Consider the following 54,971-nt stretch of genomic DNA (forward strand, 5'->3'; position numbering starts at 1 on the left):
CTTCATGGCCGAGTCGGCCGACATCCTCACCGCCGACTCGCAGAAGGTGATCCTTCCCGACCTCGCCGCCGGCTGCTCGATGGCCGACATGGCGCGCCTCGGCCAGGTCGAGGACGCCTGGGACGCGATGGCCGACGCCGGCGTCCAGGACAGCATCGTGCCGGTCACCTACATGAACTCCTCGGCCGACATCAAGGCCTTCTGCGGCCGCAACGGCGGCGTGGTCTGCACCTCGTCCAACGCCGACGTCGCCCTCGAGTGGGCCTTCGAGCAGAAGCCCGACGCGAAGATCCTGTTCTTCCCCGACCAGCACCTCGGGCGCAACACCGCGGTGCTGAAGATGGGCTTCTCGCTCGACGACTGCGTCGTGTGGGACCCGCTCCAGCCCGGTGGCGGCCTCACGGCCGAGGAGCTGCAGAACGCGCGGATGATCCTGTGGAAGGGCCACTGCTCGGTGCACGGCCGCTTCACCCCGGAGGTCATCGACGCGCTGCGCGAGAAGCACGAGGGCATCAACATCCTCGTCCACCCCGAGTGCACGCACGAGGTCGTCCTCAAGGCCGACCTCGTCGGCTCGACCGAGTTCATCATCAAGACGATCGAGGCAGCCGAGCCCGGCACCACCTGGGCGATCGGCACCGAGCTCAACCTCGTCAAGCGGCTCGCCGACGCCCATCCGGACAAGAACATCGTCTTCCTCGACCGCAACGTCTGCTACTGCTCGACGATGAACCGCATCGACCTCCCCCACTTCGTGTGGGCGATGGAGTCGCTCGTCGCCGGCAACGTCGTCAACCAGATCATCGTCGACGACGAGACCGAGCAGCACGCGCTCGTCGCCCTCCAGCGCATGCTGGACCTCCCCGGAAAGTCCCACCGTGACTGACACCCTCCCGGCCTGCCCGTCCTGCGCGTCGGCCTACACCTACGAGATGGGCACGCTCCTCGTCTGTCCCGAGTGCGCCCACGAGTGGTCCCTCACCGAGGCGGCGGAGGAGGCGGCCGCGGCCGTCGTCAAGGACGCCCACGGCACCCCGCTGGCCGACGGCGACGACGTCGTCATCGTCAAGGACCTGAAGATCAAGGGCGCCGGCGGCGGCACGCTCAAGGTCGGCACGAAGGTCCGGGGCATCCGGCTCGCCCAGGGCGTCGGCGACCACGACATCGACGCCAAGGTCGACGGCTTCGGTCAGATGCAGCTCAAGTCGAGCGTGGTCAAGAAGGCCTGACGCAGGTCAGTCGAGCGGCCAGTCGGCGGCCTTCGCCGGCAGTTCCTGGAGGCTCGACGCGAGCTTGGTCGCGTTGCGCTGCACGCGCTCGAGCAGGCCCGCCAGGTCGTCGTCACTGCCCTCGGGGAGTACGTCGATGGCCAGCTCGACGGCCATCGTGATCGCTGCCACGGTGTTCTTCAGGTCGTGGGCCGCCTGCTCGGCGAACGCAACGAGCTCCTCGCGAGTGCTCATGGGGGTGCTCACAGCCCGGGCGCATTCCACAGGGCGAGCCACTTCTGCAGGTCGCGCTCCATCGGCAGCTCGGCCGCGAGGTGGTCACGCACGCTGATCTCGGTCAGGTTGTCGCGCTGGTGGGCGCCGGTGGGCGCGAAGGCGTAGAAGGTCCCGCCCTTGTAGAGGTAGACCAGCCCCACCGGTCGCTCGGCCGGGCCGGTGAAGGTCACCATCGAGCAGAGCAGGCCGGACCCGAAGCCCTGCGCCTCCAGGCTGGTGTTGACGGCGTGCAGGTCGGTGCACAGGTCGGCCAGGTTGTCGGGGTCGCCGTTGACCACCAGCCACGTGAAGCCGAAGTCGTCGCGGCTCACCTCGACCGCGGGCGCGTCCGGGTCGTCGGAGATGAGCGCCGTCATGTCGTCCTGCGTCTGGGCGAAGGCTGCGCCGGTCGCTGATCGGTAGCAGACAGCACCCTGACCGGTCGGCGTGAAGCCGGCCGCGGTCTGGAGCGTGATCGCCGCGCTCGGGACCAGGAACAGTGCGTCGAGGTTGTTGGTGACGCGCTTGTTGCGCCCGGTCACCGCATCCACCCAGCGCACGGCCTCAGCCCATCGGGCGCGCGAGCTCGGCCTGGATCCGGGCCAGCTGCTCGAGGCGCTGCTCGAGGGAGGGGTGGGTCGCCGTGAGGGTCTTCATCGAGATGCCGGCGACGGCCGGGACGATGAACAGCGAGTTGACCGCGCTGTTGGCGCGCAGGTCCTTCTGCGGGATGGCGCCGGCTCCCCCGGAGATCTTGGTCAGCGCCGAGGCGAGGGCCTGCGGCTTCATCGTGAGGTAGGCGCCCGAGCGGTCCGCACACAGCTCGCGGTAGCGCGAGAGCAGGCGGAGCAGCAGGAAGCTGACGGCGTAGACCACCAGGCTCACGAGGACGGCGACCAGGACAGCGGGCAGCCCGCCGTTGTTGCCGCGTCCCCGCGACAGACCCGTGAACTGGGCGCCCCTGGTCAGCATGCCGGCCAGGATGCCGGCCGAGGAGGCGAACGTCATGACCAGCACATCGCGGTGGGCGACGTGGCTCAGCTCGTGGGCCAGCACCGCCTCGAGCTCCTCGGCGTCGAGGAGCTGCAGGATGCCGGTGGTCACGCACACCACGGCCCGGTCGGGCGAGCGGCCCGTCGCGAAGGCGTTGGGCAGGTCCATGTCGGCGACGCCGACGCGCGGCTTGGGCATGTCGGCCAACGCGCAGAGCCGGTCGATCATCCCGTGCAGCTCGGGGGCCTCCTCGGGAGTCACCTCGCGCGCTCGCATGGCCTTCATGGCGACCTTGTCGGAGGACCACCACTGCCAGAACACCAGGCCGATGCCGGCCAGGCCGATCAGGACGACGAACGGGCCCTCGACCACGAACATCAAGGCGACGATCAGCGCCACGAACAAGGCGCCGAGCAGGAACATGACCAAGGTCATCCGGGCCGTCAGACCGGCGTCCTTGATGAAACGCGAATGCGCCACGGTCAGGTCAGCCGGGGATCAGGCCGTCATCGCCGAGCAGCTCGCGCACCTCGTCGATGCTGGCGTCTCCCGGAGGCAGGATGAGGTCGGACTCGTCGAGGCTGTCGGGCGCGTGGTGGGTGCCGTTGGAGCGCACACCCGCCAGCAGCCCGGCCAGGGCGGTCCGGAACATCTCCTCGTCGCCCGCCTCGATCGCGAGCTCGATCTGCTGGTCGAGGCCGTTGAGGGCGTCGAGCGCGTGGTCGGCCACGTCGTACTGGCCCTCGCCGAGGATGCGGACGATCATGCCGGGCCGCCCTCGCTGATCTCGCGCTCGATCGCCTGCCGCTCGGAGTCGGCGAGGATGTCGCCGTCGCCGGCCTCGATCGCCTGCGGCTTGCTGCTCCCCTTGAGTCGCGCCAGCTCGGACTCGACGTCGGAGGTGGAGCTGAGGGCGTCGAGCTCGCGAGCGATGTCGTCGCCTGCGTTGAGCGAGGACGCGTCGTCGAGGGCGCCGGAGGCGATGAGCTCGTCGATGGCACCGGCCCGGGCCTGCATCTGGGCCGTCTTGTCCTCGGCCCGCTGGATCGCGAGGCCGACGTCGCCCATCTCCTCGCCGATGCCCGACATCGCCTCGCCGATGCGCGTCTGCGCCTCGGCCGCGGTGTAGTTGGCCTTGATCGTCTCCTTGCGCGTGCGGAAGGACTCGACCTTCGTCTGCAGGCGCTGCTGGGCGAGGACGAGCTTCTCCTCCTCGCCCTGGAGGTTGGCGTGCTGGACCTGGAGGTCCTGGATCTGCGTGGTGAGCCCCGACTTGCGGGTCAGCGCCTCACGGGCCAGGTCCTCGCGGTCGGCAGCGATGGCCTTCTCGGCCTGCCCCTGGAGCTTGGCCGACTGCGTCTCGAGCTGCTTGATCTGCAGCTCCACGCGCTTGCGGCTCGTGGCGACGTCGGCGACCCCGCGGCGTACTTTGCTCAACAGCTCCAGCTGGCGCTGGTAGCTGTAGTCAAGGGTCTCGCGCGGATCCTCGGCGCGGTCGAGCGCCTTGTTGGCCTTGGAACGGAAGATCAGACTCAAGCGCTTCATCACACTCATGGGGATGTTCTCTCCTGTGTCACCCTCGGGGTTCTGCCTTCACCCTAGGACCAAACCCAAAGGCAGTGATAGGCGCCGGTAGGCTGAAGGTTCACGTCACCCGATCTCATGAGGCTCAGTTGTTCGGTCGAAGCAAGTCGCAGGACACCAGCTCCACCACCCCGGTCGTGGACAAGCCGGGTGGCAAGGGCCGCCCGACGCCGAGCCGTAAGGAGGCCGAGGCGGCGGCGAAGGCCCGCGCCAAGGTGCCGCGCACCCGGCGCGAGCAGATGATGGCCAAGCGCGGCGTCAGCGCCGAGTCGAGCAAGACCATCCGGGCCGGCATGAAGGCCGGGGACGAGCGCTACCTGCTCCCCCGGGACAAGGGCCCGGTCCGCAGCTTCATCCGCGACTTCGTCGACTCGCGCTTCTCCTTCGTCGAGCTGATGGTGCCGCTGCTCATCGTGACGCTGCTGCTGGGCTACTCCGGCAACTCCTACCTCGTCGGCGTCGGCAACACCGTGCTGTTCGGCACCGTCCTCCTGGTCGCGCTGGACATCTTCGTGATGCGCTTCCGGCTGCGCCGTGAGCTCGCGCGACGCTTCCCCGACGAGCCCACCAAGGGCACGACCTACTACGCGATCATGCGTGCGCTGCAGATGAAGTTCATGCGGATGCCGAAGGCCAAGGTCAAGATCGGGCAGACGCTGCCCGAGCACTACCGCTGAGCTCCGGTTGATCCTCGGGCTCGCCAGGGCGCTGGCCTCCGGGGCTGGCCCAGCGTCGTCGTCGCCGGCCTGGCCCTCTCGGTGGCCGGAGCCATCCATCTGGGGCGGCAACCGGGGTCAGCCCCCGTTACGCCTGGTGTGAGGATGGGCCCATGAGCCACGCCCCGACCGCCGACGTGTCCGTGCGCATCGCTTGGGCCGACGACGCCGATGCCATCGCCGCCGTCCAGGTCCGCGCTTGGCAGGTGCTGTACGCCGATGTGGTCCCTGCCGAGGCCCTGCCGTCCGACCCCGAGCCGGTCGCGGCGGCCTGGCGGGTGTCCCTGGGCAAGCCCGACGACGCCCGCAACCGGGTGCTGGTCGCGCTCGAGCGCAACCGCGTGACCGGCTTCGCCGTCACCGGTCCGACGTCCGACCCGGACGCCAACCCGATCGACGACGGCGAGCTCAGCGAGCTCACCCTCGACCCCGCCGAGCGCGGCAAGGGCCACGGCTCGCGCCTGCTCCAGGCGGCCGTCGACACCCTCGCCGCCGACCGGTTCACCCGCGCGGTGAGCTGGGTCATCGCCACCGACGACGACCACCGCCGCTTCCTGACCGAGGCAGGCTGGGCGCCCGACGGCGCCCACCGCGAGCTCGACCTCGACGGCACCGGGACGACCACGGTCAAGCAGGTCCGGCTCCACACCGCGATCGGCTGATGTCGGCTCCCCTGCCACCTGCCGAACGCTCGCGGATGATCCGCGACGGCATCGCGGTCGGGATCGCCACCGGCACCTACGGCATCTCCTTCGGCGCCGTCGCGGTCACGGCAGGGCTGAGCGTCCTGCAGGCCTGCGCGCTCTCGTTGCTCGTCTTCACGGGGGCGTCCCAGTTCGCGCTCGTCGGTGTGGTCGCGGCGGGCGGTGCGCCTCTGAGTGGCGCCATGACCGCGATCCTGCTCGGCACCCGCAACACCCTCTACGGCCTGCGGTTGGCGCCGCTCCTCCAGTTCTCCGGCCTGCGCCGGGTCGCCGCCGCCCAGATCCTCATCGACGAGTCCACCGCGATGGCGGTCAACCGCGGGTCGGCACCGGCCGCACGCGTGGGCTTCCTGAGCACCGGGCTGGCCGTCTTCGTGCTCTGGAACGCCGCCACCCTGCTCGGCGCCCTGGCTGGTACGGCGATCGGTGACCCCCGCACGTTCGGGCTCGATGCCGCGGTCGGCGCGGCGTTCCTCGCCCTCCTGTGGCCGCGGCTGAGCGATCGACGCAACCAGGTCGTGGCGGTGTGCGCCGGCGCCGTCGCGCTGGGCCTGGTGCCCTTCACGGCGGCCGGGGTGCCCGTCCTGGCCGCCGGCGGGGTCGCCCTGCTGGCCGGCGTCCTGACTCATCCTTCGGAGCGCCCCTGATGTGGCTCGCGATCATCGTCGCCGCGCTCGGCTGCTACGCCCTCAAACTCGCCGGCCTCTCATTGCCCGAACGGGTGTTGAGCAACCCGCTCGTCGAGCGGATCGCCGACTTCATCCCGGTCGCACTGCTCGCGGCGCTCATCGCCGTACAGGTGTGGTCGGACGGGCCTGCCCTGACCGTGGACGCCCGGACAGCGGGTCTCGGATTCGCGGTCGTGGCCCTGCTCGTGCGGGCGCCGTTCCTGGTGGTCGTGATCGGCGCAGCGGTCGTCTCTGCGCTGGTCCGTCTCGCCTGACACGGTTGCCCAGGTGGTTACCCAATCTCGAGATTCGAAGGATTCGACAACTACCCGCCTACCGTCCGAGATCAGCTGAAACTCGTTCAGCCGAGCGGCAGGAAGTGCTCGAGGCCGACCGTGAGACCCGGGTGGTCGGCGATCTCGCGCAGGCCCGTCAGGACACCCGGCGAGAAGGAGGCCCGGTCGAGGGAGTCGTGGCGGATCGTCAGGGTCTCCCCCACGCCGCCGAGGATGACCTCCTGGTGGGCCACCAGCCCGCGGACGCGCAGGCCGTGGACCCGGACGCCGTCGACGTCCGCCCCGCGAGCCCCGTCGAGGCCCGTGGAGGTCGCGTCGGGCATCGGGGCACTGCCGGCCTCCCGGCGCGCCTGCGCGATGAGCTCGGCGGTACGCCGCGCCGTACCGCTCGGGGCGTCGGCCTTGTCCGGGTGGTGCAGCTCGACGACCTCGACGGACTCGAAGAAGGGCGCCGCCTGGGCGGCGAAGCGCATCATCAAGATCGCGCCGATGGAGAAGTTGGGAGCGATCAGGACGCCGGTCTGCGGGCTCACCTCGAGCCAGCCGCGCAGCTGGGCGAGCCGCTCGTCGTCGAAACCGGTGGTGCCGACAACGGCGTGGATGCCATGGGCGACGCAGAACTCCAGGTTGGTCATCACCACGTCGGGGTGGGTGAAGTCCACGATCGCCTGCGCACCGCTGGCGACCAGCTCGGCGATGTCGTCGCCGGCGTCGATCTGTGCCACGAGGGCGAGATCGGGGGCCGCCTCGACGGCTCGGCAGATCTCCGCTCCGACCTTGCCGCGGGCACCCAGGACTGCGACCTTGAACTGTTCACTCACGGCTTCAACCTACTGTGATGTGTGCCCGCTGGGTGGCGGTGACTGACGGGTGAACCAGGAAGTGGCAGGCTGTGACCATGCCAGTGCAGACGATCCCGCCGCGCATCCGATGGGCCGTGGAGCTCATGGACATCCAGCCCAACGACCAGGTCCTCGAGATCGGCTGTGGACCGGGTGCTGGAGCCGAGCTGATCTGCGGCAAGCTCGAGACCGGCAAGCTGTTCGCGATCGACCGTTCGGAGTCGGGAGTGGACCGCACCAAGCGCCGCAACCAGAAGTACGTCGACAGCGGACGCCTCGTCGTGCGCCAGATCGACCTCGCGACCCTGCGCGTCCCGGTGAAGCGCCTCACGAAGGTCTTCGCGTTCAACGTGAACCTCTTCTGGGTGCGCCGCTGCGACGACGAGATCGCCCTGCTGCACGAGCGCGTCGTGCCGGGCGGCGCCGTCTACTTCTTCTACGAGGCCAACCGCCCCGAGCTCGTCCCGAACATCGTCAAGAAGACCTCCGAGGCCCTCCTGCGCGGCGGCTTCCGGGTGTCCGTCGTGGAGCAGAAGGCCCCCGCCGTGATCGGGATCATCGGGCGGCGCTGAGCCGCTCCCGGCGGAAACCGTCAGGAACGTTCGATTCCCCCGCCTCTGCGGGGGAATCGAACGTTCTGGGGTGTTGCAACACTCACGAAGGTGACACTCCCCCGCATATGCGGGGGAACAGGGGGCGCGAGGGGTCAGGCCGGGCCGACGATGGCCAGGACCTCCGGCTGGGCGAACAGGGCTCCCGCGATGTCGCGGACCTCCTCGAGCGTGACCGCGTCGATCTTGGCGATCACGTCGTCGATCGAGAGGAACTCGTCGTAGACGAGCTCCGCCTTCCCGAGGCGCGACATCCGCGACCCGGAGTCCTCCAGCCCGAGCACGAGCCCGCCGCGGAGCTGGCCCTTGCCACGATCGAGCTCCTCGGCGGTGATGCCCTCGGCCGCCACCTTGGCGAGCTCGGCGCGGACGGTCGCGAGCACGTCGTCGAGCTTGCCGGGCAGGCAACCGACCGCGACCCCGACCAGGCCCGCGTCGGCGTGGTGGGAGGCGAAGGAGTAGACGGAGTAGGCGAGCCCGCGGTGCTCGCGGACCTCCTGGAAGAGCCGTGACGACGTGCCGCCGCCGAGGGCCGTGTTCAGGATGCCGAGGGCGTAGCGGCGCTCGTCGCTGCGGGTCAGGCCCTTCATCCCGAGGACGATGTTGACCTGCTCGAAGGGGCGCGTGGTGTGCGACTCCCCCGGCGAGACGGCGCGCGCCTTGGTGGTGTTGCGGTGCCCGACGGGCTCCGCGTCGCCGTCGAGGAAGCCTTGGCGGCCGAATGCGCGGCGTACGTCCTTCACGACCTTGGCGTGGTCGAGGTTGCCGGCGACCGCGACCACCATGTTGTCGGGCCGGTAGTGACGCCGGAAGAACCGGACGACCTGCTCACGCGTCATCGAGGTGATCGAGGCGTGCGTGCCCGCGATCGGGCGGCCCAGCGGCGAGTCGCCGAAGGCCTGGTGGGCGAAGAGGTTGTGGACGACGTCGTCGGGGTCGTCGTCGTGCATCGCGATCTCGTCGAGGATCACGTCGCGCTCCGCCTCGACGTCGGCAGCGGTGATCAGCGAGCTGGTGATCATGTCGCCGATGACGTCGACAGCGAGCGGCAGGTCGTCGTCGAGCACGCGCGCGTGGAAGCAGGTGTACTCCTTCGCGGTGAAGGCGTTGAACTCGCCGCCGACCGCGTCGAGGGCCACCGAGATGTCGAGCGCGGAGCGCTCACGGGTGCCCTTGAAGAGCAGGTGCTCGAGGAAGTGCGAGCAGCCGTGCAGCGCCGGGGTCTCGTCGCGCGAACCGACGTTGACCCACACGCCGATGCTCGCGGAGCGCGCACCGGCCATCTGCTCGGTGACGACCCGCAGGCCGCCGGGCAGGACGGTACGGCGGATGCGTGACGTCACCTGGCCGTCGGCGTCCTTGACGGTCTGGACCGTCCGGGTGGAACCGATCTTCTGGGGAACGGCCGACCGGCCAGCAGAGGAGCTCTGCTGACCGGTCGGACGGGTGGTGCGGGTGGTCACTCGGCGTCAGTCGCCTCGGTGGACTCGTCGGACTCGGACGCCTCGGCGCCCTCCTCCACGACCGGGACCAGCGACAGCTTGCCGCGGTCGTCGATCTCGCCGATCGCGACCTGGATCTTCTGACCGACCGACAGGACGTCCTCGACGGCGTCGACGCGCTTGCCGCCGGCGAGGGAGCGGAGCTTGCTGATGTGCAGCAGGCCGTCCTTGCCGGGCATCAGCGAGATGAACGCGCCGAAGTTGGTCGTCTTGACGACGGTGCCGAGGTAGCGCTCGCCGACCTCGGGCATGGTCGGGTTGGCGATCGCGTTGACGGCGTCCTTGGCGGCCTGGGCAGCCTCGCCGTTGGTCGCGCCGATGTAGACCGTGCCGTCGTCCTCGATCGACAGGGTCGCGCCCGTGTCGTCCTGGATCTGGTTGATGATCTTGCCCTTCGGCCCGATGACCTCACCGATCTTGTCCACGGGGACCTTGATCGTGATGATCCGCGGGGCGTGGAGCGACATCTCCTCGGGGGCGTCGATGGCCTCGGCCATGACGTCGAGGATCGCCAGACGGGCGCCCTTGGCCTGGGTCAGCGCCGAAGCGAGGACCTCGGCCGGGATGCCGTCGAGCTTGGTGTCGAGCTGCAGCGCGGTGATGAACTCGCGCGTGCCGGCGACCTTGAAGTCCATGTCGCCGAACGCGTCCTCGGCGCCGAGGATGTCGGTCAGCGCGACGTACTCGGTCTTGCCGTCGACCTCGTCGGAGATGAGGCCCATCGCGATGCCGGCGACGGAGGCCTTGAGCGGCACACCGGCCTGCAGCAGCGACAGGGTCGAGGCACAGACCGAACCCATCGAGGTGGAGCCGTTGGAGCCCATGGCCTCGGAGAGCTGGCGGATCGCGTAGGGGAACTCCTCACGCGTCGGCAGCACGGGCAGGATCGCGCGGCGCGCGAGCGCACCGTGGCCGACCTCGCGACGCTTGGGCGAGCCCACGCGGCCGGTCTCGCCCGTCGAGAACGGCGGGAAGACGTACTTGTGCATGTAGCGACGGTGCTTCTCCGGGGAGAGCGTGTCGAGCTGCTGCTCCAGCTTGAGCATGTTGAGGGTGGTGACGCCCAGGATCTGGGTCTCGCCACGCTCGAACAGCGCCGAGCCGTGGACGCGCGGGATCACGCCGACCTCGGAGTGCAGCGGACGGATGTCGGCCAGGCCGCGACCGTCCATGCGGATCTTGTCGCGCAGCACGCGCTGGCGCATGAGGGACTTGTTCAGCGAGCGGAACGCAGCGCCGATCTCCTTCTCGCGACCCTCGAACTGACCGGCGAGCGACTCGAGCAGCCCGGCCTTGATCTCGTCGAGCTTGGCCTCGCGCTCCAGCTTGTCAGCGATCGTGAGCGCCTCGGCGGTGGGAGCCGACACGGCACCCTCGACGGCGGCGTAGACGTCGTCCTCGTAGTCGAGGAAGATCGGGAACTCCTGGACCGGCTTGGCCGACTCCTTGGCGAGCTCGACCTGGGCCTCGATGAGCTGCTTGATGAAGGGCTTCGCGGCGTCGAGGCCGCTGGCCACGACCTCCTCGGTGGGGGCCTTCTGGCCGCCCGCGACGAGCTCGATGACACGCTCGGTGGCCTCGGCCTCGACCATCATGATCGCGACGTCACCGGTCTCGGTCACGCGACCGGCCACGACCATGTCGAAGACGGCGTCCTCGAGCTGCGAGTGGGTCGGGAACGCGACCCACTGGCCCTCGATGAGGGCGACGCGGACGCCACCGACGGGGCCGGAGAACGGCAGGCCGGAGAGCTGGGTCGACAGCGACGCGGCGTTGATCGCCAGCACGTCGTAGGGCATGTCGGGGTCGAGCGCCATCACGGTGATGACGACCTGGACCTCGTTGCGCAGACCCTTCTTGAAGGTCGGGCGCAGCGGCCGGTCGATGAGGCGGCAGGTGAGGATCGCGTCCTCGCCCGGGCGACCCTCGGAACGGAAGAAGGAGCCGGGGATCTGGCCCACGGCGTACATCCGCTCCTCGACGTCGATCGTGAGGGGGAAGAAGTCGAAGTGGTCCTTCGGCGTCTTGCCGGCGGTCGTCGCCGAGAGCAGCATGGTCTCGTCGTCGATGTAGGCCGTGACGGAGCCGGCGGCCTGACGGGCCAGCAGGCCGGTCTCGAACTTGATGGTGCGCTTGCCGAACTTGCCATTGTCGAGAACGGTCTCGACGGCGGAAATGATGGGGCCCTCGTTCAAAGGGTTTCCCTTTCTCTTCGCGGAGCGATCCGCGACGCCGCTCATGTGAGTGCCGGTCTTCGATCGAGGCCCGCAGGTGCGTTCACCTGAAGGCCACTACCGAGGACCGAGCCGGGCGAGGCGGGTCGCTCCTGGATCTGGAGTGTTCAGTTGAGTTGGTTCGGCTCCGAGCCTATCGGCTGGGGGCCGAAATGCTGAGAAGCGGCTCCCCGACCGGGGAACCGCTCCTCACGACGTCAGCGTCGGAGACCGAGGCGCTCGATGATCGAGCGGTAGCGCTCGATCTCGGTCTTCTGCAGGTAGTTGAGCAGACGACGGCGCTTGCCCACGAGGAGCAGCAGGCCACGACGGCTGTGGTGGTCCTTCTTGTGCATCTTGAGGTGCTCGGTGAGGTGAGCGATGCGGTAGCTCGCCAGGGCGATCTGCACCTCGGGCGAACCGGAGTCGCCCTCGGTCAGACCGTATTCGGCGATGATCTTCTTCTTGGTCTCCGCGTCAGTACCGATCGACATGCGGGGCTCCTCTCGTGTCTCGTTGCGCGGCGCTCGGGACAGGATGTCCGGGGCTCTCTCGATCCGCGGCCGTTCAGACGGCAATTCCCACCGGGGTGGGCAACCTGAGAAGACTAACAACGCAGTCACCCGGGCCCCAAAACGCTGGGACCCGGGTGACCACTCACTGTCGTGCGTCAGATCGCCGGCGGCGGAGGCGGGTCCGTCTCGGTACGCCGCTCGGTGGTCGCCTGGCGACCGTGGGCGTCCGTGGTGGTGGCGGTCGTGGTCGCTCGCCGGCGCGTGTTGGTCTGGATCGCGGTGAGCGCGATCACCAGGATGCCGGCGAGGCACAGGATGTAGCCGACCACGGTGAGGTCGACTGCCTCGATCATGTCCCGCACCGCGAAGGCGAGGATCAGCCCAATCGCAAGCAGGAAGACTCCCAGTCCGTAACCCATGATGTGTCTCCTTCTGTCCGGGCGATGGTGAGGGCGAATGCCCCGCCCCGGAGCGTCCACCACCTCGGCGCGCCGCACATCCCCCGCAGGGGTGGTGACCGTGTGGATCTGCTGCACCCCCGTGACACCAGATCCACACGGTCGGTCAGGGGCGCCGCTTCTTCTCGCGGCGCTTCTCGGCCTCGACGGGAGCCGTCACGGTCGGGGTCACGCCGTCCAGCGTCACCGGCGGAAGTACGGCGAACGGCGGCGCTTGCAGCGTCGGCTCGCCGACCGCCTCCCAGGCCATGTCGTCCCAGTCCCGCTCCGGGAGCGGGAACACGCTGTACAGCTCCGTGCGCCCGTTGAGCCACGGCGCAAGAACTCGCTCGCCGTTGTCGATGTACGCGTAGTCAGGATCGATCTTCAGCCGTCGCCCTTGGTCATCGACCAGCTGCACGCCGACGAGCGGATTGCCGGCCGCGTCGAACGGATAGACGTTGGTCACGGGCTGGCCGTTGAAGGTGAGCCCCGGGGTCGGGGTCGGCTGGCCGTTGTAACCGAGCCTCTCGACCATGTCGTCCTGGATCGAGTACTCGACCCGCTGGAGCGTGTCGAACGTGATGAGCAGCGCGAAGACGTTGAGGACGAGCAGCACCACTCGAGCGAGCAGTCCCGACGTGCCCGGCCAGATCTTGCCCCGACCGATCTGGATGCTGACGATCGATGCCACCGCGAGGATCAGCAGCCCCAGCCCCCACGAAGGTGTCGGCAGCCACGCGACGTCGGGGCGCGCCGCCCACCGGGCGAACGTGTAGTTGAACCACATCACCGCCAGCCACGCACGGAAGACCCACCACGCCGGGCGCGCCGCCCGGACGGCCGAGCCGATGTCGGCCGGCATCTTGTCCAGGAGGCGGCTCCAGTGCGTGCTCGCGGCGTCGAGCACGGCCGTCGGGGACGTGGTCGACCACTGCCTGCGACCAGGGCCGGCGGGCGCCAGCCCTGCCGCCGCACGGAGCTCGGCGGCGTACGCATCGGGATCACCGAGGGCCTCGGGGCCACGCTCGGCGACGAGGTCGGCCATGTCGGCCTCCAGCCCGTCGAGCAGGTCTTCACGCTCGTCGGCACCGAGGTCGGAGAAGCGTGCGCGCACGGCGGCGACGAAGGCGTCGACCTCGGGCGTGAGTCGGATCGTGTCGTTCATGCCGAGGCCCCCTGCAGCAGGTTGGTGACGGTGGTGGAGAAGTGCGCCCAGTCGTCGCTCTGGGTCTTGAGCTGGTCGCGGCCCGACGGCGTGATGCCGTAGTACTTCCGGTGCGGTCCGCTCTCCGACGGGACGACGTAGGAGGTCAGGGCGCCGGCGGCGTACAACCGACGCAGCGTGCCGTAGACCGACGCGTCGCCGACCTCGTCGAGGCCGCCCGCCCGGAGGCGGCGGACGACGTCGTAGCCGTAGCCGTCCTCGTCGTCGACCACGGCGAGCACCGCCAGGTCGAGCACTCCCTTGAGGAGCTGTGTGTTGTCCATGCCGTGAACAGTAGTGCGGATAGCGCACTACCGTCGACACCACAGTTCCGATGGGCGTGTCGGCATGTGATGATCCGCAGATGTCAGCCCACGAAGCGGCGCAGCAACGCATCGGCGTCTGCAACCTCTGCGAAGCCATCTGCGGTCTCGTCCTCACGATCGAGGACGGCACCGTCACCTCGGTGAGGGGCAACCCCGACGACCCGCTGTCCCGCGGACACATCTGCCCGAAGGGCGTCGCGATCGCGGACATCCACACCGACCCGGACCGGCTGCGCCGACCCGTGCGCCGCGACCGGGCGACCGGCGAGTTCCACGAGATCGGCTGGACCGAGGCGATCGAGCTGGTGTCGAGCGGGCTGGCCGCGACCATCAACGCGCACGGCCGCGATGCGCTCGGCATCTACCTCGGCAACCCCAACGTGCACAGCCTCGGCTCGATGACCCACGGCATCGGCCTGGTCAAGGCCCTGCGCACGAGGAACACCTTCAGCGCCACCTCGGTCGACCAGCTCCCCCACCAGCTGCTCGCGCACCTGATGTTCGGCCACCAGCTGCTGCTGCCGATCCCCGACATCGACCGCACCACCTACTTCCTCGTCTTCGGCGCCAACCCGATGGCCTCCAACGGCTCGCTGATGACCGTGCCCGACTTCCCCACCCGGCTGCGCGAGCTCAAGCGTCGCGGCGGCCACATGGTCGTCTTCGATCCACGGCGCACCGAGACCGCCAAGGTCGCCACGGAGCACCACTTCATCCGACCCGGCACGGACGCGTGGGTGCTGCTCGCGATGTTGAACGTGCTGTTCGCCGACGGGCTCGCGCTCGCTCCGGCGTACGCCGACGGGCTGGCCGAGGTCGAGTCGGCGGTCGCGCACTTCACCCCCGCCCTGGCGGAGCAGATGAGCGGCGTCCCTGCCGCGGACATCGAGCGCGTCGCACTCGAGCTCGCCACCGCCGAGGGCGGGGTGGCCTACGGCCGGGTCGGCGTCTCGACCCACGAGTTCGGCTCGGTCTGCCAGTGGGCGGTCAACCTGCTCAACATCGTCACCGGCAACCTCGACTCGGTCGGCGGCGCGATGTTCTCCTCCCCCGCGATCGACGCCGTCGGCACCGGCCTGATCGGGCGCGGCCACCACAACGCCTGGCAGTCCCGTGTCCGCGGCCTGCCCGAGACCGCCGGCGAGCTGCCCGTGTCCGCGCTCCGCGAGGAGATCACCACCCCCGGCGCGGGGCAGGTCAGGGCGATGCTGACCCTCTCGGGCAACCCCGTCCTGTCGACCCCCGACGGCGCTCGGCTCGACGAGGCGCTGGCAGGCCTGGACTTCATGGCGGCCGTCGACATCTACGTCAATGAGACGACCCGGCACGCCGACGTGATCCTGCCGCCGACGGGGGCACTGGAGCGCGACCACTACGACCTGATCTTCCAGACCTTCGCCGTACGCAACACCGCCCGCTTCACGCCTGCGGTGTTCGAGAAGGAACCGGAAGCCCGCCACGACTGGCAGATCTACCGCGACGTCGCGCTGGCCACGATCGACAAGCTGGACCGCAAGCCCTCCCTCAAGGCGCGGCTGACGCTGCGAGCGCGCCTCGGCCTGAGCCCGACGCGCCTCGTCGGGCTGCTGCTCGCGCGCGGTCGAACCGGGGTGACACTGCGCAAGCTGCGGGCCAACCCCTCGGGCGTCGACCTGGGCCCCCTGCGGCCGAACCTGCTGCCCGACCGGCTGCAGACGCGGGACCACCGGATGGGCCTGGCGCCGCCGTTGGTGCTCGCCGACCTCGAGCGCCTGACCACCGTCGAGCCGCCTGCCGAGGGTGAGCTGCTGCTCATCGGGCGCCGCCACAAGCAGGACAACAACTCGTGGATGCACAACGCCGGCCGCCTGACCCGCGGCAGGGCCCGCCACCACCTCCTCATGCACCCGGCCGACCTGGCCGAGCGCTCGCTCGAGGACGGCGCGGTCGTCACGGTCACCTCACGCGTGGGCAAGGTGCGCGTCGAGGTCGCCGCGACCGACGACATGATGCCCGGCGTCGTCAGCCTCCCCCACGGCTACGGCCACGCCCGCAACCCCGGGATGAAGCGCGCCGCCGAGCTGCCCGGGGTGTCGATCAACGACCTGACCGACCCCGAGCGCCTCGACGTCTCCGGCAACGCTGCGCTCACGGGAGTGCCCGTCACCGTCTCCGCCTGACACGCCGAGCGGGCACAAAAGCACGTCCCGGACGAGCTGAGCGGGCACAAAAGCACCGTGCGTTCGTGCTTTTGTGCCCGATCAGCGCGTGTGTGGTGCTCCTTCTTGACGGGTCAGACCTTCACTCCGCCGAGGACTTCGCGGACTTCGGCGGCGGACGTCGCCCGGCGCAGCCGTTCGACCTGCTCGGCATCGACGAAGACGCCGGCCAGCTTCTGCAGCAGCGCGAGGTGGTCGTTGCCCGCCCCGGCGATGCCGACCACGAACTCGGCGGGCTTGCCGTTCCAGTCGATGCCGCCGGGATAGCGGACGAACGAGATCGCCGTACGGCGGATGGCGCCCTTGGCCTCGTTGGTGCCGTGCGGGATGGCCAGCAGGTTGCCCATGTGGGTCGACACCGACTTCTCCCGCTCGTGCATCGCATCGACGTAGGCGGGCTCGACCGCACCGCTCGCCACGAGCAGCTGCCCGGCCTCGGTGATCGCCTCGTCGCGCGAGGCGGCAGTGCCGTCGAGCACGATCGCGTCGTCACGCAGCACGTCGGAGTCGACACCGTCGTCGGCCACCTCACCTGACGTGGCGCCGGCGGCACCACCGTTCCGCTGCCGCACCAGCTCGACGATCTCGTCGTAGCGCGGACTTCCCATGAAGTTGTCGACCGAGACGTGGACGGCCGTCCCCGTGCGCTGACGCGCCCGGTCGGTGAGGTCCTGGTGGGTCACGACGACGTCGTAGGTGTCGGCGAGGTTGGCGATCGACTGGTTGGTGACCGACACGTCGCCGTACCCCGCTGCCTGGATCTTCTTGCGCAGCACCGACGCGCCCATGGCCGACGAGCCCATGCCGGCGTCGCAGGCGAAGACGATGGTGCCGATCGGGCCGCTCGCAGCGGCGCCGCTCGTGAGCAGGGAGGACACCGAGGACTTCTTGCCCTTCATGGCCTCCATGTCGGCGGTGGCCGCCGACAGGTCGCCCTCGTCGTCCGAACGGTCGGTCTTGAGCAGGAACCCGGCGACCAGGAAGGAGACGGTGGCAGCGCCGAGCATGGAGAGCGTCACGCCGAAGAAGCTGCCGCTGGCGGTCTGCGCGTAGACGGCGAACACGGAGCCGGGCGCGGCCGGCGCGCGCAGGCCGACGTCGAAGAGCACGTTGATGAAGACACCCGTCATGCCGCCCGCGATGGTGGCGAGGATGAGCTTGGGCTTCATCAGCACGTAGGGGAAGTAGATCTCGTGGATGCCGCCGAAGAAGTGGATGATCGCGGCGCCGGGCGCGGAGGCCTTGGCCATGCCCTTGCCGAAGACGGTGTATGCCAGCAGCAACCCGAGTCCGGGGCCGGGGTTGGCCTCGAGCAGGAAGAGCACCGACTTGCCTGCCTCGACCGCCTCGTTGGTGCCGAGGGGCGTCAGCACGCCGTGGTTGATGGCGTTGTTGAGGAAGAGCACCTTCGCCGGCTCGATGATGACCGACGTCAGGGGCAGCAGGTCGTTGTTGACGAGGAAGTCGACACCCTCCCCGAGCCGGTCGGCGATCCAGGTCACGACCGGGCTCATGCCGAAGAAGCCGAAGACCGCCAGCAGCATGCCCCAGATGCCGGCGGAGAAGTTGTTGACCAGCATCTCGAAGCCGGGCTTGATCTTGCCGTCCCACAGGGAGTCGACCTTCTGCATGGTCCAGCCGCCGAGCGGGCCCATGATCATCGCGCCCATGAACATCGGGATCTCGGTGCCGGCGATGACGCCCATCGTGGCGATCGCACCGACCACACCACCGCGGGTGTCGTAGAGCATCTTGCCGCCGGTGTAGCCGATCAGGATCGGCAGCAGGTAGGTGATCATCGGGCCGACGATCCCGCCCTCGGCGAAGTCGCCCCAGCCGCCGATCTTGGCGACCCAGCTGTCGGCGGAGTCACCGATGCCGAGCTCGGGCAGCCAGCCCACCTCGATGAACAGGGCGGTGATCAGGCCCCACGCGATGAACGCGCCGATGTTGGGCATGACCATGTTGGACAAGAACGTGCCGAACTTCTGCACGTGGACCCGGGCGCCGCCGCGGGCGGCAGTTTGAGTGGACATCGCTTCCTCCAGATCGGGGTGACCTCAGTCACATCTGAGAGTCAGCAAACTCCCATTCGGGCACGTTGCCAAGCAAACGGGCCGACTTTCTGGGTGATCGGGTGTGGCTTTACCCCCGTTCGCGCCGCTAGACGTTCAGCTGGCTATCGAAGAGCGCCCGCTCTGCCTCGTCGTTCCAGGTGTCGCCGGCTCCGAGCTTCGCGGCGACGTCCGGCAACGTGTCCTTCAGCTCGTCGAGCCCCACGAGGGGGAGGTCGTGGATCTGGGGGAAGATCAGGACCTTTCCTGAATAGCGACCGTCGACCAGTGCCTGGAGGCCGTCCTTGGCCGCGCGCATGCCGCCGACTGCGCCCACGATGGATCCCGGGGAGAGGTCACCCTGGTTGGCGAGGTCCACCACCTGCTGCTGGTCGTGGATGGTCAGCCCTGACGTCCCGGTGTACTGGGCGTTGTCCAGGTAGACGGCGCTCAGGTTCAGGGGCGCCAGCGTGCCGTTGGGGACACCGGCGAAGAAGACCAGCATGCCGTCGGCGTTCATCAATGTGTCTGCCTCCGCCATCACCTCGGAGATGGGGACACTGACCACGACGTCGTCGGCACCCCGGTTGTCGGTGAGTCCCATGACGAAGTCGCGGAGCGACTGGTCGGCGGTCTGGGAGTTGAAGGTGATCAGCTCGCAGTCGTTTTTATGCGCCAGGTGGCCCAGACGGTCCTCGAGGGCCTTCAGCCGCTCGTCGCTCACCTCCGTGGCCACGATCTTCCGGGGTCCGCCAGGCTGCTGGATGGCCCTCTGGACGTGCATCAGCCCCATCGGACCGCCGGCGCCCACGAAGACGGTCGTGCCCTGCGAGCGCAGGTCGCAGCGGTTGCGCGCCTCCCCGTAGGAGGCGGCGATGTCCGGACCTCGATCGCCGATGTAGGCGGTGTAGTCGTAGTGCAGACGGCCCACGTCGGTGTCCACCAGGCCGTCGAGGGCGGTCTCGCCCACCAGGTTGAGGGTGCCGCGCCGGGCGATGTGCGTGGCCACGGCGCCCACCGTGGTTGCCGATCGAGGATCGAGCACGACGATGTCGTCGAAGCCGGCGCCGTCGGTCAGCTCGTCCACCAACGCCTGGTAGTCGTCGGTGGTGATGCCGTCGCGCACCACCGTGGCGGCAGAGGTGCGCTCGACCATCTCGACCACCGAGGCGGGTACGTCGGTCAGCACGATGGTCGCCGGCGCGTCGAGCCCGGCCGAGAACTCGTACACGCGCTCGTCACCGGGCCGACCGATGACCCACATCGTCCCGCCGGCCCTGGGCTCCAGGCGGCGACGCTGGGTGTAGGCGGCCATCACGCAGCCCCACGGCTCCAGCGTGGAGCCCTCGGCGTAGCCCATCGTGTCGGGAAGCGGCAGGAGGCAGGCGCCGTCGTCGGTCTCGAGCATCTCCGCACCCATGAGGTGGTACTGCGTGAGCCCGCCCGGGATGGTGTAGCCGTAGGCCGTGCTCCTGCCGTCCTGGTAGATGTCCGGCTGTACGGCCAGCCGCTGACCGGCGTGGTAGCGGTCCTGGAGGTTCTCCCCCACCTCGATCACCGTCAGGCTCACCTCGTGCCCGAGCCGGGTGGGGTCCTGGGAGAGGTCGCGGTCGTAGAGCTTCGGGTGGCTGCCGCCCTGGCGCATGATCTTCACGTCGGAGAAGCAGAGCCCCACGCTGTCGATGCGCACCAGCATGTGGTCGGCATCAGGTGACGGGATCGGGGCCAGCTCGGGCGCAGAGTCCTTGCCCATGTTGTCCTCGCCCGCGCCGTGCAGGAACCAGGTCCAGCTCTGCTCGGGCAGGTCGAGATCGGCCGCGCGGTAGCGGTCGTACGCTGACGTCATGCTTCCTCCGTTGTGAGGTGGTGGGGGTTCTCAGTGGCCGAGCAGCGCGCGCACGGCGTCGCGCGCGGCCAGCGGGTCGCTCGCGCCGAGGGCCGCTTCCGCGGCGGCCTCGCAGGTGTCCATCGAGACGCGCGAGAGCTGGGCGCCGACGGGGCGTACGGCGCGGGCGGCCATCGACAGGGACGTGATCCCCATGCCGACGAGCGCGCAGGCGAGCATCGGGTCGGCGGCGGCCTCGCCGCAGACGCCCACCGGCTTGCCGGCCTGCTTGCCCGCCTCGGCGGTGATGGCGATCAGCTGCAGCACCGCCGGCTGCCACGGGTCGGTCAGGTGCGCCAGGTCGGTGGCCATCCGGTCGGCGGCCATCGTGTACTGCGTGAGGTCGTTGGTGCCGATCGACAGGAAGTCGACGACCTCGAGCATCCGGTGCGCGAGCAGCGCGGCGCTCGGGATCTCCACCATCACGCCGGGCTTGAGCCCGCGGGCGCGCACCTTGTCGGCGAACTCGGCCGCCTCCGCCACGGTCGCCACCATCGGCGCCATCACCCACGTGTCGGTGCCGGTCGTCTCCACGGCGAGCTTGATCCCGTCGAGCTGGCGGTCCATCAGCCCGGGGTTGCCGAACGACAGCCGCAGTCCGCGCACCCCGAGGGCGGGGTTCTCCTCCCCGGGAGTCGTCGCGAACGCGATGGGCTTGTCCGACCCCGCGTCGAGCGTGCGGACCACGACGTACTGCCCCTCGCCGAAGGCGCCGAGCACCTGGCTGTAGATCTCGCCCTGCTCCTCGGCGGTGGGCTCCTGCGTCGCGTTGAGGAAGCACAGCTCGGTGCGGAAGAGACCGACGCCCTGCACCGGCTCCGCACTGGCGTGTACGGCGCTGGGCCCGTCGGCCACGTTGGCGAGCAGCTTGACCGGGGTGCCGTCGGACGTCTCGGCCGGTCCCGTCCAGGCGGCCAGCGCCGCGCGGGCCTCGCGACTAGCTGCGACCCGGGTCGCAGCGTCGGCGGGGTCGGCGCCGGTCTCGACAGTGCCCGTCTCGCCGTCGACGACGAGAAACGTGCCGGCCTCGACGGCGGTGATGCCGGCGACGCCGACCACGCAGGGGATGCCGAGCTGGCGGGCGATGATCGCGGTGTGGCTCGTGGCACCGCCGCGCTCGGTGACCAGCGCGCTGATCAGCGCGGGGTCGAGGCCGGAGGTGTCGCTGGGCGCGAGGTCCTCGGCGATGAGGATCGAGGGTTCGTCGGGGGTGGGCACCCCGGGCTCCGGCTCGCCGACGAGGTGGGCGACGACGCGGCGCTCGATGTCCTCGAGGTCGGTGACGCGCTCGGCCATCAGGCCGCCCATGTTGGTGAAGATGGAGACGAACTGCTCGACGGCGGCATCCACCGAGGCCACCAGTGGGGTGCCGGCGGCGAGGTTCTTGGACACAGCACCGCGCAGGCCCTTGTCGCGCGCCAGGCCGGCGCTCGCGGTCAGGACCTCGGCGGCGGGTCCCGTCGCCTGTGCGGCCTTGCGGGCGAAGGTGTCGGCGACCGCCGCGACCGCGTCGTCGTAGGCCGCCAGGGCCGCGTCGGCGTCGGCGAAGCCCCCGTCCCCGAAGCGGGCCACCGCCTCGGGCGACACCTCGCCACGCACCACCAGGGCGGGCCCCGCCGCGACGCCGGGAACGACCGGGGTGCCGCGCAAACCAGTGGACGGTGCCGATGCCGGGGTGGAGGCCGGGGTCGCGGTGGTCATGGACACACCGTAAGCCACCCAGACTTGACACTCAACAGGTTCGGCTATAAAACAACACATACACAGATTCACGTGACCGGCGCCACAGTCTTCCCGACCCCAAGGACTCCAAGGTGTACGCAGAGGAACGACAGCAGGCGATGGCCCAGCTGATCAACCAGCACGGTCGCGTGTCGGTGGCCGAGCTCGCCGCGGACCTGTCCGTCACCACCGAGACGGTCCGCCGCGACCTGTCGGCGCTCGAGCGGATGGGCCTGATCCGGCGCGTGCACGGCGGCGCCGTACCCGCCAGCGCGCTGGCCGTCATCGAGTCCGGCATCTCCGAGCGCGACCAGGCCAACACCGAGGCCAAGGACGCGATCGCGGCCGCGGCCGTCGCCCTGCTGCCACCGACCGGCTCGATGATCGTCATCGACGCCGGCTCGACCACGGCCCGCTTCGCCGCGCTGCTCCCCCGCGATCACCGCCTGACGGTCGTCACGCACGCGGTGCCGGTCGCCGCGCGGCTCGCCGGCCTGCCCCAGATCGACCTCTTCCTGCTGCCAGGGAGGGTCCGCCCGACCACCCACGCGGCCGTCGGCGCCGACACGGTGGCGGCGCTGTCCGACATCCGCGCCGATGTCTCCTTCCTCGCCACCAACGGGCTCAGCACGACGCACGGCCTGACCACTCCCGACCGCGACGAGGCCGCGACCAAGCGCGCCATCGCGGCCGCCGGTCGCCGTACGATCGTGCTGGCCGACTCGACCAAGCTGGGCGTCGAGTCCTCGATCCGCTTCGCCGCGCTCGACGAGATCGACGTGCTGATCACCGACTCGGGGATCTCCGACGCCGACGTCTCAGCACTCGCCGCGGCCGACGTCGAGGTGGTGATCGCGTGATCCTCACCCTCACTCCCAACCCCAGCATCGACCGCACGATCACGCTGGGCGGTGAGCTCGTCCGCGGCCAGGTGCAGCGCGTGGTCTCGGTGACCTCGCAGGCCGGCGGCAAGGGCGTCAACATCTCGCGGGCGTCCGTCAGCGCGGGCGAGCCGACCCTCGCCGTGCTGCCGGCGGCCAAGGACGACCCGTTCGTGATGGAGCTGCTCTCCGCCGGCATCGACTGCCGTCCCGTCCGGCCGGCTGGCGAGGTGCGGGTCAACGTGACGATCACCGAGCCCGACGGCACCACCACCAAGCTCAACTCCCCCGGCGCCACGGTCGGTGCCGATCACCTCGAGGCGATGGCAGCCACCCTGCTCGCACGCGCACCCGGCGCGAGCTGGACGGTGCTGGCGGGCTCCCTGCCCGCGGGTGCTCCTGCGGGTTTCTATGCCGAGCTCGTACGCCGCCTGCGTGCGATCGGCGCCCGGGTCGCGGTCGACACCAGCGACGCCCCGCTCCGCGCGCTCGTCGATGCCCTCCCCGGTTCGGCGCCCGACCTGATGAAGCCCAACGGCGCCGAGCTCGCCTCCTTCGCCGGTGGCGACGCCGACGACCTCGAGCACGACCCCGAGAAGGCGGCGACTGCCGCGCGCACCCTGGTCGACCGCGGCGTCCGCACGGTGCTGGCGACGCTCGGAGGCAACGGCGCCGTACTCGTCACCGCCGAAGGCGCCTGGCACGCCACTCCCCCTCCGACGACGGTCGTCAGCACCGTCGGCGCGGGCGACTCCAGCCTCTTCGGCTACCTGCTGGGCGACCTGCGCGGACTGCCCGCGCCCGACCGCCTGGCCCTCGCCGTGGCCTACGGCAGCGCCGCTGCCGCCCTGCCCGGCACCACCATCCCCGAGCCGGCGCACCTCCGCACCGACCTCGTCACCGTCACTGTCCTGGGAGGCAGCGCATGACCGACCTCATCACCACCCAGCTGGTCCGGCTCGATGCCACCTGGGGCGCCGAGAAGGCCGACGTCATCCGTGGCCTCGCTGCCGCCGTCGGCGAGGCCGGACGCGCCGACGACCCCGAGCAGCTGGTCGCCGACGCGTTCGCCCGCGAGGAGACCTCGAGCACCGGTCTGCCCGGCGGCATCGCGATCCCGCACTGCCGCACCACCGGCGTCTCCGAGCCGACGCTGGCCTTCGCGCGGCTCGACCCGCCCGTGCACTTCGGGGCCAAGGACGGCCCGGCCGATCTCGCGTTCCTGATCGCCGCCCCGGCCGGCGGCGACGCCACTCACCTCCAGCTCCTCACCAAGCTGGCCCGCTCGCTGGTCAAGCCGGCGTTCACCGACTCCCTGCGCGCCGCCGAGTCGGCCGAGGAGGTCGTCGAGCTGATCAGCCAGGCCCTGGACGAGCCCGCCGCAGCTCCCGCCGCCGCAGCGCCCACTCCCGTTGCCGCACCCAGCGACGGACCGAGGTCCCTGGTCGCGGTCACCGCCTGCCCGACCGGCATCGCCCACACCTACATGGCCGCCGAGGCCCTCGAGGCAGCCGCCGAGAAGGCCGGCGTCGAGATCGCCGTCGAGACCCAGGGGTCGGCCGGCTCGACGCCGCTGTCGCCCGAGACGATCGCCAATGCCGCTGCAGTGATCTTCGCGGTCGACGTGGGCGTCCGCGACCGCGGCCGCTTCGCCGGCAAGCCGATGGTGTCCTCGGGCGTGAAGCGCCCGATCGACGACGCCGACGCGATGATCGCCGAGGCGCTGCGCTACGCCGACGACCCCGCTGCACCCCGGGTCGAGGGTTCCGTCTCCGAGGCCGGCGCCACGTCCGGCGGCACGGAGTCCTTCGGCGCCAAGACCCGTCGCGTGCTGATGACCGGTGTCTCCTACATGATCCCGTTCGTCGCGGCCGGTGGCCTGCTGATCGCGCTCGGCTTCCTCTTCGGCGGCTACGACATCACCGGCGACGGACAGGCCATCGCGGTCGACAACACCTTCTTCAACCTGCCCGACCTCGACGAGCTCGGCCTCGACAACGCCCTGTTCGACAGTGCGTTCTTCGCCTACATCGGCGCGCTGCTCTTCACCCTCGGGGCCGCCGCATTCGGCTTCCTGGTCCCGGCGCTCTCCGGCTACATCGCCTACGCCATCGCCGACCGGCCTGGCATCGCCCCCGGCTTCGTGATGGGGGCCATCGCCAACACCATCAGCTCCGGGTTCCTCGGCGGCATCGTCGGCGGCGTCCTCGCCGGCATGGTCGCCCTCTGGATCACCAAGTGGAAGGTGCCGACCTGGATGCGGGGCCTGATGCCGGTGCTGGTGATCCCGCTCCTGGCCACGCTCATCTCGGGCTTCGTGATGCTGGTGATCCTGGGCAAGCCGCTGGCCGCCCTCATGGAGGCCCTGAGCGACGGCCTCAACAGCCTCCAGGGAGGCTCGGCGATCGTGCTGGGCGTCATCCTCGGCCTGATGATGGCCTTCGACATGGGTGGGCCGCTCAACAAGACCGCCTACGCCTTCGCAACGACCGGGCTGGGCGCCGCCGCCACTGCGACTGACGCCCCCGAGCTCAAGGTCATGGCCGCCGTCATGCTGGCCGGTATGGTCCCGCCGCTGGCCCTCGCGCTCGCCACGGTGGTGCGTCCCGGCCTCTTCACTATCCCGGAGCGCGAGAACGGCAAGGCTGCCTGGGCGATGGGAGCGTCCTTCATCACCGAGGGCGCGATCCCCTTCGCCGCAGCGGACCCGCTGCGCGTCATCCCCTCGATCATGGCCGGCAGTGCCGTCACCGGCGCGGTCGCGATGGGCATGGACGTCAGCCTGCGCGCACCGCACGGAGGCATCTTCGTGCTCTTCGCCGTGGACGGGATCGTGGGCTTCCTGATCGCCCTGGTCGCCGGCACCTTGGTCGCGGCCGCCCTGGTCGTCGTGGCCAAGAGCCTCGGCCGGACCGCCGACGCCGTCTCCCTCTGATTTCGCCCAACCAACCGCAAGGAGCACCCATGCCCAGCAAGTCTGTCGTCGTCGGTTCGGCCGTCGGCCTGCACGCCCGTCCCGCCGCGATCATCGCCGAAGCCGCTGGTGACCTCGGCTCCGACGTGACCATCAACGGAGTCGACGCCAGCTCGTCGCTGATGATCATGACCCTCGGCGCCGGCAACGGCGACACCGTCGAGGTGGCCGGCGACGACCAGGCCGCCGTCGACAAGATCGCGGCGCTGGTCGAGCAGGACCTCGACGCCTGAGGTCCCCCCTGTATTTCCACTCGCTCGAGTGGAAATACAGGCCGTGACCGTGCTGGCCACGCTCGACCCTCGATGAACTTCCACTCGCTCGGGTGGAAGTTCATCGGGTCACGAGCGCCGTACGGCGACGGGTGGGTCTACGTCCGGCGGAGGTAGCCCACCCGGACGCGCAACGCCTGCTCGAGCTCGCCGAGCACGTCGGCGAAGAACTCGCGCCGGTAGGTCTCGTCGGTGACCGCGAAGACCGCGAAGTAGAGCCCGCTGAAGGCCGCGAGGAACACCGAGACCTGCACCAGCTCGAGGCTGATCGGCCGGATGCCCCACGGGTAGGTCAGCGGCCCTTCGATCCACTTCTCGAGGACTCCCTCGTCCATGGCGACCGCGCCGAAGACGATGAAGAACGCGAACACGGCCAGCGCCAGCAGCAGCACCTGGAAGGCCTGGGTGATCAGCAGCACCAGCACCAGGTTGGCGCGCTGCAGGCCGACCACGTCGGCCTCGTCACCGAGCTCGGCCCGGCCGACCTGGTCATCGAGCCGGTCGACCTCCTCGATCAGCCGCACGACGAGGAAGCCGAGCGCCATCGCGGCGAACAGGAGCACGGCACCCCACAGGGTCCCGCCGTCCAGCGCGGAGGCGACCATCCACACCTCGGTGTTGATGAAGAGGAACGTCACGAACAGCAGCAGCATCGGCAGCGCTCGCGTGGCCAGCGGGAACAGCAGCTCGAGGCTCGCGAAGGTGTGGCGCAGCGCCCACGTGGCGATCCGCCGCACCTGCAGCGCCCGGCCCGCATACAGCGCTGCCACCAGCAGCAGCACCGTGGCGCCCACAGAGATGCCGGCGGAGACCTGACCCGTCCACCACCCGGCGCCGATCCCTGCCGGGACGGCGATCAGCATGCCGACCACGACGACGACCAGCAGCCGGCCGGTGGCCAGCCTGCGACGTACGTGCTCACGCAGGTCGTCGACGAAGTAGGGCAGGCCGTGGGCCAGGAACCATGCCTCCGCCTCGGCCCGGGTCCCCGGCTGGGTCACGCCAGGATCTCGCGAGCGCGGCGTACGTCGCCGTGCATGGTCTCCACCAGTGCGTCGATGCCCTCGAACTTGACCATGCCGCGCAGCCGTTCGAGGAAGGCCACCTCGACCTCGACGCCGTAGAGCTCGAGGTCGTCGCGGTCCAGGACGTAGGACTCGACGCGGCGCTCGCGCTCGCCGTCGAAGGTGGGGTTGGTGCCCACCGAGATCGCTGCGGGGAAGCTCTCGCCGGTGTCGAGGCGGGTGAGCCGGCCGGCGTAGACGCCGTCGGCGGGCGCAGCGCCCTCGACCGGCGTCGGCACGTTGGCGGTCGGGAAGCCGAGCTCGCGGCCGCGCTGGTCACCCTGGACCACCACGCCGCGGACGGTGAAGGGGCGACCGAGCGCCTCGGCCGCGCCGGCCACGTCACCGGCCGCCAGGCAGTTGCGGATGTAGGTCGAGCTCCACACCTGCGGGCCGCCGTCGAGCGCGACGCCCTCGACCACGAACCCACGGGTCTCCCCCGCGGTGCGCAGCAGGGCGACGTCGCCGGCGGCCCGGTTGCCGAAGCGGAAGTTGGCGCCGACCACGACACCGCGCGCCTGCAGCGCGTCCACCAGCACGCGGTCGATGAACTCCTCCGGCGTCCAGCACGCGATGTCCCGGTCGAAGGGCACCACCAGGACTGCGTCGACACCGGCCGCCTCGAGCAGCCGCATGCGGGTCTCGATGTCGGTCAGCGTCGGCGGCGCGTGCTCGGGACGCAGCACCGCGATCGGGTGTGGGTCGAAGGTGACGACCACGACCTTCGGCACGGCGAGCTCCACGGCGGTGGCACGCGCCTGCTGCAGCACGTGCTGGTGCCCGAGGTGGACGCCGTCGAAGTTGCCGATCGTGACGACGGTCGGGCCGAGGTCGACGGGCACGTCGTCGAAGGAGGACCAGATCTGCACGGGCGCAGCCTACCGACGGATCAGCCGACGAAGACTGCGACCGGGCGAGCCCCGTCGTCGGTCGGCTCGTAGAGGGCGAGGAACTCGCCGTCGGGCGCGAACAGCGCATGCTCCCCCGCACCCGGAAGCGCCAGCGACAAGCGGCGTCCGACGCGTACGTCGAGGGCCTGCTGCTCGTCGAGGTCGACCCCGGGGAAGGTCGCGCGCGCCGCGTCGGCGATCGGGACGACGGTGAGCTCGTCGCCGAGCTGCTCGAGGCTGCGTGCCTGTGCGAGGTCGAAGCGCCCCACCGCCGTACGCCGCAAGGCAGTGAGGTGTCCGCCGACCCCGAGCGCCGCGCCGACATCGCGGGCGATCGCGCGGATGTAGGTGCCGCTGGAGCAGCGCACCGAGATGTCGACCTCGGGACCGCGGACGGCCGTGACGGTGAGCTCGTGCACGGTGACGCGGCGGGCCTTGAGCTCGACCTCCTCCCCGTCGCGCACGCGCTGGTAGGCGCGCTTGCCGTCGACCTTGATCGCGCTGACGGCCGTCGGGACCTGGTCGATCTCGCCGACGAACGAGGCGAGCGCGGCGCGGATCGCGTCCTCGGTGACGCCGTCGGTGGGCGCGGTCGCGGTGACCTCACCCTCCGCGTCGTCGGTGGTCGTCGAGGTGCCGAGCAGGATGGTGGCGTCGTAGGCCTTCTCGGTCAGCATCAGGTGACCGAGCAACCGCGTGGCGCGGTTGAGCCCGAGGACCAGCACGCCGGTCGCCATCGGGTCCAGCGTGCCGGCGTGCCCGACCTTGCGGGTGCCGGCCAGTCGACGTACGCGGGCGACGACGTCGTGCGACGTCATCCCCGCGGCCTTGTCGACGATGACAAGGCCGGCAGTGTCACCCATCAGTCTTCGAGCTCGTCCTCGTCAGCGGCGCGGAGGTCCTCGAGGTCGTCCTCGTCCTCGTCGTCCTCGTCGTGGATCTCGCGGGGCTTCTTGTACGGGTCTTCCTCGCCGGCGTAGGTCTCCACGCGCAGCGCGGCGACCTCCTCGTCCTTGGCCTTGGCCCGGGCGAGCACCTCCTCCAGCGCGCGGGCGCTGTCGGGGAGGGCGTCGGGGATGAAGGTGAGCGACGGGACGATGCGCATCCCGAGCTGCTTGGCGACCTCGGAGCGGATCACTCCCTTGGCCGACTCGAGCGCGGCGCCGGTGCTGGCGAGGTCCTCGTCGGCACCGAGGACGGTGTAGAAGATCGTGGCCTGCTGGCTGTCGCCGGTGACCCGGACGTCGGTGATCGTGACGAAGCCGAGGCGCGGGTCCTTGATCCGGCGCTCCAACATCTCGGCGACGATGACCTGGATGCGGTCGGCGATCTTGCGGACGCGAGGGTTGCTCATGGGTTCACTCTCTCAAACTGCCCTGTGCAGGAGTCCCCGCTTACCCGGGGACTCTTGCACTGGTAGGGGGTTGCAACGGCCGAACGGTGCAGGAGTCCCCGCCGAAGCGGGGACTCCTGCACCGGATCGATCAGGAACGCGCGATCTCGCGCATCTCGAAGGACTCGACGATGTCGCCGATCTTGATGTCCTGGAAGTTCTTGAGCACGATGCCGCACTCGAACCCTTCCCGGACCTCGGACGCGTCGTCCTTCTCGCGGCGGAGCGAGGCGAGGTCGACGTTGTCGGCCACGACGGCGCCGTCGCGCAGGATGCGCACCTTGGCGTTGCGGCGGATGAGGCCACCGATGACCATGCAGCCCGCGATGTTGCCGGCCTTGGACGAGCGGAAGATCTCGCGGATCTCCGCCTGCCCCAGGGTCGACTCCTCGTAGACCGGCTTGAGCATGCCCTTGAGGGCCGCCTCGATCTCCTCGATGGCCTGGTAGATGACCGAGTAGTAACGAATCTCGACACCTTCCTTGTCGGCCATCTGGCTCGCCTTGCCCTGCGGGCGGACGTTGAAGCCGATGATGATCGCGTCGGACGCGGCCGCCAGGTCGACGTTGGTCTCGGTGATCGCACCGACACCACGGTCGATGACGCGCAGCGACACCTCGTCGCCCACGTCGATCTTGGCGAGAGCGTCTTCCAACGCCTCGACAGAACCGGACACGTCGCCCTTGAGGATGAGGTTGAGCTCCTGGCTCTCGCCCTTCTCCATGGAGGCCATGAAGTCCTCGAGGCTGCGACGGACACGACGCTTGGCCTGCATGGCCGCACGCTCGCGCGCCTCACGCTTCTCAGCGATCTGGCGAGCCATCCGGTCGTCCTCGACGACGATGAAGTTCTGACCGGCACCCGGCACTGCCGAGAGACCGAGCACCATCGCGGGACGAGACGGGTCAGCCTCGGTGATCTCGTTGCCGTGCTCGTCGAGCATGGCCCGGACACGACCGTGAGCCGGACCGGCCACGATCGAGTCGCCGACGCGGAGGGTTCCGCGCTGGACGAGGACCGTCGCCACCGGACCGCGACCGCGGTCGAGGTGTGCCTCGACCACGAGGCCCTGGGCGTCCTGGTCGGGGTTGGCCCGCAGGTCGAGCGAGGCGTCCGCGGTGAGCACGACAGCCTCGAGCAGCTTGTCGAGGTTGAGCCCGGCCTTGGCCGAGACGTCGACGAACATCGCGTCGCCGCCGTACTCCTCGGGGATGAGGCCGTACTCGGTCAGCTGTCCACGGACCTTGGTCGGGTCGGCGTCGGGCTTGTCGATCTTGTTGACCGCGACCACGACCGGCACGCCGGCGGCCTTGGCGTGGTTGAGCGCCTCGACCGTCTGCGGCATGACGCCGTCGTCGGCCGCCACCACGAGGATCGCGATGTCGGTCGCCTGGGCACCACGAGCACGCATGGCGGTGAACGCCTCGTGACCGGGGGTGTCGATGAAGGTGATGAGGCGTTCGTTGCCGTCGACGACGGTGTGGACCTGGTAGGCACCGATGTGCTGGGTGATGCCACCGGCCTCCTTGTCGCCGACGTTTGCGTCACGCAACGCGTCGAGGAGGCGGGTCTTACCGTGGTCGACGTGACCCATGACGGTCACGACCGGCGGACGGATGGCGAGATCGGACTCGTCGCCCTCGTCGGCACCGAACTCGATGTCGAAGGTCTCGAGCAGCTCGCGGTCCTCGTCCTCCGGGGAGACGATCTGGACGACGTAGTTGAGCTCCTCGCCGATCAGCTCGAAGGTCTCGTCACCGACGGACTGGGTCGCGGTGACCATCTCGCCGAGCGAGAAGAGCATCTGCACCAGGGCAGCTGCGTCGACATTGATCTTCTCGGCGAAGTCGGTCAGCGAAGCGCCACGCGCGAGGCGAACGGTCTCGCCGTTGCCCTTGCGGACGCGCACGCCACCGATCGTCGGGGCCTCCATGGCCTCGAATTCCATACGACGGGCGCGCTTGGACTTGCGACCTCGACGCGACGGGCCGCCAGCGCGCCCGAAGGCACCCTGGGTCTGGCCACGCTGGCCGGGACGCTGGCCACCGCCGGGACGACCGCCACCCGAGGGGCCGAAGCCACCGGGACGGCCGGGAGCGCCACCGGGTGCGCCACCGGGAGCACCGCGACCGGGTGCGCCACCGGGGCCACCGCGACCGGGTGCGCCACCGGGGCCACCGCGACCGGGTGCGCCACCGGGGCCACCGCGACCGGGCGCGCTGGGGCGACCGCCGGGGCCGCCACCGAAGGCAGCAGGAGACTTGGGCATCATCGCCGGGTTGGGGCGAGGCATGCCGGGACGAGCCGGAACGCCACCCTCACGGGCAGCCGGCGGACGCGGCGGACGCTGGTCGCCGGGAGCGGCGGGTGCGCCTGCGGCGGGCTCGGCGCTCGGCGCGGGTGCCGGACGGCGACCCATGCCCTGGCTGGGCGCGAACGGGTTGTTGCCCGGACGCGGAGCGCCCGGACGGGCACCCGGACGCGGGGCGGGAGTCGCCGGCTTGGGAGCCTCGGCGGCCGGGGCCTCGGGCTCGGCCGGAGCAGCGGGCTCGGGGGCCACGGGGGCCGGGGTCTCGACGACGGGCTCGGCGACCGGGGCGGGCTCCGCGACGGGAGCTTCCTCGATGACGGGCTTGGCTGCCGGCTTCGGGCCGGGCTTGGGGCCGGGTCGACCTGCGACCGGCTTGGCGGGGGCGGCGTCCGCGGACGCTCCCTCGGCGGCGGGGGCGGAAGCCGCTGCGGACTTCAGCTCCTCGCCGTACTGCTTCTTGAAACGCATCTCGACGGGAGGCTCGACGGTCGACGATGCCGACTTGACGAACTCACCCATCTCCTTGAGCTTCTCGAGAACGAACTTGCTCTCGACACCGAACTCTTTTGCGAGTTCGTGGACTCGGGTCTTGGCCACGTGAAAACTACGCTCCTTCTGGTTCCGTCAACCCAGAAGGAGGGCAAACGGAGACGCTAGTGGTGGTGCAAACTCATCGGAAAGTACTCATCGAGTGCTCATGAGCTGCGTGCTCCAGCTTCTTGTCGGTGTTGCCTGGTCAATTGCTTGGTTCGAGCGAGTCGAGGTGGTCCTCGACCGGTGTGCTGGCGAGCCCGACCCGGAGCCGCAAGGCCCGGGAGAACGCCCGCCGGCGAACCGCGAGGTCATAACACGCACGTGTGGGATGCAGGTGCGCCCCACGACCTGGTGCCGCGCCGCGTGGATCGGGGCACACGGCCGGCTGGCCCTGGGCGTCCGAGCCGACGACGACTCGTAGCAACTCGCTCTTGGCGGCCCTCGCCCGACAGCCGACACACGTGCGGATGGGCACGGGAGCAGCGCGTTCGGTCAAGGAATCCACCATCGGTGACTCTATCGCGTGGAGGGTCGAAAACCCGAATGGCCCCGATCGTTCACCTGCGGCGGGCAGGGTCTGACACGTGCCACGCCCACCCTCACGGCTTCGCCGCCCCACGCGCCTCGACCGTTTCACCCGCAGCCAGGTCTTCCAGGCGGCCGGCACGCGGCACGGCGCCAACGTCACGACCTACGTCCTGGAGCGTCCCGGCGCCGTCCTGCGCGGCCGTGTCGTGCACGACGAACGACCCGACGCCCTGCTCTACCTCGGCGGCAACGCCGAGCACGTCACCCGCTGGGGCGACCGGTTCCGCGAGCACGTGCCGCACCGGGCGACCTACCTCGTCGCCTACCGCGGCTACGGCGCCAGCACCGGCGAGCCCTCCGAGCGCGCGATCGTCGCTGACGCGTTGGCTGTGTACGACGACCTGTGCACGCGCCACGACAAGGTCGCCGTGCTCGGGCGCAGCCTCGGGTCGGGCGTCGCCGTCCAGGTCGCGGCGGCCCGCGACGTCGACCGGCTCGTCCTCGTGACGCCGTTCGACAGCCTCGTCGCCGTCATCCGGTCGCTGCTGCCGCTCCCCCTGCCGGGGGTCGTGCGCGACCGGCTGCCCGTCCAGTGGCTGCTCGCTGAGCACTTCGACTCGGTCCGGCACGCCGACCGCGTCACCGCCCCGACCCTGGTGCTGCGGTCGGGGCGCGACGACCTCGTGCTGCCCGCGCGGACGGACCGGCTGATCGCCCGCCTGCCGGCGACCACCGAGGTGGTCGACTTCGCCGAGGACGACCACGTCTCGCTGGCCGACCACGACGCCTACTGGCAGGCGATCAGCCGGTTCCTACTCTGAGTCGGACTCCGAGTCGGCGGGGTTCGGGGCGTCGTCGGAGCGGATGTCGATGCGCCAGCCGGTCAGGCGGGCGGCGAGACGGGCGTTCTGGCCCTCCTTGCCGATCGCCAGCGACAGCTGGAAGTCGGGCACGACGACACGGCACGAGCGGGCGGCCAGGTCGATGATCTCGACCGAGCGGACCCGCGCCGGCGACAACGCGTGGGCGACGAGCTCGGCCGGGTCCTCGGACCAGTCGACGATGTCGATCTTCTCGCCGTGCAGCTCGGCCATGACGTTGCGCACCCGCTGCCCCATCGGGCCGATGCAGGCGCCCTTGGGGTTGACGCCCTGGACCTTGGTGAAGACCGCGATCTTGCTGCGGTGACCGGCCTCGCGCGCGATCGCGGCGATCTGGACGGTGCCGTCGGCGATCTCCGGGACCTCGAGGGCGAACAGCTTCTTGACCAACGTCGGGTGGCTGCGCGAGAGCGTGATCTGCGGCCCGCGCATGCCCTTGCGGACGGAGATCACCAGGCACTTGATCCGCTCGCCGTGCTTGTACTCCTCGCCCGGCACCCGCTCCCCCATCGGGAGGATCGCCTCGAGCTTGCCGAGGTCGACCATCACGTCGTCGGGGTTGCGTCCCTGCTGGATGATCCCGGAGACGATGTCGCCCTCCTTGCCGGCGAACTCGCCGAACCGGATGTCGTCCTCGGCGTCGCGCAGCCGCTGCAGCATGATCTGCTTGGCCGTGGTGGCGGCGATGCGGCCGAAGTCGGCGGGGGTGTCCTCGTACTCCTCGCTCGAGGTGCCGTCCTCGTCGACGTCGCGGGCCATGACCCGGACGTGACCGGACTTGCGGTCCAGCTCGACGCGCGCGTGCTCACTGGACCCCGGCGACTTGTGGTAGGCCGTGAGCATGGCCTGCTCGATCGCGTCGACGAGCACGTCGAAGGAGATCTCCTTCTCGCGTTCCAGCATCCTCAAGATGCTCAGGTCGATGTCCATCAGGCGTCCTCGCTGTCGATCTTCTTCTTGCGGTTGAACTCGATCTGCACCAGCGCCTTGGCGATGTCGGCGTAGGGCACCTCGCGGGTGTCCCCGTCGACGTCGAGAGTCGTCGACTCCTCGCTCGAGGCGACGATGCGGCCGGTGACCTCACCGTCCTCGACGAGGGTGATCTTGACGAGGCGGTCCTCGTTGCGGCGCCAGTGGCGCGGCAGGGTCAGCGGGCGGTCGACGCCTCGCGAGGTGACCTCGAGCGTGTAGGGCAGCTCGCCCATCACGTCGGACTCCTCGAGCACCCGGTCGATCTCACGGGTGGCGTCGGCGACGTCGTCGAGCGTGACTCCGCCGTCCTGGTCGACGGCGACGCGCAGCACGCGGCGCTTGCCGGCTGGGGTCAGCTCCACGGCCTCGACGTCGAGGCCCATGGCACTGAGGGGGTCGGTGATCTCGGCTTCGATGCGATCCCGGGTGGCGTCCTGTTTGGCGCTGCTCACGCGTGCGACCTCCTTGTGCTGTTGTTGCCGCCACGATAGCCGCTCCGACGCGTTGCGCCGACACCGCACGCCAGCGGTTAGGGTCACCGTCGTGTCCATCCCGCGTGCCCACACCTCACGGCGTACGGCGCTCGCGCTGGCCCTCTCCGCGCCGCTGGCCCTGGCGTCGTGCGAGCTCGACCCGCCGAGCGCAGAACCCTCCGACGCGCCGACCACCGAAGCACCTCCGGATGCCGAGGTCGTCACCTCGGCGCGCACCGAGATCCTGCTCACCGTCGCCCTGCTCGAGGCCGTGCGAGCCCAGCACCGACCGCTGCGAGCCGAGACCGGGTCACTGCTGCGCATGCACGCCGCCCACCTGGCGGTGCTCGACGACGGCACCGAGCCGGAAGCCGTCGAGGCCGAGTCGCCGGCCCCCACGCCCGAGCTGGCCCGCGACCAGGTCACCGCGGTGGAGTCAGCACTCTCCGCGACCCTCGCCGACGCAGCCGGGAAGGCCGCCAGTGGCGACCTCGCCCGCGCCCTGGCGAGCATGTCCGCCGCCGTGATCCAGCGAGTCGTCGCATGAACACCCCACGACGTTCTTCTACTCCGCTTCGCTCCCCCGAACAACGCCGCGGGGACCCCGCATGAGCACCATCGAGGCCCTGCAGGCGACGCTCGCCGCCGAGCACGCCGCGATCTTCGTGTACGGCGACGCCGGGGCCCACACCTCGCAGTCCGCCGAGCCCGACCTGTTCTCGACCATCACGACGCTCTACCGCACCCACCGCGCGCGTCGCGACCAGCTCCGGCTCCTCCTCGCCGATCGCGGTGCCACGCCGGCGGCTGCCGCCGCGACCTACGAGATCCCCTCACAGCTGGGGGCCCCCGGCGCCGTACGCCGTCAAGCACTGCGGACCGAGGAACGGTGTGCGGGCGTCTACGCAGCGCTGGTGGCCAACACCGCCGGCACCGACCGCGCCTGGGCGATCTCGGCGCTCAGCGAGGCGGCGCAGGCCCGGATCATGCTGAACGGGAGCCCCGAGACGTTCCCCGGGGCCCCCGAACTCGCTGGCTGAACCGCGTCAGGCGCGGTAGGCGGCCCACATCTGCGCCATCCGGTCACTCTGTCCGAGGCTGAACTCGGTGTAGCAGGAGTCGTAGCTGTAGTCCATGTAGTTGTGGATCGGGTCCGTTCCCGGCAGCGAGCACGAGTCGCGGCCCTCGGGACAGCCGCTCGAGGCGCTGCTCTGGGCCGGGGTGTCGCTCACCTCGTCGTTGGTGCTCGTGCACCCGCCCTGGAACGTGTGGTAGAGCCCCAACCAGTGGCCGGCCTCGTGGGTGGCGGTCTCGCCGAGGTCGTAGTTGGTGGCTGAGCCGCCGGGCAGGGAGGTGTAGTTCACCCGGATGCCGTCGATGCTGGGGTTGCGGGCGTAGTCCCAGGGGAACGTGGCGATGCCGAGGTAGCTGAAGTCCACCAGCCAGATGTTGAGCGCGTTGGCGCCGCCCTGGCGCGTGGCGGCACGGTAGGTCGTCGACTGGCGGTCCTTGTGCCACTGGTCGTTGTTGAAGCGGTCGACCCCGGCGAGCGTGAAGGTCAGCCCGGTGACCGCGGCGGTGGAGGACTCCTGTCCCCCGAAGGTCGCGTTGAGGACGGCGATCTGGTCGGCGATCTGGGTGTCGGTGACGTCGCCGGCGCCGGTCTTGGAACGCATGACGTGGACGTACACGGGGACGTCAGCTCCGACGAAGGACGCGCTGGCGTCGGCCGGCGACTGGCCCTGCGCCTCCAGCTTCTTCTGGGTGCGCACCTCGATGGCCCGCTGTTCCTGCGCCGAGATCTCGCGGTGGTCGGGGCCGAAGCCGCCGCGCGCGGCCGAGCTGCCGTGCTCTTCGTGTGGGTCGACCACCGTGGCCGGGGAGAAGCACTGCTGGTCCTCACGTGGGACCTGGGCCTGCGACGCCGAGGTGAGGGCGCCGGTCGCGACCAGGCCGGCCGACACGAGCGCGGTGGCGCTCAGGCGGCAGAGAATGCTTACGCGTGACATCAGGAGATCGTCCTTTCGAGGGGGTCCCCCCGAACACGCCCGGGCTGCGCGGCGGGGCGGAAAAATGAGAAGTGGCCCGCAGCCTCGCCACGTGGGGAAGTCCCGAGATCTTCCCCAACTGGCAAGGATGCGGACCGCTTCGCGGGGCTTGTCAGCATCACCCGAGTGATCTCCCGTATGGGGTGGGAGCCACATGCATAAGTGTGCAACACGATGACACGATCGCCCTAGCGGTTCTCGATGCAGGTTTTTGCACTGCGAAAACCTGCAAGATGGTCGGTCAGGCCAGCCCGGCGACGGCTGCGGGGATCTCCGCCAGCGAGTGCACCACCGCGTCGGGGCTGCCCTCCGTGTGGCCGACCTGGTTGGCCGGGATCGTGCTCAGCGGGATGTGGATGGCCTTGAGACCGGCGTTGTGGGCGCCCCAGATGTCGTCGAAGAGCCGGTCCCCCACGTAGACGCACGCGCCCGGATCGCTGACGCCGACCGCGGCCATGGCTGCGCCGAACGCCTCCGGCGACGGCTTGGTCCACTCGATCTCGGAGGTGTAGACGTCGCCGTCGATCAGGTCGTAGACGCCGTCGCGCTGGAAGAACTTCACGTGCCACGCCCGCGGCCAGATCGTGTTGGACAGCACCCCGATCTTCAGCCCCATCGCCCGCAGCTCGGTGAACATGTCGCGGCACTCCGGGTCGGTGGCGGTGTGCGGCTCCCAGAACTCGTAGTAGGCCGCCAGCAGGTCGGGCTCGTGCTCGAGCCCGGCCTCGGTGAACAGGTCGGCGATCGTCGACGACTGCTGGTGGTCGCGGCTGCGTCCCCACACCACGTCACCGGCGGCGTGCAGCCGCGCCGTGATCTCCTCGGGATCGTGGTCGGCGTTGACCACGGCCTGCGCGAGCGCCAGCGACTCCGCATGGAAGTCCACGTCGTGCCAGCGGGTCAGGGTGCCGCCCCAGTCGAAGATGACTGCCTGGAGATCAGGCACGCACGAGCTCCGCGATGTGCGCGGCGGCGTCGGCGACGGCGACCTCCGCGCGCTCGCCGGTGGCCCGGTCGCGGACCTCGACCGTGCCGTCGGCCAGGCCGCGGCCCACGGTGACGATCGTGGGCATGCCCATCAGCTCGGCGTCCTTGAACTTCACCCCGGGCGAGACCTTGCCGGCGCGGTCGTCGTAGAGCACGTCGATGCCCTTGGCGGACAGGTCCTCGGCCAGCTGCGATGCAGCGGCGAAGATCGCCTCGTCCTTGCCTGCGGCGACGATGTGTACGTCGACGGGCGCGACGTTGCGCGGCCATGCGAGCCCGATCTCGTCGAGGGTGCCCTCGGCGATCGCGGCCACGGCCCGCGAGGGGCCGATGCCGTAGGAGCCCATCGTGACCGTGACGAGCTTGCCGTTCTCGTCGAGGACCTTGAGGTCCAGCGCGTCGGCGTACTTGCGACCGAGCTGGAAGATGTGGCCCATCTCGATGCCGCGGGCAGCCTCGAGCGTGCCCTCGGTGCAGTTGGGGCACTCGTCGCCGTCACGGACGTCGGCTGCCTCGATGGTGCCGTCGGGCGTGAAGTCGCGGCCGACGACCAGGTCGAGCACGTGCGAGTCGGGCAGGTTGGCGCCGGTGACCCAGCGGGTGCCCTCGACGACGCGGGGGTCGACGAGGTAGCGGATGCCGGACTTGGACTCCGTGCCGAGGACCTCCGGGCCGATGTAGCCCTTGACCAGCGCGGGGTGCTTGGCGAGCTCGGTCTCGTCCATGGCCTCGACCTCGATCGGCTCCAGCTGGCCCTCGAGGCGCTTCTGGTCGACCTCGCGGTCACCGGGGACGCCGATGGCGACGGGCTCGCTGGTGCCGTCGGGGTGCTTGAGCACCACGAGCACGTTCTTCAAGGTGTCCCCGGCCGTCCAGGGACGGTCGGGGCGCGGGTAGGCCGCGTTGAGGTGGTCGACCAGCGTCTCGATCGTGGGCGTGGCGGGCGTGTCCTCGACGTGCGCGGCGGGCGCATCGGCGTAAGACACCGGCTCGGGGGCGCGGACGGCGACGGCCTCGACGTTGGCGGCGTAGTCGCAGTGGCTGCAGCTGACGTAGGTGTCCTCACCCACGGCGGCCTTGGCGAGGAACTCCTCCGACTTCGAGCCGCCCATGGCGCCCGAGGTCGCCTTGACGATGACGTACTCGAAGCCGAGCTTGTCGAAGATCCGGATGTAGGCCTCGCGGTGCGCGGCATAGGACGCGTCGAGACCGGCGTCGTCGATGTCGAAGGAGTAGGAGTCCTTCATCACGAACTCGCGCCCGCGCAGGATGCCGGCGCGGGGACGCGCCTCGTCGCGGTACTTGTTCTGGATCTGGTAGATCGAGAGCGGCAGGTCCTTGTAGGAGCTGTAGAGGTCCTTGACGACGAGGGTGAACATCTCCTCGTGCGTGGGCCCGAGGAGGTAGTCGGCACCCTTGCGGTCCTTGATCCGGAAGATCCCGTCGCCGTACTCCGTCCAGCGGTTGGTCGCCTCGTAGGGCTCCTTGGGCAGGATCGCGGGGAACAGCAGCTCCTGGGCGCCCATCGAGTCCATCTCGTCGCGGACGATCTGCTCGACCTTGCGCAGCACGCGCAGCCCCAGCGGCAGCCAGGTGTAGATGCCCGGTGCGTTGCGGCGGATGTAGCCCGCCCGCACCAGCAGGCGGTGGCTCGGGACCTCCGCGTCGTTGGGGTCGTCACGCAGGGTTCGGACAAACAAGGACGACATCCGCAAGATCATGCGCACAGGATAGGTGCGGGTCGCCGCAGGCAGCGAGCCGGTTTGGCGCGAGAGCCCGGCCACAGCAACGAGACGGCCTCACGAGCGTCTGAGACAGTGGAAGGACCACACGATCGTCGTCACCTCTCGGGAGACCCTCCATGACCACTCTCCGCACCTTCGCCCTGGCCGCCACCACGGCAGCGCTGTGCAGTACGGCGCTGCTGGTGCCTGCCACGGCGTCCGCACCCGTCGAGCTGCAACCGGAGGACCTCTCCCGTGGGTCCGACATCGCCGTCGCGCACATCGAGGACGGCGACCTCGTCGTCGGCGATCGCCGGGTCGACGTCGGTGGTGAACGTGCCTACCTCATCGGCAAGGCGGGCAGGGGCCACCTCGTCGGGACGAGTGACTCCGACGGCGGCTCCCTGCGCATCGTGCGGGTCAAGCTCGACAACACCGTCACGGTGATCAAGCGCGGTGTCCCGTTCTTCGAGGCGAAGGTGTCGCACAACGGCCGCTTCTTCGCGCTCGCCGGGCGCGGCACCCGCCGCGCGGTGCCGGTCCGGGTCTTCTCCGCCCGCAGCGGCAAGCTCAAGGTCGAGAAGGACTTCCCCAACTACCCCACCGTGCTCGGCATGGCCGGCACGCGCGTGCTCCTGACGACCTGGGGCGGCAGCAGCAAGGGGGTCCGGTGGTGGGACACCGGGAACGGCGCTGTCACCGCGGTCACCAGGCGGCCCGCCGGTCAGGTCGACATCGGCAACAACCTGCTCGCCAGCTACACCAAGGACCCCTACCGCGACGGCTGCACCATCGTCAGCCGCCTGAGCGACCCGACGGTCCGCCTCTGGAAGTCCTGCACCGAGCGCGTGGAGGACTTCTCCCCCGACGGCGAGCGGATCGCCACCGTGCACATCCTCTCCGACGGCATCGGCCCCAGCGAGGTCTGGGAGCGCGAGGTCGACGGCAGCCTGCTCGGCGAGTACTCGACAAACTGGTTCGGCCGGATCGGCTTCGAGGACGCCACCGACCTCCTGCTCGAGGTCAACGGCGACACCCGCTCCTCGACGGTCCGCTGCAGCGAGGGCGACTGCGAGAACGCGACCGACCCCGTCGCCGTACAGCAGCCGCGTCCCGGGTTCAGCCGCGCGCTGCCCTCACGGCGCTTCGGATCATCGGCACCTGCAGCGGGAGCCTGGCAAACGCCGCAGTTCTGAGGCCGGTCTTGCGGCTCGACCTCAGGTCGCTGGCCATCTTGAGGTTCGCCGGATAGACGGCGAGCAGCAGGGCCGCGCTCGCCCAGCCGGCCACGACGCGCGTGCGTGGGTGCAGCAGGCCCGCGGCGCAGACGAGCTCGAGCACGCCGCTGGCCACGATCACCTCGCGGTGCGCCGGCACGATCTTCGGCATCAGCGGCTCGTAGACCTCCGGCTTGACCAGGTGGACCACGCCGGAGACCGCGAAGATCCCCGCCAGCCCCTGGATGTCCTTCGTGAGCGGAGGCGTCGCGCGAGTCGTCATGGCGCGAAGGGTAGCCGGGCTCAGAACATCAACGTCGAGAGTCTCGTCGTCTCGGTGAACCCCACGCGCGCATAGGCCGAGCGGGCGGCGGTGTTCCACTCGTTGACGTAGAGCGAGACCGTGGGCGCGACCTGCTCGCGGACCAGCGCCACGACCGCGGCCATCCCGATCTCCGAGAGCCCCTCCCCCCGTCGGTCCGGGTGGACGTAGACGCCCTGGACCTGGGCGGCGTACGGCGACGCGCACGCCACCTCCGCCTTGAAGATGACGCGTCCGCGCTCGTCGAAGCGGGCGAACGACCAGCCGCGCGAGATGAGCTGGCGCACCCGCGCCTGGTAGAGGTCCTTGCCGCCGGCGGACTCCGGCGAGACGCCGACCTCCTCGGTGTACATGTCCACGCACGCGGGATAGAGCGCCTCCAGGTCGCCGGCCGTCGTCACCCGGACCTCCGGGTCGGGGGCGACCAGCGGGTCGTCGGCGATCTGCAGGTGGGGCTGGCGCCACCGCGCCTCACGCGGCGGGCTCCAGCGGTCGCTGACGACGCCCCAGAAGGCCTCGACGACGTCGTGCGGGCCGACGATGGTGGCCGTCGAGCGCACCCGCTCCAGGGCCCGGTCGGCGAACAGCCCGACGTCCTCGGGCGTGCACTGGACCGGGACCAGGTTGGCGCCCATGTGGCAGCCGGCCACGAGCTGGTCGCCCTCGAACCGGCCCCAGACCTCGCCCCCGAGCCAACGGGGATCGAGGTTGGTGACACGCGCGCGGTAGGCGGCAAAGACGTTGACGACCGGGTCCTGGGCGGTGAGGGACAGGAACGCCTCACGGTCGTCAGGCCCCAGCAGCCGCACGTCGTCGCGGGTCGTCAGCACGATGGGAGCCTAGCCCGGTTGGTCAGCAGGGGAGGTCAGCTGACGTTGACGGACGCGGCCGCACCCTCGACGGGCTCCATGCCCTCGGCGAGGCGCAGCGCCTCCTCGATCAGCGTCTCCACGATCTTCGACTCCGGCACGGTCTTGATGATCTCGCCCTTGACGAAGATCTGGCCCTTGCCGTTGCCGGAGGCGACACCGAGGTCGGCCTCGCGGGCCTCGCCCGGTCCGTTGACGACGCAGCCCATGACGGCGACGCGCAGCGGCACCTCGAGCCCGTCGAGGCCGGCGGTCACCTCTTCGGCGAGCTTGTAGACATCGACCTGGGCGCGACCGCAGGACGGGCAGGAGACGATCTCGAGGCGGCGCGGCTTGAGGTTGAGCGACTCCAGGATCTGGAGGCCGACCTTGACCTCCTCGACCGGCGGCGCGGACAGCGAGACCCGGATCGTGTCGCCGATGCCCTGGCTGAGCAGGTGGCCGAAGGCGACACTGGACTTGATCGTGCCCTGGAACGCGGGTCCGGCCTCGGTGACACCGAGGTGCAGCGGCCAGTCACCGGCCTCGGCGAGCAGCTCGTAGGCCCGCACCATCACGACGGGGTCGTTGTGCTTGACCGAGATCTTGAAGTCGTGGAAGTCGTGCTCCTCGAACAGCGACGCCTCCCACACGGCCGACTCGACGAGCGCCTCGGGCGTCGCCTTGCCGTACTTGTCCATGATCCGCTTGTCGAGCGAGCCGGCGTTGACGCCGATCCGGATGCTGGTGCCCCGGTCGTTGGCCGCCCGCGCGATCTCCTTGACCTGGTCGTCGAACTTGCGGATGTTGCCGGGGTTGACGCGGACCGCGGCGCAACCGGCGTCGATGGCCGCGAAGACGTACTTCGGCTGGAAGTGGATGTCGGCGATCACCGGGATCTGCGAGTGCTGGGCGATCTCGGCCAGCGCGTCGGCGTCGTCCTGGCTCGGGCAGGCCACGCGCACGATGTCGCAGCCGGTCGCGGTGAGCTCGGCGATCTGCTGCAGCGTCGCGTTGACGTCGGAGGTCAAGGTGGTGGTCATCGACTGCACCGAGATCGGGCTGTCGCTGCCGACGCCCACTGAACCCACCTTGATCTGGCGGGTCTTGCGTCGCGGGGAGAGCACGGGGGGAGGAAGGGCGGGCATGCCCAGTCCAATGGCGGAGCCGACAGACGTCATGGGATGAGTCTAGGAGGCGGCGGTTCATTCGCCGCAGCGGCGGCACACCCACGGCGGCCCGACCGGTCACGAAGTGCCGCCGAAGGCTCCCGACCGGTCACGAAGTGCGGAACTTTGCGACCGCTCGGCGGTCCCGGCCGGGCACTTTGTGCCCGCTCGGCGAGGTGGTGTGGAGCTTTGTGCCCGGTCAGGACGTGAGGTGCAGGGGTACGACGATGTCGCCGATGATCAGCACGACGCCCATCAGCAACATGGCCAGTCCCATGACGTAGGCGATCGGCAACAGCTTGGCGACGTCGACGTAGCCCGGGTCCGGCCGGCCCCGCAGCCGGGCCCAGCCGCGGCGCAGGCCCTCGTAGAGCGCGCCGGCGATGTGGCCGCCGTCGAGCGGCAGCAGCGGGATGAAGTTGAACAGGCCGACGAACAGGTTGAAGCCGGCGATCAGCATCACCAGCGAGACGACCTTGTCCTTGACCGGGAAGGTGTCGTGGGACGCCACCTCGCCGGCGAGGCGTCCGCCGCCGACGACGCTCACGGGACCGTTGGGGTCGCGCTCCTCGAGGCCGACGATGGCCTTGCCGACGCCGTAGACCTTGACCGGCAGCTGTCCGAGGGCCTTGACGACCTCGACGGTCATCGTGCCCATCTCCTGGGCGGTGTAGATCGGGCCGCCGGTCTCGTAGACCGGGGTCAGGACGGGCAGCACGCCCAGGAAGCCGACCGGGGTCAGCTCCTCGGACTCGCTGTCGAGCGGTCGCGGCTGCACCGAGGTGGCCGTCTCCAGGGTCAGCTGCTCGCCGTCGCGCTCGACCACGATGGTGGCCTTGCCGTCGTCGTTGGCGCGGATCGCCTTCTGCATCGTGGCCCAGTCGGTGACGGGCTCGCCGTTGAAGGAGACGAAGCGGTCGCCCGGCTCGAGGCCGGCCGCCGCCGCGGGGGTCGGGTTGTTCTCCAGCTCGTCGGCGCTGCAGACACGCCCGTCCTCGTCGGCGGGCACGATGCACGGCACCACCTCGGCCACGACGGGCTCGACCTTGGCGTCGACGACCTGGCCGACGGTGGCGAAGACACCCCAGAACAGGAAGAACGCGATGGCGACGTTGACCATGGGGCCACCCGCCATCACGATCACCTTCTGCCACCACGGACGCTTGTAGAACAGCCGGTCGCGGTCCTCGGGGCCGATGTGCTCCCACTCGGCCGCGCGCGCGTCGCTGATCAGCTGGGTGAACATGCCGGTGTTGGACTTGCGGACCCGCAGCTCGTCGTCGGGGTCGCCCGTCCCGTCACCCTTGCCGGGCGGCAGCATGCCGACGATCTTGACGTAGCCGCCGAGCGGGATCGCCTTGACGCCATATTCGGTCTCGCCGATCTTCTTGCTCCAGATCGTCGGGCCGAAGCCGACGAACCACTGGGTGACCTTGCCGCCGAACTTCTTGGCCGGGATCAGGTGGCCGAACTCGTGCAGGCCGATCGACGCCATGATCGTGACGGCGAAGATGAGCACGCCCAGCGTGTAGTAGAGCGCGGTCACAAAGTCTCTCCGTTGGTGGCTGCGTCGATCGCGAGGCGGGCCTCCTCGCGTGCCCAGGTGTCGGCCGCGAGGATGTCCTCGATCGTCAGGTGCTCTTCCAAGGGTACGTCGTGGTTCGCGAGCACGTGGGAAACCGTGGGCACGATGTCGATGAAGCGCAGCCGACCGGTCATGAACGCCTCGACACTCACCTCGTTGGCGGCGTTGTAGACCGCCGGCGCCGTGGCGCCCCGCTCCCCCGCCCGGCGGGCCAGCGACACGGCCGGGAAGGCGTCGTCATCGAGCGGGAAGAACTCCCACGTCTCCGGCTTCGTCCAGTCGACGCCCGGCGCCGCGTCGGGCACCCGGTCGGGCCAGGCCAGGCCCAGGGCGATCGGGATCATCATGGTCGGCGGGCTCGCCTGCAGCAGGGTCGAGCCGTCGGTGAACTCCACCATGGAGTGCACCACGCTCGTCGGGTGCACCACGACCTCGATCCGGTCGAAGGGCAGGTCGAAGAGCAGGTGGGCCTCGATCACCTCGAGCCCCTTGTTGACCAGGGTCGCCGAGTTGATGGTGATGACCGGCCCCATCGACCACGTCGGGTGCTGGAGCGCCTGCTCCACGGTGACCTCGGCCAGCTCCTCGCGAGAGCGCCCGCGGAACGGTCCCCCGCTGGCGGTCAGCACCAGGCGGCGTACCTCCTCGGGCGTCCCGCCGCGCAGGCACTGTGCGACCGCGGAGTGCTCGGAGTCCACCGGCACGATCTGGCCCGGCCGGGCCCGGGCGGTGACCAGCGGCCCGCCCATGATCAGCGACTCCTTGTTGGCCAGCGCCAGCGTGTTGCCGGCATCGAGCGCGGCGAGGGTCGGGCGGAGACCGACGGCGCCGGTGATGCCGTTGAGCACGACGTCGCAGGCCATGCCCGCGGCCTCGGTCGAGGCGTCCTCGCCCAGCCCGTTGAAGGCCGGCGCGAACTCGGCGACCTGGCGCTCGAAGAGCTCCTCGTTGGAGCCGCCCGCCGTCAGCCCCACCACGCGGAAGCGGTCGGGGTTGGCGCGGACGAGGTCCAGGGCCTGGGTGCCGATGGAGCCGGTGGAGCCGAGGACGACGACGTCGCGCCTCATGGCTGCACCCACAGGGTCAGTCCCCCGACGTCGATCGGCGTCGCACCGGCGGGCACCCGCGAGCCGCCCTCGAGGGCGCTCACGATGCTGCTCGGCTCCCCGTCGAGGACCGCCAGCACGCCCGGGGCGGGCACCTCCGCACACGGCGCCGGGTCGGTCCGGCCGGCCCGCATGACGGTGACCCACGGCAGCTCGCTGGAGTCGTCGACGGTGATCAGCGGCACCTCGCCGAGGTCGACGTCCAGCGCGGTGGGGAGTACGGCGACGCGCGGGCGCGCCTCCTCGAGGACCGACGCGACGGCGTCGGCCGACGCGGCGGCGTACGCACGGACGGCGCCGAGGCGCGCGACCGCGAGGCTCGCGACGACCTCGTGCAGGGGCGGCAGGGGGGCGACGAGGACGGTGTCGCCGAGCCCGACGCCGAAGGCGCGCAGTGCGCCGGAGAAGGCGCCGACCTCCGCGAGCAGGTCGGCGAAGGCCCAGTCGCGGCCGTCGAGGGTGGCGGCGACGGACTCGGCCAGGCCGCGGACGACGTGGCGGTCGAGGGCGTGGAAGCAGGCGTTGAGGGTGCCCGCGTCGCCCTCGACCGGCTTGCGGAACCAGTCGATGCCGGTGCCGGTGCTCATGCGAGCCCGTTGTCGGCCGTCGCGGCCGGCTTGGCACCGGTCCGCAGCCAGGCGGTGAAGAACGAGGTCAGGTCCTGCCCGCTCACCTTCGCGGCGAGGGCCTCGAACTCCTCCGAGGTGGCGTTGCCGCCGGACCTGGTGTCGAGCCAGGTGCGCAGGAGCAGCCAGAACTTCTCCTCTCCGATCCGGTTGCGCAGCGCCTGCAGCGTCATCCCGCCGCGGTCGTAGACCGGCTCGTCGAAGATGTGCGCGGCACCGGGGTCGGCGATCGAGAGCCGCCAGAAGCTGTCCGACGCACCGATCGAGGCATAGCGGTTGAGCAGCGCATCGGCGGCCGGCTGGCCACCGTGCTGCTCGGCATAGCGCCACTCCATGAACGTGGCGGCGCCCTCGTTGAGCCAGATGTCGCGCCAGCGGGCGATCGCGACGTCGTCGCCGAACCACTGGTGCGCGACCTCGTGCACGACCAGGCTGACGTTGTGGGCGCCCACGGACGGATAGGTCGGGCGGGTCTGGTTCTCGAGCGCGAAGAAGACCGGGAGCCCGGTCGTCAGCCCGCCGGTGACCGAGAACGGGTAGGGGCCGAGGTCCGCGGACAACGCCTTGACGATGCCCGGCGTGCGCCCGAGCAGCTGGTGCGACGACTTCTGCGCCGCCGGCGAGAGCTGCTGGGAGACCGCGTTGACCCACGGCAGCCCGTTGCTGGTGCCCTTCTTGATCGAGAAGTCACCCGCGGCGAAGAACGCGAGGTAGGAGGCCATCGGCTCGTCCGCGCGCCAGCGCCACGTCGTGCCGCGCCTGCTCTGCTTCTTGCTGACGAGCTTGCCGTTGGCGATCACCTCGCGGCCGGCCGGGACGGTGGTGCTGATGTCGAAGAGGGCCTTGTCGATCGGGTGGTCGTTCGCAGGGAACCACCAGGTCGCCATGTGCGGCTGGTTCATGGCGACGGCCTCGTGCTCGTCGGCCAGCCAGTTCTCCTCGCCGGCGTAGCGCTGGGTGCCGGGCCGCCCGGCGTACTTCACGACGACGGTGTGACGGGTGCCGGCGCGCAGCGCGGTCGCGGGCGTGATCGTCAGCTCGTGGCCCGACTGGGCGACCTTCGCGGCGACGCCGTCGACCTTGGCCAACGAGGCCTTCAACAAGAAGTCGAGGTTGAAGCTGCTCAGGTCGGAGGTGGCCGTCAGCGTGATCCTGGTGGTCCCCCTCAGCGCCTGGGCTCGGATGTCGTAGGCGTTCTTGATGCGGTACGCCGCCACGTCGATGCCGCCGTTGCCGTCGAGCGGCCAGTAGGGATCGCCGATGCCGCTGGCGCCCGGCGCCGGGGCCGCGGCGTCCTCGACGGCGACCGCGGCTCCCCCTCCGACGAGGAGCGGGAGGGACACGGCCAGGACAGCCACTCTTCGCAACATCACGCCCGCAACCTACCCGCGGCGATAAATGGGTGGCGAGCCGAGCCGGGCCTCGCCACCATGGTCGCGAGCACGTGTGCCGCGCACCCAGCGCAGCGTCCACCGATGCCCCGGATGAGAGGAGTCGTGACATGTCCGTCGTTGTCCTCGGCCTGTCCACAGACCGTCCCTCTCATTCCTGGAGCACCCGTGTCACACCTCACTCCGGGCTCGGCTGACGAGCTCGATCCCGCCTTCGTCTTCGACTTCCGCACCTACGACGAGGACCTCGCGCCCAACCAGCGCTGGTCGACCTGGCTCGACGTCGAGCCCCTCATGCGCGGCCCCGAGCCACGCCCTGACTGGGTGGTGACCTCCCAGGGCGCCATCGACACCGACCTCGGCATCCTCAAGACCGGCAAGGAGGCTGACGTCTTCCTCGTCGAGCGTGCCGACCCGCTCGACCCCGACGGCGGCGTCGTGATGGCGGCCAAGCGCTATCGCGACACCGACCACCGCACCTTCCACCGCGCGGCCAGCTACACCGAGGGGCGCTCGATGAAGCGCTCACGCGACGAGCGCGCCCTCAAGCGCAAGTCGACCTGGGGCCGCCTGGTCGCCGCCGGCGAGTGGGCGATCTCGGAGTGGGATGCGCTCAAGCGCTTCCACGAGCTCGGCCTGCCGGTGCCCTACCCGGTGCAGATCGAGGGCACCGAGATCCTGATGGAGTGGGTCACGCACGACGGTGAGACGGCTCCCCGGCTGGCGCAGACCCGCCCGGCGCCCGACCTGCTCGCGTCCTACTTCGAGCAGCTGCGCGACTCGCTGGCCACGATGGTGCAGTCCGGCGTGGTGCACGGCGACCTGTCGCCGTACAACACGCTCGCCGCAGGCGATCGGCTCCTCATCATCGACCTCCCGCAGATCGTGGACCTCGTCGGCAACCCGCAGGGCATGGACTTCCTGCTGCGCGACTGCGCCAACATGTGCACCTGGTTCCGCGCCAGGGGGCTCGAGGTGGACGAGCAGGAGCTCTTCGGGGAGCTGATGGCGCACGCGTTCTAGGGTCGTCTCGTGCAGCACTCGCGAGGCCGACTGGTCGACGTCACCACCCTGGCCGATTTCGACCACCGTCTCGCCGAGGGCGTGCGGTCGCTGGCGGGCTGGCGGGTGACGGGTCTCGACCTGACCGGTCGCGGCGACGCACTGGCCTCGGTGACGGTCGCGCAGTCGCTGTTCCAGGGCTGCGCGTTCGCCCCCGCGGACGAGGAGTCCGTACGCCGCCGCGGCGCCGTCGTCCTGCCGCGGGTGCCGCACGCGCCGCTCGACACCTTCCGCAGCGCGCTCTACTCGCCCCGCGAGCTCTACGACACCCCGGCCTACACCGACTCCCTCGACGCCCGCGCCTATGCGTGGTCGCGCGGGATGCCCGACCAGGACGACGCGCTCGCCGAGGCGCTGCACGACCACTCGATCGACATCGCCCTCGACGCCTGGGTCGACGGACGGTCGATCGTGGGCGTCATGGGCGGGCACGCGCTCCAGCGCGGATCTGCCGGCTACGCCGACGCCGCCCGCCTGGGTCGCGCCCTCGGCTCCCGGCTGACGGTCGCGACCGGCGGCGGGCCGGGGGCGATGGAGGCGGCCAACCTCGGGGCGTTCCTCTCGGCTGCCCCTGCGGACGCGCTCGACTCGGCGCTCGAGGCGCTCGGCGCCGTACCCTCCTTCACGCCTGACGTCGGCGCCTGGGCAGCCGCCGCCTTCGCGGTCATCGACGCCCACTCCCCCGGCGTCGACTCGCTCGGCATCCCGACCTGGCACTACGGGCACGAGCCGCCCAACCCGTTCGCGACGGTGATCGCGAAGTACGTCCGCAACGCCACCCGCGAGGCCATCCTGCTCGAGGTGTGCGACGCGGGCATCGTCTTCCTGCCCGGCGCCGGCGGCACCGTGCAGGAGATCTTCCAGGACGCCTGCGAGAACTACTACGCCGACGAGTCGACGCTCGCGCCGATGGTGCTGGTGGGCGTCTCGCACTGGACCGAGGTCGTGCCCGCGTGGCCGCTGCTGACGTCCCTGGCCGCCGGTCGCGCGATGGAGGGACACGTGCACCTCGTCGACACGGTCGACGAAGCCGTCGCGGTGCTGACCTCATGACGCTCGATCGAGGATGGGCCGAGGCCGTGGTCGCGCAGCTGCAGCCGGTCTTCGATGCCGACGGTTCGGGCTGGTCGTTCCAGGGCATCACCGACCCGCCCACCGCGCTGCTGTGGGAAGCGGTGCCTGCGTCGTTCCTCGCACGGCATCCTGACTCGGACATCGAGGCAGCCAATGGCATGCCCGCCTCGCAGATCCCGTGCCTGGACATCTGGTTCTACCTCGAGCCCGGCCTGGTGTCGTTGTCCTGGGAGGGCTATCCGCAGCAGCCTGCTCCGGTGGTGCCCACAGGGGACGGCGACCTCGACGGGCGCACCTTGGCGACCCTGCTGGCGGAAAACCTCCGCGTCGACCAGCCCGGCTGACGGGTCGGGCCAGCTGTCCGCCAGAACACCGGCGACACGCCCTACGGCGAATCCGACACGCCGTGCGAAAGCCGCGACGTCCGCAAGAAGTGGCCACTCCGGATCGTCAAGCACCGAGGAGTCGGGCTAGCGTCGCCGCGTGCTGCCCGAACCCACGCGCCGCCTGCGCTTCCGCGAGATGACCGAGGCTGATCTCGACGAGGTGACCGAGACGTTGTCAGCCACGCGAGCCGATGCCGAGCGCTGGATCGCGTGGACCACGGACAACTACCGCCAGCACGGATTCGGCCTGTGGGTGATCGAGACGCACGACGGGCGGTTCGTCGGCGACTGTGGTCTCACGATCCAGGAGGTCGAGGGCGAGGACTTCGTGGAGCTCGGCTGGCACGTGCACCCCGACCATCGACGGCTGGGGTACGCCGCGGAGGCGGCCGCCTCAGTCCTCGCGGCCGCTGGACAAGCGCGGACCGCCGATCACCTGATCGCGATCATCCGGCCGGAGAACGTCGCGTCCCAGGGTGTGGCTCAGAAGATCGGACTCACCTTGGAGCGCAGTGCGTTCAAGCTGGGCGGCGAGGCGCTGATCTTCGGCACCAGGCTCGTCCCGACCGGGGTTTCGTGACGGTCGCTGCGCGACCTCCTCAACCTCCGCTGTCAGGCCCAGGCGACGACGCCGTCGCCACCGTCCCAACGAGCAACCAGAACGGGTCCGGCAGGGTGGGCCGACCCGATGTCAGTCGCCAGGTGCACGGCCAGTCCGTCCGGTGACAGCGCCGGGTTCGTGAGGACCAGCTCCACCGTGGGCTCCCGGGTGTCGACGAGGGTGTCGCCGTCCCAGATCTCGAGCGGAGCCTGCTCCTGCTGACCAGCCAGCGCGCGTCGGTATGCCGCCAGGGCGACCGGGTCGCCCGCGCCGTCGTAGATCCACCGCCGGCCGAGCACCGAGTGCTCCATCGTGGTGACGAGGTGGCCCTCGGCGCCGTCGAGGGGTGCTGCGCGGTAGGTCAGGACGGTTTGGCGTACGGCGCCTCCGCGCGTCACCAGCAGCGCCTCGATCCCGACCTCGCCCTCGGGGTCGTCGAAGCGGTAGCTGCCGACCTGGCGCAGCTCCCCGTCACCGGCCAGGTCGCTGCCCAGCCACTCCTCGAGGAGCTCCAGCTTGGTCGGAGAGATCGTTGCCCGGTGGATGATCGCCATGCTTCGGAGCCTAGGCGTTGGCGTTCCGGCGGGGAGCCCGTCAGCCGGCGCGGCGCGAGGCGCGAACCGTCCGGCTGCCGCACACCTCTCGGTAGTGCTCGACGAGCCGGTCGTTGACGGACTGCCACGAACGCCCCTGCACGCTGCGGTGCGCGGTGGCGGCGACCTGCTCGCGCAGGTGCGGGTCGTCGACCAGCCGGGCGACGTACGCCGCGAGCTCGGTGCCGTTGCCGGGCTGGTAGAGGAACCCGGCACCCTCGTCGACGACGTCGATCGGGCCACCCGCCCGCGGCGCGACGACCGGGACCCCACTGGCCAGCGCCTCCTGGGCGGCCTGGCAGTAGGTCTCGTGCCGGCCCGTGTGCACGAAGACGTCGAGGGTGGCATAGGCCCGGCTCAGTTCCTCGCCGTGGAGGACCCCGAGGAAGGAGGCGCCGGGCAGCAACGCGCGCAGCCGGGCCTCCTCCGGTCCGCCACCGACGATCACGAGCCGGACCCCTGCCAGCTTGTCGACATGCGCGAGCAGCTCGAGCTCCTTCTCCGGCGCGAGCCGACCGACGTACCCCACGAGGGACTCCCCGTTCGGTGCGAGCTGCGCGTGCAGGTGTGCGTCGCGGTAGCCGGGGTCGAACATCTCGAGGTCGACGCCTCGCGGCCATCGGACCAGGCCGGGGATCTCCATCTCCTCCAGCTGGCGCACCGACGCGGTCGACGGGGCGAGCGTGCGGTCGACGGCGAGGTGGATCATCCGCGTCAACCTGGACATCGCAGCGATGCCACCGGCGATGCCGTAGCGCTCGGCGAAGCCGACCAGGTCGGTCTGGTAGATCGCCACGGTGGGGATGCCGAGCTCGCGGGCGGCCTTCGCGGCCTGGTAGCCGAGCGTCGCGGGCGAGGCGATGTGGACGACATCGGGCTGGAAGCGCAGCATCACCGAGCGCAGCCGGCGGCGCGTCTCCAGGCCGATGCGGAAGTCCTTGTAGAACGGGAGGCTCGCACCGCGGGCGATCGTCACTGGATATCCGGCGTACGTCGATGGGCCGGTCGGCGCGAAGACCTCCGCGACATGTCCCTCGCTGGCAAGGTGCTCCAGCACCCGGCGTACGGAGTTGGTGACGCCGTTGACCTGCGGCAGGAACGACTCGGTCACGACCAGCACGCGCAGGCGGTCGGGGTCGGTTCGCCGCGACTGCAGCGGGACCAGGTTGGACCGGGAGAAGGTCGTGTTGGAGACGGCTGACTGTCGATCAGGTCGACGCAACGTGGCCATGGCGCCACCATGGCGGCGCGGTCACAACAGCGGTGGTGGCCCGTGCAGACGACACGTGAACACCGGTTGACGGATGCGGCGAGCGCTACTCCGCCGCGGCGAGCTGTCCGCAGGCGGCGTCGATGTCACTGCCGCGGGTATCGCGCATGGTCGTGACGACGCCGGCGGCGTTGAGTCGGCGGACGAACTCGTCCATGTCCTCCTCACGAGACCGGGTGAACTGGGACCCGGGGATGTCGTTGAGCGGGATCGGGTTCACGTGCACCCAGGCCCGGCCGCGACCGTTGTCGGAGAGCACCTCGGCCAGCCGGTCAGCACGCCACGCCTGGTCGTTGATGTCGCGCATCATGGCGTACTCGATGGAGACTCGGCGGCCGGTCTTCTCGAAGTACTCGTAGGCCGCAGCCACGGTCTCCTCGACGGACCACTTCGTGTTGATCGGGACCAGCTCGTTGCGGAGCTCGTCGTCAGGCGCGTGCAAGGACAACGCCAAGGTGACCGGGATGCCCTCGTCGGCGAGCTGCTTGATCCGCGGCACCAGGCCGACCGTGGACACGGTGACGTGGCGCGCGGAGAGCCCGAGCCCTGCGGGTGCCGGGTCGGTCAGGCGGCGTACGGCGTTGACGGTCGCCTTGTAGTTGGCGAGCGGCTCGCCCATGCCCATGAAGACCACGTTGGACAGGCGTCCGGGGCCACCGGCGACGTCGCCGTTGGCCATCGCGCGGGCGCCCACGACGACCTGGTGCACGATCTCGGCGGTCGACATGTTGCGCTGCAGGCCGCCCGCGCCGGTGGCGCAGAACGGACAGGCCATGCCGCAGCCGGCCTGGCTGGAGATGCAGATCGTGGCGCGGTCCTTGTAGCGCATCAGCACGGACTCGACGAGCGATCCGTCGAAGAGCTTCCACAGCGTCTTGACCGTCTTGCCGCGGTCGGCCTCCTGCTGCCGGATGGGGTTCATCAGGTCGGGCAGCAGCGCGTTGACCAGCTCGGCGCGCTGCGCGCCCGGCAGGTCGGTCATCTCGGCGGGGTCGTGGACCAGCCGCCCGAAGTAGTGCGTCGACAGCTGCTTGGCGCGGAACCCCGGCAGCCCCATCTCGGTCAGCAGGTCCTTGCGCCCGGCTTCATCGAGGTCGGCGAGGTGGCGCGGGGGCTTCTTGCGGCCGCGCGGTTCGTCGAAGACGAGGGGCAGGGTCTTGATGGGTTCGTGGGACATCGCTCCGCGATCCTCCCACCCCGGTGGTGCAAACGGCGACTCAGCGCGCGTCGGCCCGGACCATGAAGTAGAGGACCAGCGACGCCACACCCAGCACGACGGCCGCGGTGATGAGCATCCCGATCACCATGAAGATCCCGAAGCGGCGGGTCTTGCGCTTGGCGAGCAGCGCGATGGGCAGCACCAGCCCGACCAGCAGGAAGGGAAACAGCTTCTCGGCCGTCTCGTCCGGCAGCACCATCCGCAGGATCGCCACGAACCCGCCCGGCAGCGCGGTGACGAAGAGCATCCCGGAGAAGAAGCCGGTGAGGGCCGCGAACGTCGGGTGACTGCGGTGCCACCAGTTGCGCGTCTCGTCGACCGGGTGGTCGGTCTCGGTGGTCGTGTCGGGCGCGCTCATGGCTTCATCGTAGGCGGGTCGGCACCGTGATCAGGTCGGGCATGCCGAGTGACCTCCACCTCACCAGGTCGGGCGGGCTGTCGGTCAGTGCGGCCACGACCAGCGTCCACGCCGTGCCGTGCCCGACCAGGACGACGTCGTCGTCGCCGTGGGTGTCGAGGATGCGGCGTACGGCGGGGAGTACCCGCGCACCGAGAGCGGCCAACGGCTCCCAGCCCGGCGCGGCGGGCTGATCGGGCTGTTCGAAGGCTGCTC

The 54,971-nt window shown here is 70.3% G+C and carries 58 protein-coding genes (2 of these 58 cut by a window edge); 20 read left to right on the forward strand and 38 right to left on the reverse strand.

Translation table 11 applies throughout. From position 1 onward, the window contains the following. Both nadA and C9J87_RS04670 read left to right on the forward strand, forming a co-directional pair. A protein-coding gene (gene nadA, locus C9J87_RS04665; RefSeq protein WP_010833628.1) for a quinolinate synthase NadA crosses the window boundary here: on the forward strand, positions 1-886 show its 3' portion. Its footprint begins 287 nt before the window's first position; 886 of the gene's 1,173 nt are visible here — the last part of the coding sequence; its start codon lies beyond the left edge, outside the window; the stop codon is at positions 884-886. Further along, the gene (locus C9J87_RS04670) at positions 879-1,229 is read left to right on the forward strand and encodes a zinc ribbon domain-containing protein YjdM (protein ID WP_010833629.1); all 351 of its coding nucleotides are present in this window, start codon (positions 879-881) and stop codon (positions 1,227-1,229) included. The genes nadA and C9J87_RS04670 overlap by 8 nt, the downstream gene beginning before the upstream one ends. Positions 1,230-1,235: 6 nt before the next feature. Here C9J87_RS04670 and C9J87_RS04675 read toward each other — a convergent pair whose 3' ends face one another. The 5 genes from C9J87_RS04675 to C9J87_RS04695 are packed head-to-tail and all read right to left on the reverse strand — an operon-like array spanning position 1,236 to position 4,031. Continuing rightward, positions 1,236-1,463 (reverse strand): hypothetical protein, encoded by a 228-nt coding sequence (locus tag C9J87_RS04675; RefSeq protein WP_010833630.1) that lies wholly within the window; start codon positions 1,461-1,463, stop codon positions 1,236-1,238. A gap of 8 nt (positions 1,464-1,471) precedes the next feature. After that, entirely contained in the window at positions 1,472-2,044 is a 573-nt protein-coding gene (gene pspAB, locus C9J87_RS04680) for a PspA-associated protein PspAB (protein WP_107704858.1), read from the reverse strand. Positions 2,045-2,048: 4 nt separating this feature from the next. Further along, positions 2,049-2,957: a zinc metalloprotease HtpX gene (gene htpX, locus C9J87_RS04685; protein WP_010833632.1), complete on the reverse strand. Its 909-nt coding sequence runs from the start codon at positions 2,955-2,957 to the stop codon at positions 2,049-2,051. 7 nt (positions 2,958-2,964) lie between these two features. Then, the gene (gene pspAA / locus C9J87_RS04690) at positions 2,965-3,243 is read right to left on the reverse strand and encodes a PspA-associated protein PspAA (RefSeq protein ID WP_010833633.1); all 279 of its coding nucleotides are present in this window, start codon (positions 3,241-3,243) and stop codon (positions 2,965-2,967) included. Next, the gene (locus tag C9J87_RS04695) at positions 3,240-4,031 is read right to left on the reverse strand and encodes a PspA/IM30 family protein (RefSeq protein ID WP_010833634.1); all 792 of its coding nucleotides are present in this window, start codon (positions 4,029-4,031) and stop codon (positions 3,240-3,242) included. The genes pspAA and C9J87_RS04695 overlap by 4 nt, the downstream gene beginning before the upstream one ends. A 119-nt stretch (positions 4,032-4,150) precedes the next feature. Between C9J87_RS04695 and C9J87_RS04700 the strand changes: the two genes are divergently transcribed. From C9J87_RS04700 to C9J87_RS04715, 4 genes are all read left to right on the forward strand, one after another. Next, positions 4,151-4,738 carry a DUF3043 domain-containing protein gene (locus tag C9J87_RS04700; protein ID WP_010833635.1) on the forward strand — a complete coding sequence of 196 codons (588 nt, stop codon included), beginning with the start codon at positions 4,151-4,153 and terminating at the stop codon, positions 4,736-4,738. 152 nt (positions 4,739-4,890) lie between these two features. After that, positions 4,891-5,439, forward strand: a complete 549-nt coding sequence (locus tag C9J87_RS04705) for a GNAT family N-acetyltransferase (RefSeq protein ID WP_010833636.1) — start codon at positions 4,891-4,893, stop codon at positions 5,437-5,439. Beyond that, positions 5,439-6,128, forward strand: a complete 690-nt coding sequence (locus C9J87_RS04710) for an AzlC family ABC transporter permease (RefSeq protein WP_036491018.1) — start codon at positions 5,439-5,441, stop codon at positions 6,126-6,128. Before C9J87_RS04705 ends, C9J87_RS04710 begins: the two co-directional genes overlap by 1 nt. Then, positions 6,128-6,424 carry an AzlD domain-containing protein gene (locus C9J87_RS04715; RefSeq protein WP_010833638.1) on the forward strand — a complete coding sequence of 99 codons (297 nt, stop codon included), beginning with the start codon at positions 6,128-6,130 and terminating at the stop codon, positions 6,422-6,424. The genes C9J87_RS04710 and C9J87_RS04715 overlap by 1 nt, the downstream gene beginning before the upstream one ends. A gap of 86 nt (positions 6,425-6,510) precedes the next feature. On the opposite strand, the gene dapB is transcribed toward C9J87_RS04715, so the two are convergent. Further along, entirely contained in the window at positions 6,511-7,266 is a 756-nt protein-coding gene (dapB, locus tag C9J87_RS04720) for a 4-hydroxy-tetrahydrodipicolinate reductase (RefSeq protein WP_010833639.1), read from the reverse strand. A 77-nt stretch (positions 7,267-7,343) separates the two neighbouring features. Here dapB and C9J87_RS04725 point away from each other — a divergent pair, with 77 nt between their 5' ends. Beyond that, on the forward strand, positions 7,344-7,859 hold the full coding sequence (locus C9J87_RS04725; RefSeq protein WP_036493126.1) for a class I SAM-dependent methyltransferase: 516 nt from the start codon (positions 7,344-7,346) through the stop codon (positions 7,857-7,859). Positions 7,860-7,993: 134 nt separating this feature from the next. Here C9J87_RS04725 and C9J87_RS04730 read toward each other — a convergent pair whose 3' ends face one another. The 6 genes from C9J87_RS04730 to C9J87_RS04755 form a co-directional block, all read right to left on the reverse strand. After that, positions 7,994-9,361 carry a M16 family metallopeptidase gene (locus tag C9J87_RS04730; protein ID WP_010833641.1) on the reverse strand — a complete coding sequence of 456 codons (1,368 nt, stop codon included), beginning with the start codon at positions 9,359-9,361 and terminating at the stop codon, positions 7,994-7,996. Beyond that, complete coding sequence (locus tag C9J87_RS04735) at positions 9,358-11,640, reverse strand: polyribonucleotide nucleotidyltransferase (RefSeq protein WP_084622876.1); 2,283 nt, start codon at positions 11,638-11,640, stop codon at positions 9,358-9,360. The genes C9J87_RS04730 and C9J87_RS04735 overlap by 4 nt, the downstream gene beginning before the upstream one ends. A gap of 191 nt (positions 11,641-11,831) precedes the next feature. After that, positions 11,832-12,107: a 30S ribosomal protein S15 gene (rpsO, locus tag C9J87_RS04740; protein ID WP_010833643.1), complete on the reverse strand. Its 276-nt coding sequence runs from the start codon at positions 12,105-12,107 to the stop codon at positions 11,832-11,834. Between the two features lie 176 nt (positions 12,108-12,283). Beyond that, a complete protein-coding gene (locus C9J87_RS04745; RefSeq protein ID WP_010833644.1) occupies positions 12,284-12,547 on the reverse strand; it encodes a DUF6458 family protein in 264 nt (87 codons plus the stop codon). A gap of 145 nt (positions 12,548-12,692) precedes the next feature. Next, positions 12,693-13,733: a hypothetical protein gene (locus tag C9J87_RS04750; protein WP_010833645.1), complete on the reverse strand. Its 1,041-nt coding sequence runs from the start codon at positions 13,731-13,733 to the stop codon at positions 12,693-12,695. Beyond that, entirely contained in the window at positions 13,730-14,056 is a 327-nt protein-coding gene (locus C9J87_RS04755; protein ID WP_010833646.1) for a PadR family transcriptional regulator, read from the reverse strand. The genes C9J87_RS04750 and C9J87_RS04755 overlap by 4 nt, the downstream gene beginning before the upstream one ends. An 80-nt stretch (positions 14,057-14,136) precedes the next feature. Here C9J87_RS04755 and C9J87_RS04760 point away from each other — a divergent pair, with 80 nt between their 5' ends. Then, complete coding sequence (locus C9J87_RS04760) at positions 14,137-16,257, forward strand: molybdopterin-dependent oxidoreductase (protein ID WP_198652276.1); 2,121 nt, start codon at positions 14,137-14,139, stop codon at positions 16,255-16,257. Between the two features lie 113 nt (positions 16,258-16,370). Here C9J87_RS04760 and C9J87_RS04765 read toward each other — a convergent pair whose 3' ends face one another. The 3 genes from C9J87_RS04765 to ptsP all read right to left on the reverse strand — a co-directional run bounded on the left by C9J87_RS04765 (position 16,371) and on the right by ptsP (position 21,936). Further along, positions 16,371-18,332, reverse strand: a complete 1,962-nt coding sequence (locus C9J87_RS04765; RefSeq protein WP_107704860.1) for a PTS mannitol transporter subunit IICBA — start codon at positions 18,330-18,332, stop codon at positions 16,371-16,373. Between the two features lie 127 nt (positions 18,333-18,459). Further along, complete coding sequence (locus C9J87_RS04770; protein WP_010833649.1) at positions 18,460-20,196, reverse strand: alcohol dehydrogenase catalytic domain-containing protein; 1,737 nt, start codon at positions 20,194-20,196, stop codon at positions 18,460-18,462. 30 nt (positions 20,197-20,226) lie between these two features. Then, positions 20,227-21,936, reverse strand: a complete 1,710-nt coding sequence (gene ptsP / locus C9J87_RS04775; RefSeq protein ID WP_107704861.1) for a phosphoenolpyruvate--protein phosphotransferase — start codon at positions 21,934-21,936, stop codon at positions 20,227-20,229. Between the two features lie 113 nt (positions 21,937-22,049). On the opposite strand from ptsP, the gene C9J87_RS04780 reads away from it, so the two are divergent. From C9J87_RS04780 to C9J87_RS04795, 4 genes are read left to right on the forward strand one after another with little or no spacing between them, the layout of a single operon-like run. Continuing rightward, a complete protein-coding gene (locus C9J87_RS04780) occupies positions 22,050-22,817 on the forward strand; it encodes a DeoR/GlpR family DNA-binding transcription regulator (RefSeq protein WP_107704862.1) in 768 nt (255 codons plus the stop codon). Continuing rightward, entirely contained in the window at positions 22,814-23,767 is a 954-nt protein-coding gene (locus tag C9J87_RS04785; protein ID WP_107704863.1) for a 1-phosphofructokinase family hexose kinase, read from the forward strand. Before C9J87_RS04780 ends, C9J87_RS04785 begins: the two co-directional genes overlap by 4 nt. Further along, a complete protein-coding gene (locus C9J87_RS04790) occupies positions 23,764-25,773 on the forward strand; it encodes a PTS fructose transporter subunit IIABC (protein ID WP_107704864.1) in 2,010 nt (669 codons plus the stop codon). The genes C9J87_RS04785 and C9J87_RS04790 overlap by 4 nt, the downstream gene beginning before the upstream one ends. A 29-nt stretch (positions 25,774-25,802) precedes the next feature. Continuing rightward, positions 25,803-26,045, forward strand: a complete 243-nt coding sequence (locus C9J87_RS04795; protein ID WP_010833654.1) for an HPr family phosphocarrier protein — start codon at positions 25,803-25,805, stop codon at positions 26,043-26,045. Positions 26,046-26,182: 137 nt separating this feature from the next. Here the strand turns inward: C9J87_RS04795 and C9J87_RS04800 are convergent, their stop codons facing one another. The 6 genes from C9J87_RS04800 to C9J87_RS04825 all read right to left on the reverse strand — a co-directional run bounded on the left by C9J87_RS04800 (position 26,183) and on the right by C9J87_RS04825 (position 32,784). Then, positions 26,183-27,085, reverse strand: coding sequence for a hypothetical protein (locus C9J87_RS04800; RefSeq protein WP_107704865.1), 903 nt, complete (start codon positions 27,083-27,085; stop codon positions 26,183-26,185). Continuing rightward, positions 27,082-28,017 carry a bifunctional riboflavin kinase/FAD synthetase gene (locus C9J87_RS04805; protein ID WP_107704866.1) on the reverse strand — a complete coding sequence of 312 codons (936 nt, stop codon included), beginning with the start codon at positions 28,015-28,017 and terminating at the stop codon, positions 27,082-27,084. The genes C9J87_RS04800 and C9J87_RS04805 overlap by 4 nt, the downstream gene beginning before the upstream one ends. Positions 28,018-28,037: 20 nt before the next feature. Further along, entirely contained in the window at positions 28,038-28,901 is an 864-nt protein-coding gene (truB, locus tag C9J87_RS04810) for a tRNA pseudouridine(55) synthase TruB (protein ID WP_010833659.1), read from the reverse strand. Continuing rightward, positions 28,901-29,392, reverse strand: a complete 492-nt coding sequence (rbfA, locus tag C9J87_RS04815) for a 30S ribosome-binding factor RbfA (protein WP_010833660.1) — start codon at positions 29,390-29,392, stop codon at positions 28,901-28,903. Before rbfA ends, truB begins: the two co-directional genes overlap by 1 nt. A 130-nt stretch (positions 29,393-29,522) precedes the next feature. Further along, positions 29,523-32,339, reverse strand: coding sequence for a translation initiation factor IF-2 (gene infB, locus C9J87_RS04820; protein ID WP_107704867.1), 2,817 nt, complete (start codon positions 32,337-32,339; stop codon positions 29,523-29,525). 139 nt (positions 32,340-32,478) lie between these two features. After that, positions 32,479-32,784: a YlxR family protein gene (locus C9J87_RS04825; RefSeq protein ID WP_084622877.1), complete on the reverse strand. Its 306-nt coding sequence runs from the start codon at positions 32,782-32,784 to the stop codon at positions 32,479-32,481. A gap of 76 nt (positions 32,785-32,860) precedes the next feature. Here C9J87_RS04825 and C9J87_RS19600 point away from each other — a divergent pair, with 76 nt between their 5' ends. After that, the gene (locus C9J87_RS19600; RefSeq protein ID WP_010833663.1) at positions 32,861-33,625 is read left to right on the forward strand and encodes an alpha/beta hydrolase; all 765 of its coding nucleotides are present in this window, start codon (positions 32,861-32,863) and stop codon (positions 33,623-33,625) included. On the opposite strand, the gene nusA is transcribed toward C9J87_RS19600, so the two are convergent. Continuing rightward, positions 33,617-34,615 (reverse strand): transcription termination factor NusA, encoded by a 999-nt coding sequence (nusA, locus tag C9J87_RS04845; protein WP_010833664.1) that lies wholly within the window; start codon positions 34,613-34,615, stop codon positions 33,617-33,619. The two genes, C9J87_RS19600 and nusA, sit on opposite strands and share 9 nt — an antisense overlap. Beyond that, positions 34,615-35,109 (reverse strand): ribosome maturation factor RimP, encoded by a 495-nt coding sequence (gene rimP, locus C9J87_RS04850; RefSeq protein ID WP_010833665.1) that lies wholly within the window; start codon positions 35,107-35,109, stop codon positions 34,615-34,617. The genes nusA and rimP overlap by 1 nt, the downstream gene beginning before the upstream one ends. 91 nt (positions 35,110-35,200) lie before the next feature. On the opposite strand from rimP, the gene C9J87_RS04855 reads away from it, so the two are divergent. Then, complete coding sequence (locus tag C9J87_RS04855) at positions 35,201-35,677, forward strand: hypothetical protein (RefSeq protein ID WP_010833666.1); 477 nt, start codon at positions 35,201-35,203, stop codon at positions 35,675-35,677. 61 nt (positions 35,678-35,738) lie between these two features. Beyond that, complete coding sequence (locus C9J87_RS04860; RefSeq protein ID WP_010833667.1) at positions 35,739-36,170, forward strand: ferritin-like domain-containing protein; 432 nt, start codon at positions 35,739-35,741, stop codon at positions 36,168-36,170. Between the two features lie 6 nt (positions 36,171-36,176). On the opposite strand, the gene C9J87_RS04865 is transcribed toward C9J87_RS04860, so the two are convergent. The 3 genes from C9J87_RS04865 to C9J87_RS04875 form a co-directional block, all read right to left on the reverse strand. Continuing rightward, complete coding sequence (locus C9J87_RS04865; protein WP_036491031.1) at positions 36,177-37,139, reverse strand: zinc metalloprotease; 963 nt, start codon at positions 37,137-37,139, stop codon at positions 36,177-36,179. Positions 37,140-37,419: 280 nt separating this feature from the next. Continuing rightward, complete coding sequence (locus C9J87_RS04870; protein WP_010833669.1) at positions 37,420-38,124, reverse strand: HAD family hydrolase; 705 nt, start codon at positions 38,122-38,124, stop codon at positions 37,420-37,422. After that, positions 38,117-39,886, reverse strand: a complete 1,770-nt coding sequence (locus C9J87_RS04875) for a proline--tRNA ligase (protein ID WP_010833670.1) — start codon at positions 39,884-39,886, stop codon at positions 38,117-38,119. Before C9J87_RS04875 ends, C9J87_RS04870 begins: the two co-directional genes overlap by 8 nt. A 140-nt stretch (positions 39,887-40,026) precedes the next feature. Between C9J87_RS04875 and C9J87_RS04880 the strand changes: the two genes are divergently transcribed. Continuing rightward, the gene (locus tag C9J87_RS04880; protein WP_107704869.1) at positions 40,027-41,085 is read left to right on the forward strand and encodes a WD40 repeat domain-containing protein; all 1,059 of its coding nucleotides are present in this window, start codon (positions 40,027-40,029) and stop codon (positions 41,083-41,085) included. Here the strand turns inward: C9J87_RS04880 and C9J87_RS04885 are convergent. From C9J87_RS04885 to C9J87_RS04915, 7 genes are all read right to left on the reverse strand, one after another. After that, the gene (locus C9J87_RS04885; protein WP_107704870.1) at positions 41,009-41,389 is read right to left on the reverse strand and encodes a DoxX family protein; all 381 of its coding nucleotides are present in this window, start codon (positions 41,387-41,389) and stop codon (positions 41,009-41,011) included. The genes C9J87_RS04880 and C9J87_RS04885 overlap by 77 nt on opposite strands. Positions 41,390-41,409: 20 nt before the next feature. Then, positions 41,410-42,258: a GNAT family N-acetyltransferase gene (locus tag C9J87_RS04890; protein WP_107704871.1), complete on the reverse strand. Its 849-nt coding sequence runs from the start codon at positions 42,256-42,258 to the stop codon at positions 41,410-41,412. A gap of 35 nt (positions 42,259-42,293) precedes the next feature. After that, on the reverse strand, positions 42,294-43,457 hold the full coding sequence (gene ispG / locus C9J87_RS04895; RefSeq protein ID WP_036491037.1) for a flavodoxin-dependent (E)-4-hydroxy-3-methylbut-2-enyl-diphosphate synthase: 1,164 nt from the start codon (positions 43,455-43,457) through the stop codon (positions 42,294-42,296). Positions 43,458-43,644: 187 nt separating this feature from the next. After that, entirely contained in the window at positions 43,645-44,991 is a 1,347-nt protein-coding gene (locus tag C9J87_RS04900; RefSeq protein ID WP_107704872.1) for a M50 family metallopeptidase, read from the reverse strand. After that, positions 44,988-46,097 (reverse strand): 1-deoxy-D-xylulose-5-phosphate reductoisomerase, encoded by a 1,110-nt coding sequence (locus C9J87_RS04905; protein WP_107704873.1) that lies wholly within the window; start codon positions 46,095-46,097, stop codon positions 44,988-44,990. The genes C9J87_RS04900 and C9J87_RS04905 overlap by 4 nt, the downstream gene beginning before the upstream one ends. After that, entirely contained in the window at positions 46,094-46,723 is a 630-nt protein-coding gene (locus C9J87_RS04910; RefSeq protein WP_107704874.1) for an AMP-binding protein, read from the reverse strand. Before C9J87_RS04910 ends, C9J87_RS04905 begins: the two co-directional genes overlap by 4 nt. Then, positions 46,720-48,132 carry a M1 family metallopeptidase gene (locus C9J87_RS04915; protein ID WP_232819878.1) on the reverse strand — a complete coding sequence of 471 codons (1,413 nt, stop codon included), beginning with the start codon at positions 48,130-48,132 and terminating at the stop codon, positions 46,720-46,722. The genes C9J87_RS04910 and C9J87_RS04915 overlap by 4 nt, the downstream gene beginning before the upstream one ends. A 189-nt stretch (positions 48,133-48,321) precedes the next feature. Here C9J87_RS04915 and C9J87_RS04920 point away from each other — a divergent pair, with 189 nt between their 5' ends. The 4 genes from C9J87_RS04920 (at position 48,322) to C9J87_RS04935 (ending at position 51,255) form a co-directional block, all read left to right on the forward strand. After that, a complete protein-coding gene (locus C9J87_RS04920) occupies positions 48,322-49,176 on the forward strand; it encodes a serine protein kinase RIO (protein WP_010833678.1) in 855 nt (284 codons plus the stop codon). A gap of 9 nt (positions 49,177-49,185) precedes the next feature. Next, positions 49,186-50,268 carry an LOG family protein gene (locus C9J87_RS04925; protein ID WP_107704876.1) on the forward strand — a complete coding sequence of 361 codons (1,083 nt, stop codon included), beginning with the start codon at positions 49,186-49,188 and terminating at the stop codon, positions 50,266-50,268. Then, positions 50,265-50,633 carry a hypothetical protein gene (locus tag C9J87_RS04930; RefSeq protein ID WP_010833680.1) on the forward strand — a complete coding sequence of 123 codons (369 nt, stop codon included), beginning with the start codon at positions 50,265-50,267 and terminating at the stop codon, positions 50,631-50,633. The genes C9J87_RS04925 and C9J87_RS04930 overlap by 4 nt, the downstream gene beginning before the upstream one ends. A 139-nt stretch (positions 50,634-50,772) precedes the next feature. Continuing rightward, a complete protein-coding gene (locus C9J87_RS04935; RefSeq protein WP_010833681.1) occupies positions 50,773-51,255 on the forward strand; it encodes a GNAT family N-acetyltransferase in 483 nt (160 codons plus the stop codon). Between the two features lie 32 nt (positions 51,256-51,287). On the opposite strand, the gene C9J87_RS04940 is transcribed toward C9J87_RS04935, so the two are convergent. From C9J87_RS04940 to C9J87_RS04960, 5 genes are all read right to left on the reverse strand, one after another. Further along, on the reverse strand, positions 51,288-51,830 hold the full coding sequence (locus C9J87_RS04940; RefSeq protein WP_010833682.1) for a maltokinase N-terminal cap-like domain-containing protein: 543 nt from the start codon (positions 51,828-51,830) through the stop codon (positions 51,288-51,290). Between the two features lie 40 nt (positions 51,831-51,870). Further along, positions 51,871-53,100 carry a glycosyltransferase family 4 protein gene (locus C9J87_RS04945; protein WP_107704877.1) on the reverse strand — a complete coding sequence of 410 codons (1,230 nt, stop codon included), beginning with the start codon at positions 53,098-53,100 and terminating at the stop codon, positions 51,871-51,873. Positions 53,101-53,185: 85 nt separating this feature from the next. After that, the gene (gene rlmN / locus C9J87_RS04950) at positions 53,186-54,316 is read right to left on the reverse strand and encodes a 23S rRNA (adenine(2503)-C(2))-methyltransferase RlmN (RefSeq protein ID WP_107704878.1); all 1,131 of its coding nucleotides are present in this window, start codon (positions 54,314-54,316) and stop codon (positions 53,186-53,188) included. A gap of 40 nt (positions 54,317-54,356) precedes the next feature. Next, positions 54,357-54,716, reverse strand: coding sequence for a hypothetical protein (locus C9J87_RS04955; protein ID WP_010833685.1), 360 nt, complete (start codon positions 54,714-54,716; stop codon positions 54,357-54,359). 4 nt (positions 54,717-54,720) lie between these two features. Further along, positions 54,721-54,971, reverse strand: partial view of a histidine phosphatase family protein gene (locus tag C9J87_RS04960; protein WP_107704879.1) — the final stretch only. Its footprint extends 265 nt past the window's final position; the window shows 251 of its 516 coding nt (coding positions 266-516); its start codon lies off the right edge, out of view; its stop codon occupies positions 54,721-54,723.

This window comes from Nocardioides allogilvus (assembly GCF_003047285.1).
Taxonomy (GTDB): Bacteria; Actinomycetota; Actinomycetes; order Propionibacteriales; family Nocardioidaceae; genus Nocardioides; species Nocardioides allogilvus.

Excerpts from the sequence above, each read along its gene's own strand:
- C9J87_RS04955 (WP_010833685.1), bottom strand. The coding sequence starts at position 54,716 with ATGAGCGCGCCCGACACGACCACCGAGACCGACCACCCGGTCGACGAG.
- nusA (WP_010833664.1), bottom strand. The coding sequence starts at position 34,615 with ATGGACATCGACCTGAGCATCTTGAGGATGCTGGAACGCGAGAAGGAG.
- C9J87_RS04765 (WP_107704860.1), bottom strand. The coding sequence starts at position 18,332 with ATGTCCACTCAAACTGCCGCCCGCGGCGGCGCCCGGGTCCACGTGCAG.
- C9J87_RS04875 (WP_010833670.1), bottom strand. The coding sequence starts at position 39,886 with ATGATCTTGCGGATGTCGTCCTTGTTTGTCCGAACCCTGCGTGACGAC.
- C9J87_RS04745 (WP_010833644.1), bottom strand. The coding sequence starts at position 12,547 with ATGGGTTACGGACTGGGAGTCTTCCTGCTTGCGATTGGGCTGATCCTC.
- rpsO (WP_010833643.1), bottom strand. The coding sequence starts at position 12,107 with ATGTCGATCGGTACTGACGCGGAGACCAAGAAGAAGATCATCGCCGAA.
- C9J87_RS04735 (WP_084622876.1), bottom strand. The coding sequence starts at position 11,640 with ATGAGCGGCGTCGCGGATCGCTCCGCGAAGAGAAAGGGAAACCCTTTG.
- C9J87_RS04770 (WP_010833649.1), bottom strand. The coding sequence starts at position 20,196 with ATGACGTCAGCGTACGACCGCTACCGCGCGGCCGATCTCGACCTGCCC.
- C9J87_RS04725 (WP_036493126.1), top strand. The coding sequence starts at position 7,344 with ATGCCAGTGCAGACGATCCCGCCGCGCATCCGATGGGCCGTGGAGCTC.
- C9J87_RS04790 (WP_107704864.1), top strand. The coding sequence starts at position 23,764 with ATGACCGACCTCATCACCACCCAGCTGGTCCGGCTCGATGCCACCTGG.
- C9J87_RS04795 (WP_010833654.1), top strand. The coding sequence starts at position 25,803 with ATGCCCAGCAAGTCTGTCGTCGTCGGTTCGGCCGTCGGCCTGCACGCC.
- C9J87_RS04715 (WP_010833638.1), top strand. The coding sequence starts at position 6,128 with ATGTGGCTCGCGATCATCGTCGCCGCGCTCGGCTGCTACGCCCTCAAA.
- ptsP (WP_107704861.1), bottom strand. The coding sequence starts at position 21,936 with ATGACCACCGCGACCCCGGCCTCCACCCCGGCATCGGCACCGTCCACT.
- C9J87_RS04910 (WP_107704874.1), bottom strand. The coding sequence starts at position 46,723 with ATGAGCACCGGCACCGGCATCGACTGGTTCCGCAAGCCGGTCGAGGGC.
- C9J87_RS04880 (WP_107704869.1), top strand. The coding sequence starts at position 40,027 with ATGACCACTCTCCGCACCTTCGCCCTGGCCGCCACCACGGCAGCGCTG.
- C9J87_RS04695 (WP_010833634.1), bottom strand. The coding sequence starts at position 4,031 with ATGAGTGTGATGAAGCGCTTGAGTCTGATCTTCCGTTCCAAGGCCAAC.
- C9J87_RS04675 (WP_010833630.1), bottom strand. The coding sequence starts at position 1,463 with ATGAGCACTCGCGAGGAGCTCGTTGCGTTCGCCGAGCAGGCGGCCCAC.
- C9J87_RS04905 (WP_107704873.1), bottom strand. The coding sequence starts at position 46,097 with ATGAGGCGCGACGTCGTCGTCCTCGGCTCCACCGGCTCCATCGGCACC.
- C9J87_RS04755 (WP_010833646.1), bottom strand. The coding sequence starts at position 14,056 with ATGGACAACACACAGCTCCTCAAGGGAGTGCTCGACCTGGCGGTGCTC.
- C9J87_RS04885 (WP_107704870.1), bottom strand. The coding sequence starts at position 41,389 with ATGACGACTCGCGCGACGCCTCCGCTCACGAAGGACATCCAGGGGCTG.
- C9J87_RS04710 (WP_036491018.1), top strand. The coding sequence starts at position 5,439 with ATGTCGGCTCCCCTGCCACCTGCCGAACGCTCGCGGATGATCCGCGAC.
- C9J87_RS04940 (WP_010833682.1), bottom strand. The coding sequence starts at position 51,830 with ATGGCGATCATCCACCGGGCAACGATCTCTCCGACCAAGCTGGAGCTC.
- C9J87_RS04860 (WP_010833667.1), top strand. The coding sequence starts at position 35,739 with ATGAGCACCATCGAGGCCCTGCAGGCGACGCTCGCCGCCGAGCACGCC.
- truB (WP_010833659.1), bottom strand. The coding sequence starts at position 28,901 with ATGGGTGACACTGCCGGCCTTGTCATCGTCGACAAGGCCGCGGGGATG.
- ispG (WP_036491037.1), bottom strand. The coding sequence starts at position 43,457 with ATGACGTCTGTCGGCTCCGCCATTGGACTGGGCATGCCCGCCCTTCCT.
- rbfA (WP_010833660.1), bottom strand. The coding sequence starts at position 29,392 with ATGAGCAACCCTCGCGTCCGCAAGATCGCCGACCGCATCCAGGTCATC.
- pspAA (WP_010833633.1), bottom strand. The coding sequence starts at position 3,243 with ATGATCGTCCGCATCCTCGGCGAGGGCCAGTACGACGTGGCCGACCAC.
- C9J87_RS04825 (WP_084622877.1), bottom strand. The coding sequence starts at position 32,784 with ATGGTGGATTCCTTGACCGAACGCGCTGCTCCCGTGCCCATCCGCACG.
- C9J87_RS04865 (WP_036491031.1), bottom strand. The coding sequence starts at position 37,139 with ATGTCACGCGTAAGCATTCTCTGCCGCCTGAGCGCCACCGCGCTCGTG.
- C9J87_RS04915 (WP_232819878.1), bottom strand. The coding sequence starts at position 48,132 with ATGTTGCGAAGAGTGGCTGTCCTGGCCGTGTCCCTCCCGCTCCTCGTC.
- C9J87_RS04705 (WP_010833636.1), top strand. The coding sequence starts at position 4,891 with ATGAGCCACGCCCCGACCGCCGACGTGTCCGTGCGCATCGCTTGGGCC.
- C9J87_RS04945 (WP_107704877.1), bottom strand. The coding sequence starts at position 53,100 with ATGGCCACGTTGCGTCGACCTGATCGACAGTCAGCCGTCTCCAACACG.
- C9J87_RS04750 (WP_010833645.1), bottom strand. The coding sequence starts at position 13,733 with ATGAACGACACGATCCGACTCACGCCCGAGGTCGACGCCTTCGTCGCC.
- C9J87_RS04760 (WP_198652276.1), top strand. The coding sequence starts at position 14,137 with ATGTCAGCCCACGAAGCGGCGCAGCAACGCATCGGCGTCTGCAACCTC.
- rlmN (WP_107704878.1), bottom strand. The coding sequence starts at position 54,316 with ATGTCCCACGAACCCATCAAGACCCTGCCCCTCGTCTTCGACGAACCG.
- C9J87_RS04930 (WP_010833680.1), top strand. The coding sequence starts at position 50,265 with ATGACGCTCGATCGAGGATGGGCCGAGGCCGTGGTCGCGCAGCTGCAG.